The sequence below is a fragment of the Streptococcus oralis genome (assembly GCF_021497885.1).
Lineage (GTDB): Bacteria > Bacillota > Bacilli > Lactobacillales > Streptococcaceae > Streptococcus > Streptococcus oralis_BQ.
Genome location: NZ_CP046523.1, coordinates 913,318 through 969,662, shown reverse-complemented (window position 1 = coordinate 969,662; position 56,345 = coordinate 913,318). Strand labels below are relative to the sequence as shown.

Annotated in this window: 60 protein-coding genes, 1 tRNA gene, 1 pseudogene and 1 riboswitch (2 of these 63 only partly in view); of the genes and pseudogenes, 7 read left to right on the top strand and 55 right to left on the bottom strand. The window is 40.3% G+C overall.

Annotated elements, in window-relative coordinates:
* From GOM48_RS04920 to GOM48_RS04755, 34 genes are all read right to left on the bottom strand, one after another.
* Positions 1-124 carry the beginning of a DUF2185 domain-containing protein gene (locus GOM48_RS04920; protein ID WP_235096287.1) on the bottom strand. It extends 212 nt beyond the left edge of the window, so 124 of the gene's 336 nt are visible here — the first part of the coding sequence; it begins with the start codon at positions 122-124; its stop codon lies off the left edge, out of view.
* A gap of 99 nt (positions 125-223) precedes the next feature.
* Positions 224-490, bottom strand: a complete 267-nt coding sequence (locus tag GOM48_RS04915) for a disulfide bond formation protein (protein ID WP_138100279.1) — start codon at positions 488-490, stop codon at positions 224-226.
* A gap of 33 nt (positions 491-523) precedes the next feature.
* A complete protein-coding gene (locus GOM48_RS04910; protein WP_235098700.1) occupies positions 524-805 on the bottom strand; it encodes a hypothetical protein in 282 nt (93 codons plus the stop codon).
* Positions 772-1,089, bottom strand: coding sequence for a DUF4176 domain-containing protein (locus tag GOM48_RS04905; protein ID WP_235098698.1), 318 nt, complete (start codon positions 1,087-1,089; stop codon positions 772-774). The genes GOM48_RS04910 and GOM48_RS04905 overlap by 34 nt, the downstream gene beginning before the upstream one ends.
* A 144-nt stretch (positions 1,090-1,233) precedes the next feature.
* The gene (locus tag GOM48_RS04900) at positions 1,234-1,677 is read right to left on the bottom strand and encodes a hypothetical protein (protein ID WP_084946673.1); all 444 of its coding nucleotides are present in this window, start codon (positions 1,675-1,677) and stop codon (positions 1,234-1,236) included.
* A gap of 160 nt (positions 1,678-1,837) precedes the next feature.
* Positions 1,838-2,128: an Imm59 family immunity protein gene (locus GOM48_RS04895; protein WP_235098743.1), complete on the bottom strand. Its 291-nt coding sequence runs from the start codon at positions 2,126-2,128 to the stop codon at positions 1,838-1,840.
* 41 nt (positions 2,129-2,169) lie between these two features.
* Positions 2,170-3,399 carry a TNT domain-containing protein gene (locus GOM48_RS04890; RefSeq protein WP_235098695.1) on the bottom strand — a complete coding sequence of 410 codons (1,230 nt, stop codon included), beginning with the start codon at positions 3,397-3,399 and terminating at the stop codon, positions 2,170-2,172.
* Between the two features lie 130 nt (positions 3,400-3,529).
* On the bottom strand, positions 3,530-3,901 hold the full coding sequence (locus GOM48_RS04885; protein WP_084948141.1) for an immunity 22 family protein: 372 nt from the start codon (positions 3,899-3,901) through the stop codon (positions 3,530-3,532).
* Between the two features lie 2 nt (positions 3,902-3,903).
* Complete coding sequence (locus GOM48_RS04880) at positions 3,904-5,943, bottom strand: T7SS effector LXG polymorphic toxin (protein ID WP_235098694.1); 2,040 nt, start codon at positions 5,941-5,943, stop codon at positions 3,904-3,906.
* 140 nt (positions 5,944-6,083) lie between these two features.
* Positions 6,084-6,410 carry an Imm59 family immunity protein gene (locus tag GOM48_RS04875; RefSeq protein ID WP_235098692.1) on the bottom strand — a complete coding sequence of 109 codons (327 nt, stop codon included), beginning with the start codon at positions 6,408-6,410 and terminating at the stop codon, positions 6,084-6,086.
* Positions 6,407-6,643 (bottom strand): hypothetical protein, encoded by a 237-nt coding sequence (locus GOM48_RS04870; RefSeq protein WP_158085991.1) that lies wholly within the window; start codon positions 6,641-6,643, stop codon positions 6,407-6,409. Before GOM48_RS04870 ends, GOM48_RS04875 begins: the two co-directional genes overlap by 4 nt.
* A 116-nt stretch (positions 6,644-6,759) precedes the next feature.
* Complete coding sequence (locus GOM48_RS04865) at positions 6,760-7,146, bottom strand: hypothetical protein (protein ID WP_084946685.1); 387 nt, start codon at positions 7,144-7,146, stop codon at positions 6,760-6,762.
* Positions 7,147-7,191: 45 nt separating this feature from the next.
* Positions 7,192-7,620: a hypothetical protein gene (locus GOM48_RS04860; protein WP_004263618.1), complete on the bottom strand. Its 429-nt coding sequence runs from the start codon at positions 7,618-7,620 to the stop codon at positions 7,192-7,194.
* Entirely contained in the window at positions 7,602-8,978 is a 1,377-nt protein-coding gene (locus GOM48_RS04855) for a hypothetical protein (RefSeq protein WP_235098690.1), read from the bottom strand. Before GOM48_RS04855 ends, GOM48_RS04860 begins: the two co-directional genes overlap by 19 nt.
* 16 nt (positions 8,979-8,994) lie before the next feature.
* Positions 8,995-9,558 (bottom strand): suppressor of fused domain protein, encoded by a 564-nt coding sequence (locus GOM48_RS04850; protein ID WP_084946703.1) that lies wholly within the window; start codon positions 9,556-9,558, stop codon positions 8,995-8,997.
* A 21-nt stretch (positions 9,559-9,579) separates the two neighbouring features.
* Positions 9,580-10,044, bottom strand: a complete 465-nt coding sequence (locus GOM48_RS04845; RefSeq protein WP_321159615.1) for an HNH/ENDO VII family nuclease — start codon at positions 10,042-10,044, stop codon at positions 9,580-9,582.
* Positions 10,045-10,194: 150 nt separating this feature from the next.
* Positions 10,195-10,647 (bottom strand): YrhA family protein, encoded by a 453-nt coding sequence (locus tag GOM48_RS04840; protein WP_235098688.1) that lies wholly within the window; start codon positions 10,645-10,647, stop codon positions 10,195-10,197.
* A gap of 19 nt (positions 10,648-10,666) precedes the next feature.
* Positions 10,667-12,676 carry a T7SS effector LXG polymorphic toxin gene (locus GOM48_RS04835; protein ID WP_235098686.1) on the bottom strand — a complete coding sequence of 670 codons (2,010 nt, stop codon included), beginning with the start codon at positions 12,674-12,676 and terminating at the stop codon, positions 10,667-10,669.
* Entirely contained in the window at positions 12,676-13,380 is a 705-nt protein-coding gene (locus tag GOM48_RS04830; protein ID WP_235098684.1) for a DUF4176 domain-containing protein, read from the bottom strand. The genes GOM48_RS04835 and GOM48_RS04830 overlap by 1 nt, the downstream gene beginning before the upstream one ends.
* On the bottom strand, positions 13,380-13,673 hold the full coding sequence (locus GOM48_RS04825) for a type VII secretion protein (protein WP_235098682.1): 294 nt from the start codon (positions 13,671-13,673) through the stop codon (positions 13,380-13,382). The genes GOM48_RS04830 and GOM48_RS04825 overlap by 1 nt, the downstream gene beginning before the upstream one ends.
* Before the next feature lie 12 nt (positions 13,674-13,685).
* Positions 13,686-14,114, bottom strand: a complete 429-nt coding sequence (locus tag GOM48_RS04820) for a DUF5082 domain-containing protein (protein ID WP_070842359.1) — start codon at positions 14,112-14,114, stop codon at positions 13,686-13,688.
* A gap of 227 nt (positions 14,115-14,341) precedes the next feature.
* Positions 14,342-14,635, bottom strand: coding sequence for a DUF4176 domain-containing protein (locus tag GOM48_RS04815; RefSeq protein ID WP_235098680.1), 294 nt, complete (start codon positions 14,633-14,635; stop codon positions 14,342-14,344).
* Position 14,636: 1 nt separating this feature from the next.
* Positions 14,637-15,323 (bottom strand): hypothetical protein, encoded by a 687-nt coding sequence (locus GOM48_RS04810; RefSeq protein ID WP_235098678.1) that lies wholly within the window; start codon positions 15,321-15,323, stop codon positions 14,637-14,639.
* Positions 15,323-15,916 (bottom strand): hypothetical protein, encoded by a 594-nt coding sequence (locus GOM48_RS04805; protein WP_235098676.1) that lies wholly within the window; start codon positions 15,914-15,916, stop codon positions 15,323-15,325. Before GOM48_RS04805 ends, GOM48_RS04810 begins: the two co-directional genes overlap by 1 nt.
* 32 nt (positions 15,917-15,948) lie before the next feature.
* Entirely contained in the window at positions 15,949-16,245 is a 297-nt protein-coding gene (locus GOM48_RS04800) for a DUF4176 domain-containing protein (RefSeq protein ID WP_084948595.1), read from the bottom strand.
* Positions 16,238-16,792, bottom strand: coding sequence for a hypothetical protein (locus GOM48_RS04795; protein ID WP_235098656.1), 555 nt, complete (start codon positions 16,790-16,792; stop codon positions 16,238-16,240). The genes GOM48_RS04800 and GOM48_RS04795 overlap by 8 nt, the downstream gene beginning before the upstream one ends.
* Position 16,793: 1 nt before the next feature.
* On the bottom strand, positions 16,794-18,248 hold the full coding sequence (locus GOM48_RS04790) for a T7SS effector LXG polymorphic toxin (RefSeq protein WP_235098654.1): 1,455 nt from the start codon (positions 18,246-18,248) through the stop codon (positions 16,794-16,796).
* The gene (locus GOM48_RS04785; protein WP_132974218.1) at positions 18,232-18,888 is read right to left on the bottom strand and encodes a DUF4176 domain-containing protein; all 657 of its coding nucleotides are present in this window, start codon (positions 18,886-18,888) and stop codon (positions 18,232-18,234) included. Before GOM48_RS04785 ends, GOM48_RS04790 begins: the two co-directional genes overlap by 17 nt.
* Positions 18,885-19,178: a penicillin-binding protein gene (locus GOM48_RS04780; protein ID WP_084948600.1), complete on the bottom strand. Its 294-nt coding sequence runs from the start codon at positions 19,176-19,178 to the stop codon at positions 18,885-18,887. The genes GOM48_RS04785 and GOM48_RS04780 overlap by 4 nt, the downstream gene beginning before the upstream one ends.
* 1 nt (position 19,179) lies before the next feature.
* Complete coding sequence (locus tag GOM48_RS04775) at positions 19,180-19,581, bottom strand: YwqH-like family protein (protein ID WP_084948601.1); 402 nt, start codon at positions 19,579-19,581, stop codon at positions 19,180-19,182.
* Positions 19,582-19,687: 106 nt separating this feature from the next.
* Positions 19,688-24,136: a type VII secretion protein EssC gene (gene essC / locus GOM48_RS04770; RefSeq protein ID WP_235098652.1), complete on the bottom strand. Its 4,449-nt coding sequence runs from the start codon at positions 24,134-24,136 to the stop codon at positions 19,688-19,690.
* Positions 24,126-25,316 carry a type VII secretion protein EssB gene (gene essB, locus GOM48_RS04765; RefSeq protein ID WP_235098650.1) on the bottom strand — a complete coding sequence of 397 codons (1,191 nt, stop codon included), beginning with the start codon at positions 25,314-25,316 and terminating at the stop codon, positions 24,126-24,128. Before essB ends, essC begins: the two co-directional genes overlap by 11 nt.
* The gene (locus GOM48_RS04760; RefSeq protein ID WP_084948606.1) at positions 25,313-25,561 is read right to left on the bottom strand and encodes an EsaB/YukD family protein; all 249 of its coding nucleotides are present in this window, start codon (positions 25,559-25,561) and stop codon (positions 25,313-25,315) included. Before GOM48_RS04760 ends, essB begins: the two co-directional genes overlap by 4 nt.
* Positions 25,561-26,046, bottom strand: a complete 486-nt coding sequence (locus tag GOM48_RS04755) for a type VII secretion EssA family protein (protein WP_084948607.1) — start codon at positions 26,044-26,046, stop codon at positions 25,561-25,563. The genes GOM48_RS04760 and GOM48_RS04755 overlap by 1 nt, the downstream gene beginning before the upstream one ends.
* Before the next feature lie 229 nt (positions 26,047-26,275).
* Between GOM48_RS04755 and GOM48_RS04750 the strand changes: the two genes are divergently transcribed.
* Positions 26,276-27,534 (top strand): ISL3 family transposase gene (locus GOM48_RS04750; RefSeq protein WP_235098648.1). Its coding sequence is split into 2 segments (ribosomal slippage): positions 26,276-27,484 and positions 27,487-27,534, totalling 1,257 coding nucleotides; the frame shifts between segments, so codons are not numbered across the junction.
* A 34-nt stretch (positions 27,535-27,568) separates the two neighbouring features.
* On the opposite strand, the gene esaA is transcribed toward GOM48_RS04750, so the two are convergent.
* The 13 genes from esaA to GOM48_RS04685 all read right to left on the bottom strand — a co-directional run bounded on the left by esaA (position 27,569) and on the right by GOM48_RS04685 (position 41,267).
* Entirely contained in the window at positions 27,569-31,027 is a 3,459-nt protein-coding gene (gene esaA / locus GOM48_RS04745) for a type VII secretion protein EsaA (protein WP_235098646.1), read from the bottom strand.
* Between the two features lie 65 nt (positions 31,028-31,092).
* Positions 31,093-31,386, bottom strand: coding sequence for a WXG100 family type VII secretion target (locus tag GOM48_RS04740; protein WP_084948610.1), 294 nt, complete (start codon positions 31,384-31,386; stop codon positions 31,093-31,095).
* Positions 31,387-31,858: 472 nt separating this feature from the next.
* Positions 31,859-33,217: a 23S rRNA (uracil(1939)-C(5))-methyltransferase RlmD gene (gene rlmD / locus GOM48_RS04735; protein ID WP_235098644.1), complete on the bottom strand. Its 1,359-nt coding sequence runs from the start codon at positions 33,215-33,217 to the stop codon at positions 31,859-31,861.
* A 74-nt stretch (positions 33,218-33,291) separates the two neighbouring features.
* Entirely contained in the window at positions 33,292-34,266 is a 975-nt protein-coding gene (locus GOM48_RS04730; RefSeq protein ID WP_001227377.1) for a DUF1002 domain-containing protein, read from the bottom strand.
* Positions 34,267-34,353: 87 nt separating this feature from the next.
* On the bottom strand, positions 34,354-34,956 hold the full coding sequence (locus GOM48_RS04725) for a lysozyme family protein (RefSeq protein WP_002893258.1): 603 nt from the start codon (positions 34,954-34,956) through the stop codon (positions 34,354-34,356).
* Positions 34,956-35,930: a nucleoid-associated protein gene (locus tag GOM48_RS04720; RefSeq protein WP_235098642.1), complete on the bottom strand. Its 975-nt coding sequence runs from the start codon at positions 35,928-35,930 to the stop codon at positions 34,956-34,958. Before GOM48_RS04720 ends, GOM48_RS04725 begins: the two co-directional genes overlap by 1 nt.
* Positions 35,931-35,937: 7 nt before the next feature.
* Complete coding sequence (gene glyA / locus GOM48_RS04715; protein ID WP_235098640.1) at positions 35,938-37,194, bottom strand: serine hydroxymethyltransferase; 1,257 nt, start codon at positions 37,192-37,194, stop codon at positions 35,938-35,940.
* Between the two features lie 60 nt (positions 37,195-37,254).
* The gene (locus GOM48_RS04710; RefSeq protein ID WP_235098638.1) at positions 37,255-37,686 is read right to left on the bottom strand and encodes a GNAT family N-acetyltransferase; all 432 of its coding nucleotides are present in this window, start codon (positions 37,684-37,686) and stop codon (positions 37,255-37,257) included.
* A 1-nt stretch (position 37,687) separates the two neighbouring features.
* The gene (locus GOM48_RS04705; RefSeq protein WP_235098636.1) at positions 37,688-38,290 is read right to left on the bottom strand and encodes an L-threonylcarbamoyladenylate synthase; all 603 of its coding nucleotides are present in this window, start codon (positions 38,288-38,290) and stop codon (positions 37,688-37,690) included.
* Positions 38,274-39,110: a peptide chain release factor N(5)-glutamine methyltransferase gene (gene prmC, locus GOM48_RS04700; protein WP_235098635.1), complete on the bottom strand. Its 837-nt coding sequence runs from the start codon at positions 39,108-39,110 to the stop codon at positions 38,274-38,276. The genes GOM48_RS04705 and prmC overlap by 17 nt, the downstream gene beginning before the upstream one ends.
* Positions 39,110-40,189, bottom strand: a complete 1,080-nt coding sequence (prfA, locus tag GOM48_RS04695; RefSeq protein WP_235098633.1) for a peptide chain release factor 1 — start codon at positions 40,187-40,189, stop codon at positions 39,110-39,112. Before prfA ends, prmC begins: the two co-directional genes overlap by 1 nt.
* Positions 40,190-40,198: 9 nt before the next feature.
* Positions 40,199-40,678: a GNAT family N-acetyltransferase gene (locus GOM48_RS04690; protein ID WP_235098630.1), complete on the bottom strand. Its 480-nt coding sequence runs from the start codon at positions 40,676-40,678 to the stop codon at positions 40,199-40,201.
* Positions 40,668-41,267: a thymidine kinase gene (locus tag GOM48_RS04685; RefSeq protein WP_084867224.1), complete on the bottom strand. Its 600-nt coding sequence runs from the start codon at positions 41,265-41,267 to the stop codon at positions 40,668-40,670. Before GOM48_RS04685 ends, GOM48_RS04690 begins: the two co-directional genes overlap by 11 nt.
* Positions 41,268-41,389: 122 nt before the next feature.
* Between GOM48_RS04685 and GOM48_RS04680 the strand changes: the two genes are divergently transcribed.
* Both GOM48_RS04680 and mnmE read left to right on the top strand, forming a co-directional pair.
* A complete protein-coding gene (locus GOM48_RS04680) occupies positions 41,390-41,572 on the top strand; it encodes a 4-oxalocrotonate tautomerase (RefSeq protein WP_001117401.1) in 183 nt (60 codons plus the stop codon).
* A gap of 134 nt (positions 41,573-41,706) precedes the next feature.
* Positions 41,707-43,080, top strand: a complete 1,374-nt coding sequence (gene mnmE, locus GOM48_RS04675; protein ID WP_235098628.1) for a tRNA uridine-5-carboxymethylaminomethyl(34) synthesis GTPase MnmE — start codon at positions 41,707-41,709, stop codon at positions 43,078-43,080.
* Positions 43,081-43,126: 46 nt separating this feature from the next.
* On the opposite strand, the gene dapA is transcribed toward mnmE, so the two are convergent.
* The 4 genes from dapA to GOM48_RS04655 form a co-directional block, all read right to left on the bottom strand.
* Entirely contained in the window at positions 43,127-44,062 is a 936-nt protein-coding gene (dapA, locus tag GOM48_RS04670) for a 4-hydroxy-tetrahydrodipicolinate synthase (protein ID WP_235098626.1), read from the bottom strand.
* Between the two features lie 55 nt (positions 44,063-44,117).
* Positions 44,118-45,194 (bottom strand): aspartate-semialdehyde dehydrogenase, encoded by a 1,077-nt coding sequence (locus tag GOM48_RS04665; protein ID WP_000542494.1) that lies wholly within the window; start codon positions 45,192-45,194, stop codon positions 44,118-44,120.
* Between the two features lie 357 nt (positions 45,195-45,551).
* A tRNA-Thr gene (locus GOM48_RS04660) sits at positions 45,552-45,624 on the bottom strand.
* A gap of 105 nt (positions 45,625-45,729) precedes the next feature.
* Positions 45,730-46,242, bottom strand: coding sequence for a QueT transporter family protein (locus tag GOM48_RS04655; RefSeq protein ID WP_235098624.1), 513 nt, complete (start codon positions 46,240-46,242; stop codon positions 45,730-45,732).
* A riboswitch (PreQ1 riboswitch) is annotated at positions 46,240-46,336 on the bottom strand. It overlaps the preceding gene by 3 nt.
* 28 nt (positions 46,337-46,364) lie before the next feature.
* Between GOM48_RS04655 and GOM48_RS04650 the strand changes: the two genes are divergently transcribed.
* The 3 genes and pseudogenes from GOM48_RS04650 to tnpA all read left to right on the top strand — a co-directional run bounded on the left by GOM48_RS04650 (position 46,365) and on the right by tnpA (position 47,915).
* Entirely contained in the window at positions 46,365-46,796 is a 432-nt protein-coding gene (locus tag GOM48_RS04650) for a GtrA family protein (protein ID WP_235098622.1), read from the top strand.
* Positions 46,797-46,880: 84 nt separating this feature from the next.
* Entirely contained in the window at positions 46,881-47,261 is a 381-nt protein-coding gene (gene mscL / locus GOM48_RS04645) for a large conductance mechanosensitive channel protein MscL (RefSeq protein WP_000910209.1), read from the top strand.
* A gap of 190 nt (positions 47,262-47,451) precedes the next feature.
* Positions 47,452-47,915: pseudogene (gene tnpA, locus GOM48_RS04640) on the top strand (IS200/IS605 family transposase).
* Positions 47,916-48,057: 142 nt separating this feature from the next.
* Here the strand turns inward: tnpA and hemH are convergent.
* The gene (gene hemH, locus GOM48_RS04635; RefSeq protein ID WP_235098618.1) at positions 48,058-49,152 is read right to left on the bottom strand and encodes a ferrochelatase; all 1,095 of its coding nucleotides are present in this window, start codon (positions 49,150-49,152) and stop codon (positions 48,058-48,060) included.
* Positions 49,153-49,304: 152 nt separating this feature from the next.
* On the opposite strand from hemH, the gene pepT reads away from it, so the two are divergent.
* Positions 49,305-50,528, top strand: coding sequence for a peptidase T (gene pepT / locus GOM48_RS04630; protein ID WP_084948635.1), 1,224 nt, complete (start codon positions 49,305-49,307; stop codon positions 50,526-50,528).
* 36 nt (positions 50,529-50,564) lie between these two features.
* On the opposite strand, the gene GOM48_RS04625 is transcribed toward pepT, so the two are convergent.
* From GOM48_RS04625 to GOM48_RS04615, 3 genes are all read right to left on the bottom strand, one after another.
* A complete protein-coding gene (locus tag GOM48_RS04625) occupies positions 50,565-53,585 on the bottom strand; it encodes a pneumococcal-type histidine triad protein (protein WP_321159614.1) in 3,021 nt (1,006 codons plus the stop codon).
* A gap of 13 nt (positions 53,586-53,598) precedes the next feature.
* Entirely contained in the window at positions 53,599-54,516 is a 918-nt protein-coding gene (locus GOM48_RS04620) for a metal ABC transporter substrate-binding protein (RefSeq protein ID WP_235098616.1), read from the bottom strand.
* Positions 54,517-54,711: 195 nt separating this feature from the next.
* Positions 54,712-56,345: the 3' portion of a pneumococcal-type histidine triad protein gene (locus GOM48_RS04615; RefSeq protein ID WP_235098614.1), read on the bottom strand. It continues 892 nt past the right edge of the window; only the last 1,634 of its 2,526 coding nucleotides appear in the window; the start codon falls outside the window, past its right edge; it ends in the stop codon at positions 54,712-54,714.

Sequence of the window (56,345 nt, the reverse complement as noted above, 5' to 3'; positions counted from 1 at the left end):
AACAAATGGTCCATCCATTTAATTGTAACAGTCGAGATTTTTCTCTGTAAGTATACGCAATAGGTAATCCATTTTTTACATTCCTTGATAGAATAAATCCTCCATAATTATCACTTACTTTCATTTTCATACTTCTCCAAAATATTTAAAAAATCATTTTTCCAAGATAACTCTTTAGCGTAGTCTAACGCAGATTTACCCGCTCGATGAAAAATGTTGTAAACTATCTTTTATGTTCATTCTTTTTCAATTCCTTATCTAAATCTTGAAGTAAGTAAATGATCTCACTTTGATAATGCGTTGTCTCATCTGCAAACATTCTAACTAGACTTTTAAGATTTATGTTTTTTGCTACTTCTCCACTTTCTACAATTTCACTTGCTAATTGATAAATACTTTGAATTGAGCCTGTAACACTTTTTTGTTTGGGGTACTCTTCTTCAATAATAAAAACAATTTTTTCAGCAATTCGCTTTAAACTACTTGTCATATCTCATTTCTCCCTCAATATATTGATAATCCATCATTTAGGAACTATTCTGAAATCCGAAATCCATTCTAATGGCCAGTCTTGCGGTAATAATATTGGGTCAGCACCACCTTTCAGCACAGTCTCTGATGAAGAAATCTTCTGTGGCGCAACTTTTCCAATACTCAGTGTTTCTCCTTTAGGAATTTGAATCTCTACTTTATACATTCGAGTATTTTTCCATTCGGGAAGTAATTCAGTATCAATCTTCGCTTGAATTCTATTTTGCGCAGGGCTGGAAGTTACAAAACCTCCTCTGTGAACTGACTTCCCCATTCGTCACTGTACCCTTCAAAACGAAGTCGCTCAATCATCATGTTACTAACGAAAAAAGCATCCATTCCAGGCATCTCACCCAAGGGCCAGATGCGAGCCAAGTAGTCTACCACATAGTCATCAAATCCTTCTTGAAGAGGCATCTTGCGGCCTGAAATCGTAACGAGTGGTCCTGGCCCCTCCGCTAAGCTTTTCTGGAGTTCCTCTGGTAAGAGCTCCAAATCGAGCTCAACAACAGAACCTAAAGGATAAATAGGACTGTAGACACTGTCCACAATCCCCATGAAATCCTGTAAATCCGTGATGGAAAATAGTTGATCTAGTTGATTATAATGGATCTGAGCTTCCTGGTTCTCATAACCATATGATCAATGGAGTAGGAACTAAGTTCAAAGCGCTTGACTACTTGTAAATCCATTATCTTATCTTCAAATATTATTTTCTACTTTCACCGTATCATACCAGTTATTGAATAATTCTAATTCTGAAGTATCATCTGAAATAGGCGAATAACTATATTTAGATTTGAGACTATTGCTGCTCTTATTATAAATAATTTTGATTTCGGTAGGTACTTCTTTTTTATTATTCTCAAACAAAATCTCGATTTTTTCCAAATCATCAATTCCTAATTCTAGAAGTTGTATCTGTCTATCATGTGAATCGTCTATTTTTTCATTTTCACTCAAAAAATCATTAATCTGATTGAGTCTAATTATCTCCCCATTTTTCTTAAAAAATAAATTGAAAAAATAACTACCTTCTTCCATATAACCATACAAATAAATTTCATCAATTTGACTATTCGAATATTCTAATCCCAAAGACACCAAATCAGATTGAATTTCCATTAATAAATCTTCAAATATCATTTACTTCACTCCATATTACTTCTTGTCAAATCATGTATCACCTCATATTTATGATAATCTTGATATCCTCATTACGTATAAAGAAAGTCAATACTTGTTGATGGGAGAGTTCAATAAAATTCAAATCAAATTTCACTGCGTTGCTTTTCTAAATTTATCATTATGGTTTGTCCCACAAAGGAGAAGGATATTCTGGTTCCTCGTTAGTCATCACTTGCAACCTGTTATATTTTACAGTTAAATCCAATATCTCAAATAAGCATTGCTCTGCTTCTTCAAAATTTTCAAATGTTCTAATCTTTCCTATAATACTTGCCCTATCTCCTAAAGAATAAACTAAGTATACTTTTTCCCCCTCATCATATTCTATTCGCGTTTGCCAATCTTCTCTCCCTTTATTCCTGCCATTAAATACGGAGACTCTTAGCGTAGTATAATTTAACTCTTCAATTTTCTGTTGAATTATTTTTTTTCATGCATCAATTTATCCATTTATTTTATCTCCTTTAATAGTCCCATTTTTTCGTACCAGCTAACAGATGTTCCAAGTTTAATCTGCGTTCCACCACCAGCTCCAAAAGCTTTTGCAATTTCACCTTTTGCAGGAGTAGCTAAATCTGAAAATGATATCCCTCGTTTTTGCATTATGATAGAAAGTTTTTCTTGATCCACATCAGACATAGAAAGAAAACCTTCTTCAAGATTTTTAAGATTTATATCTTTAACTACTTCATATTGATGATAATCTTGATACCCCTCTGGATAAGGTAATCCGCGTTTATTAAAAGCTATAATTTTTCCATCTTCAACCGGACTAACATACGTCCCCCCTGAAGGACCAAATCTATCAATAATCTGACCCGTATGTATATTAGCAGGGGAGGTTATCGGAGAGTTTTTAGGTTTAGTTTGTAATAATTCTTTTGTTATATTCTCTGCAGTAAGTTCACCTTTAAAAGTGGCCGTAGCTTTCCCAGAACCACCTACACCTCTTGCTACATCCTCCGCATGTTTGCTTGAGAAGTGCATCACCTCACGTAGTGTCTTGCTCTCAACGCTGAAGGTAGGCATTGTTCCCATACCTCCCGCAAAGGCAAATGCTTCTTGACGGATACTGACTGGGATTCGGGTATCTAATAATTTCTCCCCAAATTGCCTAATGACATTATTGCTCTTAGACAGGATATTGTCAGCCTTTGAACCCCATTTTTCGACATTTGCGAGAATTCTTGCCTTGGTACTGTTCTTGGCTAAGCTAATCATCTCAGCTGCCTTGGCTCCTAGCTTGGTACCCTTAGCCATCTTACCCACAGCCGCTGGACCAACAAAAAGACTCGCAATCTCAAAGGTCAAGCCTCCTGCATCATAGGCATCCATATGGGTGACCTTATCCCAGAGGGCTTTTCCGGTCTGCTGAGCACGATAAGCTGCCTTATCCGCATAGCTGGCATTGGGATCCTGGCCACGCTGAGCCGCTCCTGAATCCGTCAGAGCAGTGTAAGTTCCTACTCCTAACTCCGCAAGGCTAGACAGGTTATCTGCCGTTCCTTGCAAGTCTCGCTTCATCCACTCTGGAGTTTGACCTCCTGTTAAGCGATTGACGCCATCAATACTGGCAATACCAATGATCTGAGTCAAATCTACAGCTCCGATGGCAGTCTCTGAAACCATACTTCCAGCTGCACCAATAAAACCTTCCGCAAACAGGAGGATATCTTTCATCCCTTGAGGAAGCGGTAGATTTCGTGTTCCCTCAACGACATCTCCCCACCAGGAATCAATCTCATTCGAGCGGTCCTTCAGCCAGGCTTGGATGGGGTGATGATGTGCCAGAATTCCTTATATGCTACGCTTAGTAATCGTATTCTGCGATACCAATAAACTCTAATGTCCCAGAACCATTGTTACTTACTTTTAATTCTTCTTTAGAATAATCAAAATCATAAATCAAAACAATTGTATTATAGGTTGATGATATTTTAGGAAACTGCATAATAATCTCTTCATCGTATGAGAAACCTTCAAGCAAAACATCAATATTATTTTCAGGAACATCAACCCAATCTTTTTCAACTAAATCTCTATCGTAGTACGACAAATGAAAGTCTGTCTCAAATTCTGAAGAAACGCTATCCCCATCCTCTTTATATGAAATTTTGAAGTATTCTTGAAATTCTTCTTGACTGGCAAAATTACCAAGCCATAACGATACTTTTTGTTTCATTTTTAATACCTTCTCAATCCTTCTGGTAAATCTAAAATTCCATTTTTCATTCTTCGACTTGCCCATTCATTTAATCTGTGTGCAAATTCCTCATAATCATATGACGAATCAATAATTTTTAATATCTCATTATGAGCTTTTGTAGAGCCCCGTCCTCCATGTACTCCACGAGGATTTATGAACTGCACATCTTCAATTAAACTTCTCATTTCTTTGATATCATCCATGGAAACTCCCCATTTTTTAAATTGAGGAGTCCGAGAAACAAGATGCCATTCATGGTAGCCACCTGGTCTTCTTATTCTATCTTCGATTTTTTTACGTAATTCTGGGATTTCCCATAATTTCTCTAGTTCTTCTGGAGCTAAATTATCAAACCACTCATTAAATTTACCATTTTTAACTGTTGGAATAATATCATCATAGAAGCGCTCCGCTTTCCCAGAACCACCTACTCCTCGTGCTACATCATCCGCATGTTTGCTTGAGAAGTGCATCACCTCACGTAGTGTCTTGCTCTCAACGCTGAAGGTAGGCATTGTTCCCATACCTCCCGCAAAGGCAAATGCTTCTTGACGGATACTGACTGGGATTCGGGTATCTAATAATTTCTCGCCAAATTGCCTAATGACATTATTGCTCTTCGCTAGGATATTGTCAACCTTTGAACCCCATTTTTCGACATTTGCGAGAATTCTTGCTTTGGTACTGTTCTTGGCTAAGCTAATCATCTCAGCTGCCTTAGCTCCTAACTTGGTCCCCTTAGCCATCTTCCCTACAGCTGCTGGACCGACAAAAAGACTGGCAATCTCAAAGGTCAAGCCTCCTGCGTCATAGGCATCCATGTGGGTGACCTTATCCCAAAGGGCTTTTCCGGTCTCTTGAGCACGATAAGCAGCCTTATCCGCATAGCTGGCATTGGGATCCTGGCCACGCTGAGCCGCTCCTGGATCCGTCAGAGCAGTGTAAGTTCCTACTCCTAACTCCGCAAGGCTAGACAGGTTATCTGCCGTCCCTTTCAAGTCCCGCTTCATCCACTCTGGAGTTTGACCTCCTGTTAGGCGATTGACGCCATCAATACCGGCAATACCAATGATCTGAGTCAAATCTACAGCTCCGATGGCAGTCTCTGAAACCATACTACCAGCTGCACCAATAAAACCTTCCGCAAACAAGAGGGAATCCTTCATCCCTTGAGGAAGCGGTAGATTTCGTGTGCCCTCAACGACATCGCCCCACCAGGAACCAATCTCATTCGAGCGATCCTTCAGCCAGGCTTGGATGGGGTGATGACGGCGATAAGAAGCTTCTCGCTCAGCGGCTTCTTGTTCTGCCTTGCGTTTAGCAGCCTCAATCGCTTCTGCCTTGGCTTTCGCATACTGCTGATCCAGCTCATAAATTGCTTTACCGAGATCTTCATGCGCCACAAAGTTAGTTAAAACAGGATCACTATAACTCAGACTCTTCACTCTTCCAGCAGCCGCCATCTGGCTACTTAAAGCACTAAAAAGCTGTTCAGTACTGCTGGTTGTCGTCATCTTATCAAAGGCATTGACCTTATTCTTCGTATCCTGAACATACTTCCGGGCTGTTTGGGTATTGGTATAGAAGGTGCTGCTTAAGGGAGCACTCAGGTGATAGAGACTCGAAATACCATCATAGATACTCTTGAAATTGGTATCCATCACCTTGTGTTTCTCATCGGCTTCATTTAGCTTCTTGACTGCATCATCCAAAGTTTCTTCTGCTAGAACTGCGGTTGCGGAGGTTTCGCCGACAAGATTCTGAAAATCCGTGATCGTTTTGGAAAACTCAGAACCTAGAAATTCTAAGCTATTCTTTAAGCCAACAATCACGGGGTTATGAACATTATTGATTTCATTCGTAATTGCTTTCCCAACTTCTCCATGCATGGAATTACTGGTGATGATGGCATTCATCCCATTTTTAGCGGTATCCAACTGACTCTGAGCAGTTGCGACCATCTTCATATAGGCCTCTTGGGCTTTCTGAAGCTCCGCAATATCTACATAAAATCCCATTAGCCTTCCTCCGTGTTTAAATACGGCTCATAATACCGAACAAAATCCTCACTGCGCATAAAGGCAGTCGATACTTGTTGCTGGGAGAGCTCGATAAAATTCAAATCAAATTTCACTGCGTTGCTTTTCTAAATTTATCATTATGGTTTATCCCAAAGAGGTGAGGAATACATATAGCTTCCTCTGTTAGATATGTCCCTTCGACCCTCACATACTATAAAGTCCAATACATTAAAGAATTTTTTTTCAGCCTCAGAAAAATTATCAAATTCAAATGTTCTTCCAATTACATAAGCTCTCTCATCTCTGCTATTCACCATGAATAAACCATCTTTGTAAAATATATGTACAGCAAATGGTGTTCTATTTGTTTCATCGAAAAGAACATACCGTAAAGATATATAATTTTTTTCTTTTATAATACATTCTATTTCTTGTTTGAATTTTTCAATTTGTTCCGAATTCATTTTATCACCTCTTTTAATAAAGCTAAATCTTCATAATACTTCAAAGAATTCCCTAGTTGTATCTGAGTTCCTCCACCTGCTCCAAAGACTTTTGCAATTTCTCCTTGTTGAATATTAGCCAGATCTGACAAAGAAAATCCCCGGTTTTCCATTGCATCAATTAAGCTTTCTTTAACTTCTGATGAAGCTGTTTTAAAAGCATTTATTATATTTTCTTCTGTCAAATCATGCATTACTCTATATTGATGATAATCTTGATCCCCCTCTGGATAAGGTAATCCGCGTTTATTAAAAACTATAATTTTTCCATCTTCAACGTTAATTTACTGTTTACCATATCAAATCCATATTAACTCTCACTACTTGCCAGAATTTTTGACCCTTCTGGTAATAATTCTTCTAGCTCTTGACGGGTAAAATGCCTTTGTGCTGCGGCATTATTTTTTAAAACCTCAATGTGTTTTCGCCAAAAAAGCTTATTTGCTTCCTCTTGTGACATATTAGGTGGCCAAGCATCATTTTTTAGCCTAAAATGTAACTCTGCTAAATTCTTTTCTCCACTCTCAATCAACTGAAACAACTCTAGTGGCAATTCATACACCACTCGTTGTTCTGCAATACCTCCTTCATCCACGACAAGATAATATTGTTCGCCGTGTTTCCAGATATGCTGACCATACCCTGCGACTTCCTCAAACTTGATAACGTCTTCCCATGTAATATTGGTAATCCCCATCTTAGTATCCTCCTAATGATCTAGAGGTTATCAAAAGCGAAATGGTTAATCTTTATCTAGCGGTGACACGTAGTTATCTGGGAGTTTACCCTTCCAATCAATCCATTTTTGTTCTGCTAGAGGGATTAATTTTTCGAGTTCTTCTTGAGTAAAGTATTCTCTACTTTTAGGATTAGCTATAAGAGGGGTAAGTCCCTCCTCAATCCATTTTTTTTCACTAGCCTTTCTTTCTTCTTCGGTTGAAGGCCATTCATCATTTTGTAGCTTATAATGAATATCAACCATAGTTTTTGTCCCACTATCAAGCAACTGAAACAGCTCTAGAGGCAACTCATACACCACTCGTTGTTCCGCAATACCTCCTTCATCTGCGACAAGATAATACTGGCCATTATGCCTCCAAATCTGTTGACCGTAGCCTTTTATTTCCTCAAACTTGATAACTTCTTCCCATGTTAATTTACTGCGTTCCATGTGACATCTCCTTCCTTTATACTGATACCGTCCATGACACCCTCCGGCATGTCTCCTGGATAGGTTCTTCCCCCTGGTCGCCACCAACCATTCGCACCGTCTTCCCTACCACTTGGGATTGAGATCCCTTTTTCAGAGACAACTTCCGGTGCTACATCCAAGCGATAAAGTGGATTGTCACCTAAGTACCCTTCGTCAAAGCCCAGTAAGGTTTCATAGAGGCGATTATCACCTTTGGCGACATCTTGAATAACATCCGCATGGTCTTTACTCAACCAAAAACTTGTGCCATCTTTACCTCCAATAATTCCTTCTTGATAATTAGGATCTGGCTTAAATTTTTGAAATCTAGTAGCACCATTCTCAAATTGTTGTCTATGAGCCTCAATATAGTCTGGACTATAAGTATTTTCCACACTAGGACGATCATTTTTTGGAGTTCCCAGTATTCTATCTGGTGAGTAATCTGGCTGATACTCAACCTTAGGTGCCTTTTCCGAGATTTCCAACACTCTCACGCGGTCTTCTGGACTAAGGCCGGCCTCCGCATACTTGTTCCACTGGCTATAACGTTGAGCGTCCCCTGCCGACATACCGTCAATGAAAGTTCTCGCCTTTGCTCCACTCTCCACCACATCATCCGCATGTTTGCTTGAGAAGCGCATCACATCACGTAGTGTCTTACTCTCAACGCTGAAGGCAGGCATGGTTCCCATACCACCCACAAAGGCAACTGCCTCTTTACGAATGCCGACTGGGATTCGAGTATCTAATAGTTTCTCGCCAAATTTCCCAATGACATTATTGCTCTTCGCTAGGATATTGTCAACCTTTGATCCCCATTTTTCGACATTTGCGAGAACTCTTGCTTTGGTACTGTTCTTGGCTAACTGAATCATCTCAGCTGCCTTAGCTCCGAGTTTCGTGCCCTTAGCCATCTTACCTACAGCTGCTGGGCCGACAAAAAGACTCGCAATCTCAAAGGTCAAGCCTCCTGCATCATAGGCATCCATATGGGTAACTTTATCCCAGAGGGCTTTTCCTGTCTCTTGAGCACGATAAGCGGCCTTATCCGCATAGCTGGCATTGGGATCCTGGCCACGCATAGCCGCACCTGGATCAGTCAGAGCAGTGTAAGTTCCTACTCCTAACTCCACAAGGCTAGACAGGTTATCTGCCGTTCCTTGCAAGTCCCGCTTCATCCACTCTGGAGTTTGACCTCCTGTTAAGCGATTGATGCCATCAATACTGGCAATACCAATGATCTGAGTCAAATCTACAGCTCCGATGGCAGTCTCTGAAACCATACTTCCAGCTGCACCAATAAAACCTTCCGCAAACAGGAGAGTATCTTTCATCAACGTAAAATATCATCTAAACCACAGGACTACGATTTAAATCATAAATATCTATTTGGTTTTTTTCAAATAACATTTCTAATTTTTGATACCCATTCTCAACAAAAAAATGGTACTCCGACTCAGAAATCGGAACAGCAAACAACCAAGTTACATATTCATGATCAAATTCCAAATCGTGCAACTCCCATAAAAATGGGATAGTCAATAACATGTGCTTCATATTAGAATCTAGATAATAATTATCTATTGCATTTAGAAATACAGTCCCTGGCATACAAGGAGATGATCCATCCATCACTTTAAAAGCACAGTCACTTATTATATTTGGAAACAAATCATTCCTACTATCTGTTGAACCAATAATTTCTGCTCTTAAAGATTTATCATCTATCTTTTTGTTCAAAGTGTAGTCTGATAACCCAACAGTGGAGTAAGAAGATACGTGTTCAATTGGAGAATCATCACCACAAAATATGTCAATTTCTTTTCCATATTCATCTTTAAATGCATATACTCTTGGAGTACCGCCAACATCATCTAAAAGCTTTCTAGCTATCTCTTTTTTATCATATTCCATAGTAAGTCCCTTTCTTCAAAATCATGGACCAAAATAAAAATCCGTCTTATCTTCACCAATATGACTTCTATTAGATTCTGGTAGCTCTGGTCTATAGCTATTGGGATTATTATATTCATCTAAAAATTGTTTACGAGTTATTTTTCTATCAGCCGCACTTTGTTGGTGTTTTCTAAATTCATGTCCCGGTTCATGCCCCATATCCCAAGGCTCCTCAATATCCATTACCTTTTTAGTAATAGGATCTTTGACAACACCTTGTTCATCCTTAGCTTTATCCCAGACAGTTTCCTTTACATTCTTCCTATAACCTGATGGACGCTTGTAAAGTTTTTTCTCTGAATCAGATAGCTTACGCGGAACGAGCTGTCTTACTTCTCCAGAACCACCTACACCTCTCACCACATAATCTGCGTGTTTGCTAGAGAAGTGCATCACCTCACGTAGAGTCTTACTCTCAACGCTGAAGGCAGGCATGATTCCCATACCTCCCGCAAAGGCAACTGCCTCTTTACGAATGCCGACTGGGATTCGGGTATCTAATAATTTCTCGCCAAATTTCCCAATGACATTATTGCTCTTCGCTAGGATATTGTCAACCTTTGATCCCCATTTTTCTAGAGTTAACTACTAATGCTAGTTCAATGCTGTTTTTAAAACAGATTCCAATAAGTCGTCTAGAGTACTATACTTGTTAACTAGATCTCCTGAAGGTAAATCTAACTCCTTATATACTCTATCAAAAGTATCATAGACATACCAACTCATACCACTCTCACCTAAAAAGAAATAGCTGTTGTTACTAGATTCCTCATGCCAAATAATATTCATTTCAAATATATCATAGACATCTTCATCTATAATATCTGGGTTTGTTTTTTGAGAAATACCATACAAAATGAAACCATTAAAATCAATTCCATTTACTTGAGAAAGAAATCTTTTATAATCTTCCATTACTTCATCATTCGGCCAAACGTTATGTTTCTTCATAAGAGCTGAAAAAACAGTATTTGGAACTCCACTATTAACAGAATCTCCGTACTTTTCTTCAATTTCTGAAATTTTTGAAATAAAATTCATCCACATTTTTTATATCTCCTCTATTCTAATTTGGATAAATATTATCTGTAAAGAATGGCCAATCAACTAATTTAGAGTCTCCAACTTCCATACCTTTAACAATATGCCGTTGATAATTAGTTACCACTTTATGATAAGGATCATTCTTTATTAAGACAAGATTCTCAAAACTATTTGTTCCACTATCATCTAATGGCAACTGATGATGAACTTGGTAACCTTTAGGAACTAAACCATCTGCTAATTTTTGTATATCGGACTCACTGAATCCCAACTCTCGTAATTTATCAGTATCTTTGGAAATATCCTTTAAAAATTCTTTTCGAACAGTTAAGTCAAATTCTCTTCTTAATTTTTGATATTCTTCTCTAGCTCTTTTAGCATACTCGATTTCTTTCAAGGAAATATTGGGTATCTCAACATTTTCTCCACGTAGAGTCCAAGAAAATCCTCCTCTGGAGCTCGAAAGTTTTGAATAAACATCCCGAGCTTTATCCTTAAAATACTGAATGACCTCACCGACTGTTGGCTGATGACCTACTCTACCTACACCAGCTAAAACTTCGCTTCCTACTGAGAAAGGAAGCTCTTTCTTCAGTAGATTTTTGGTGAAACGCTTAATGACATCATCGCCCTTCGCAAGAATCCTGTCAACCTTTGAACCCCATTTTTCGACATTTGCGAGAACTCTTGCTTTGGTGCTGTTCTTGGCTAAGTTAATCATCTCAGCTGCCTTAGCTCCTAACTTGGTCCCCTTAGCCATCTTCCCTACAGCTGCTGGACCGACAAAAAGACTGGCAATCTCAAAGGTCAAGCCTCCTGCGTCATAGGCATCCATATGGGTAACTTTATCCCAAAGGGCTTTTCCGGTCTCTTGAGCACGATAAGCAGCCTTATCCGCATAGCTGGCATTAGGGTCTTGACCACGCTGAGCCGCTCCTGGATCCGTCAGAGCAGTGTAAGTTCCTACTCCTAACTCCGCAAGGCTAGACAGGTTATCTGCCGTCCCTTTCAAGTCCCGCTTCATCCACTCTGGAGTTTGACCTCCTGTTAGGCGATTGACGCCATCAATACCGGCAATACCAATGATCTGAGTCAAATCTACAGCTCCGATGGCAGTCTCTGAAACCATACTTCCAGCTGCACCAATAAAACCTTCCGCAAACAAGAGTGTATCTTTCAAGTCCTGTGGAATAGGTAGATTCCGTGTGCCCTCAACGACATCGCCCCACCAGGAGCCAATCTCGTTCGAGCGATCCTTCAGCCAGGCTTGGATGGGGTGATGACGGCGATATGAAGCTTCTAGCTCAGCGGCTTCTTGTTCTGCCTTGCGTTTAGCAGCCTCAATCGCTTCTGCCTTGGCTTTCGCATACTGCTGATCCAGCTCATAAATCGCTTTACCGAGTTCTTCATGCGCCACAAAGTCGGTCAAAATAGGATCACTATAACTCAGACTCTTCACTCTTCCAGCAGCTGCCATCTGGCTACTTAAAGCACTAAAAAGTTGCTCCGTACTGCTGGTTGTCGTCATCTTATCAAAGGCATTGACCTTATTCTTCGTATCCTGAACATACTTCCGGGCTGTCTGGGTATTAGTATAGAAGGTGCTGCTTAAGGGAGCACTCAGGTGATAGAGACTCGAAATACCATCATAGATACTCTTGAAATTGGTATCCATGACCTTGTGTTTCTCATCGGCTTCATTTAGCTTCTTGACCGCATCATCCAAAGTTTCTTCTGCTAAAACTGCCGTTGCAGAGGTTTCGCCGACAAGATTCTGAAAATCCGTGATCGTCTTGGAAAACTCAGAACCTAGAAATTCTAAGCTATTCTTTAAGCCAACAATCACGGGGTTATGAACATTATTGATTTCATTCGTAATCGCTTTCCCAACTTCTCCATGCATGGAATTACTGGTGATGATGGCATTCATCCCATTTTTAGCGGTATCCAACTGACTCTGAGCAGTCGCGACCATCTTCATATAGGCCTCTTGGGCTTTCTGAAGCTCCGCAATATCGACATAAAATCCCATTAGCCTTCCTCCGTGTTTAAATACGGCTCATAATACCGAACAAAATCCTCACTGCGCATAAAGGCAGTCGAGACTTGTTGCTGGGAGAGTTGAGTCGCACGTAAAACATCCTCTGTGAACTGACTTTCCCAGTCGTCACTATAGCCTTCAAAACGAAGTCGCTCAATCATCATGTTACTTACGAAAAAAGCATCCATTCCAGGCATCTCACCCAAAGGCCAGATGCGAGCCAAGTAGTCTACCACGTAGTCATCAAATCCTTCTTGAAGAGGCATCTTGCGGCCTGAAATCGTAACGAGTGGTCCTGGCCCCTCCGCTAAGCTTTTCTGGAGTTCCTCTGGTAAGAGCTCCAAATCTAGCTCAACAACAGAACCTAAAGGATAAATAGGACTGTAGACACTGTCCACAATCCCCATGAAATCCTGTAAATCCGTGATGGAAAATAGTTGATCTAGTTGATTATAATGGATCTGAGCTTCCTGGTTCTCATAATCAAAATGACAAGTAAAAGTTGCACCGAAACTTGGCACATACTCATAGACATCCTCTAATTTTCTCAGAGCCTTATAGAGTCCCTTCAAAATCTGCGGACGCATTCCTAATTGTTGACCAAGTTGAATCAAAGTATCATCTACTTCGAATGACTCTCTCGTACGGCTAGTAATAATACTTGTAAAAATCTTATTCTTATCGTATTGAACCATTACTTAAACCTCACATTGGCTGTATTCTTATCAAACTGACCGGCCATAGCTTTATCATCAGCCACAATCTTTTCACCCACCGTAATCATTTGAGAAGTACGCTCCATTTCAAAATCCTTATAATCATTCAAAATTTTTTTCGCTTGTTCTTGAAGGGTCTCAAAAGATTTCATCCGATTCAAGGTAGTTTTTCCAATCTTTGTCACTTGAATGTCTGATACAGATGCGACCTTAGTCCGTGCTGAGGTAACAACACTTTGCCAAGAAGCTGAACTGATTCCTATTTTATCCATCTATCCTACTCCCTAAAAAATAGCTGCCAAGAAGCTTTCAACCGCATTCCAAGCACTTCCAATAGCACCACCTAAATCGCCTAGCTCCAATTTTCGCTTTGCGATCTCTGCATCCAACTTCGCCAAATTCATTTCATGCTCATTTTGATGCGTATTCATCGTCGTCGCAATTTTCGATAAAGTCTTATCAAATGTATCACGTCTTGTCCCTTTAAAGGTATCTGTAGAAATAGTTGTAGAGTATTGAGAAACTGTATTGCGGAACTCACTATAGGATTGAATTTGCTTAGAAAGTTCTTTCCTAGCAGATTCTAACTTCTCAATCTCTGCTTTTTTCTTATCGTATGCTTTCTGGTACTGATTCGCCAAACTTTCATAGCGACTCGCTTGCGCTCGATTATAAGCATTACTAGCAAGCCGCTTTTCTTCAAAATCACTCATCTTTATACCTCTTTTGACTAAATCTTACAGTTAATAGAATTATATCAAAAATTCTGATGTTTTACCATAAGGAGAATGAAAAATAAAAGCAAGTCAAATGACTCGCTTTTATTCACTGATAAGTTTGATGCGATAACCATCTCGGCTGGTGAAGTAGTTGTACTCATTCACTCCGACAACCGATTCTGTGAAGCTACTCTGGTAAAAATAATAGTATAAAAATGATACTATTTCGTTCTTCCTTTTACCACTTTCTCCTTGTTTTCCTCCAACCACTGTAGATAAAGCTTTGCATAGCGTTCTTCCTCATCGTTACGGTAACCTTCAAATATGACTTCGTCAAAATCTTCTTCGTTAAAATAATAAATCTCTTCTGGATTGAGACCATCTGGAAAAACAGAGCCTGTATAGTCAAAAACAACATCTGCCCCCTCCTGATTAACAATCATTCCACGACCAATAATCACAACTTTCTGGTTACCATCTGCTAGGTAAACAATACTTCCTAATGGTAATAACATTTTATGCCTCCTGTGTATTTTTAATAATATGAAATTTAAAACGATTTAAATTATATTGTATTGATATAGCATAGATAAATAAAATTGAATAACCTCCAATAAAGGTAAATAATAGCAGAGTGAGATAATTTGAATTGAAAATCCCAATGAAAAGACACCCTGAGAAAAGCAATATAAAAGTTATTAAATGTTGAATAACCTTAAAAAATGAGGAATTAGATCCTTTCTTATTTTCTTTTATTGTAGCTCGTAATAATAATGCATCCTGAAAATTAAATTTAAGAGTTTTATCCATTCCTAAATTTAAAACTAGAAAAATTAGCAAAGCTCCGATAAAAAATAAAATAAGAATAATTCGCCATGAAGAAAAAATCATGGGATTATTTGCGAATTTTGGAGGAAAGAATAAGAGCCAAAATACCAAAGCAACAGACACAATATCAAATACTTTCCTAAAATTTTCTAACCATATATTAAATGGCTTTACTTCATACTGTTCAACTTGTTCCGTCACATCATAAATTAAGTATTCCGTATTATTATACGCATTAAATCTCCACAAATAATTTCGGATGTCCTTTGGATTAAAATAATCTATTACATAAAGACGGTTATGGACTTCTATTAGATAATAACGGTTATCCAGCCGCCCCACTACACGGGCTACATAGTTAGCTTTTTTCTCCATTATCCAAAAACTCCTTTAATTGCTTTGAGTGGATTGCTAAATGATTTTCCGATATTAGATATTCCTTTTCCTATTCCGTTTAAAAGATCTCCTGCACCATCAACTACAGCTCTAAATGGTTTCACATTTTTATACAGAGCTTTTACACCTACAGAAACAGCTGCCCCCACTGCTACAGCTCCAACTAGACCAACAACAACTGGAGCTCCAGCTAAAGCTGAACCCACAGCAAGACCGGCTACCCAGCCAGCTGTTCCAGCCGTTAAGCCATAACTAACTGCTCTACCAACATTATGGTATTCTTTATAATGGTCACTTCCTTCTGAACACATTCCTAGACCAACAAGTCCTCTTCCACCCCATTTAGCAACATTTCCAAGAACTTTACTGGTAGAATTCGGTATTTTTTTCAGCGTGCTAGTTATCCAATTTCTCATTTTTGAACTATCTTTTATAAATCTTCCTGCGGCATCACGCGGTTGCAAAGTCGCCGCCAGTGAACGACCTATATTTTTAGATTCCTCAATAACTTTCCCTTTAACATGATCCAAAAAAGATCCTATAGTTTCTTTAGAAAATTCGCTTCCAACCATGGCCTCCGTAAGGCTACTCTTGATCGATACTACTAAAGCTCAAGTGTCAATCTTGGATATGAGATATTCTTTTTCTCTACTATAAATTTCTCCTGCAACTGTTCCTCTGCTTCATCAATATATCCCTCAAACCAAATCTTGTCAATATTTTCATGATTGAAGAAATAAACTTGATTATCCGTATTTCCAGAAGGATAAAGACAAGCTGAATAGTCAAAATATCCAATTGTTCCTCGACTATTGTAAAGTGGAAACCGATTTATAATCATCACTTTAGTATCACCGTTCTGTAGTTGAACAACACTTCCAATAGGTAAATAATTACTCATTCTTTAACTCCTTTATCAATTGATTTAAAATAATATATCGTTCTTTCGTTTTTGTATTTAAGAATAAACAAAAAGGAAAAAGTAAACCGACGGAAACAAATAAGAATAAAAAGATTGATGTCAGTAAATATAGAATAGCAGAAATTGTAACTATTAGAAATAAAGATATGATAGTTATCATCGCAATCTTAGCATTTCTTTTTTCTTGATGAAGAAATATACCATATGATTCTCTTGACAGGTATAAATCAGATAATTCTATCCCTCTATACAACTTTTTAACGTAGATTCGCGAAACAGAAAAAACTGCAATTGTCCCAAATATCAGTATTAAAATATTAAATAATAAAATATTTATAAATAGATATTGATTTAACCATCTAACTATTGGCAACATAAACAGTATAATCATCACTAAGAAAGATTGACTATAGCTGCTTTCTTTTTTATCTATCCTGATTAGTAATTTTTGACTGCTTTTATCATAAAAAACAGATTGCTTTTGATAGATTCCTACAGGAATAATTTCGTAATTATCTTTCATCATCTCACCCAAATACACTTCCCAAACCACTCATCATTCCTGTAAAAGCATCGCCGATATTTTTTCCAACATCATTGACCGTCTTTCCTATTGTATCAGCTGCATGCTGTATGTTACTAATGGTATCATCTATAAAAGGTTTTGCAACACTATCATACACCCAGTCAAAAATCATTGATCCTGCAACTCCTGCAACAAAACCTATTGCTGCTCCACCTACTGTACCAACCACCGGAAAAGCACTACCTATAGCTGCCCCAACTTTAGCAGCGCCAATACCAATCGCTACATGTCCTCCAGTCTTTACTGCTGCATGACCAATATTTTCTCCATCTGCAACTTGCATGCCAAAATCCACTGCAGCCCCTAGAGTCTGTACGCCATATTTAGCAACTCCTTTAACAAATCCACTATATATAGGATTAACATCAACTGGAATAGTATAAGTCCCACCGCCTGAAACAGCTCCCAGCAAACCATATTGCATATTTTGGGGACTATGTGTCAACCATTCCCAAGAAGATTGAATAAACGCATTTATAGCTTTATCTGTCATAAAACTTTTTAAAGCTTCTTGACTAAACGCTCCAAATAAAGACGATAAATAAGATGGCAAGTTTTGATTCGATGAACCATCCTCTCTATTTTCTAGACCAGGTGGGATTTCCTCTCCATACTCCGCCTTCTTAGTCACCTCCCTCGCAAGAGCCTGCAATTCCTCAATCCCTGCCTTGTCCTTGTCAAATGCAACGCCTGGATGATTCTTCTGGAAGTAAGCCCTTGCTAGGCTATCCACTTTCTGGTGATAGCGGTTTGCCGCCTTCTTGAAATGAGGATTACGATAGATATCAAGCGCTTCAGGATTACGATAAGGGCTGGCCATGGTAACCGTCCCACTCACCTTCGTTAAGCCCTTATTTTGATTGTTTAAAATCGCATCTAACTCACTTGTGACCTGCTTGCCATTGAAGGCAGCCAGGCGCTTCTCCGTCTCGGAAAGCGACTGTTTCGACGCCTCAATAGCCCGATCTAGCTTATCCTTGCTGGGAGCTTTCAGTAAGATCAAGTCAGAAATTTCCGTATAATATTTATTCGTCGCATCCATATCCCGGACAATGGAGGAATGGAGACCATCCACACTCTGCTTCAAGCTAGTTAAGGCCTCACTGTTGATGACAGCTGTTGCGCTTTTCTCACCGACTGTTGATTCAAAGTCAGAAATCAGATTGTCAAACTCAGTATAAAGCAGATTAGAATAATCCACATAGCCCTGAAGAAGGGGAAGGTTGTAATAATTCAACTCATGGTTAATCGCAGTCTTGACATCACCACGCAGCGCTTGGCTGGAGGCAAGACTCTGCGCAGTCGACTGTGCCTCAGCCAAATCAGCCTCGAAAGCTTGGGTCTGTTTATAGAGAAAATTCTTTAAACTTTCCAACTCATTACGCTTGATTTTCATCGTCTAACTCCTCCTGTAATCGTAGATAAAAGTGGGAAGGAATAGCTGTTTTCATCAATATTTCCCGTAATTGACCCACATAGGAACTTTCTTTTTCTGATTCCGCATAACCCTGAGCGATAATTCGTTTGATCATGGTCTTATGAATCGCCATCGGTGGAAGCTCTGCTTGAAGACCAAGTGGCCAGAACTGTGCTAAATAATCCACATAAGCTCCGTCGAAAACGACTTTTCGCCCCATAATCATGACATAAAGTGGCTCATCGCCTAAAAGTGACACTACTAACTCTTGAGATAGCTGCTCCTTGTCAATCTCAACCAATGTGCCCAAGGGAAGAATGTCACTATAAACCTTATCAACCCCATCTAAAAAATGGACAAATTCACTTTTAGCTAGCATAATATCTGTCTCGTTCCGACAAATATACACTTCTTTCGGTAAAAAAGTCACTTCAATATCAGCGCCAATCCGCGGATGATAAATATAGTTTGGCTTTTTATCCAAAAAAGCTTTTACGATTGCGCCCAATACCTCTGGACGATTTTTTAAAATAAAAGCTATCTGATGTAAAAAATCTGTAGTGGGAAATGCCGTATTACCGTCACAATACTCTTTCCAAATTTGTTCTGCTGTCTTCATTTTAATCTAATCCCATCTTGAAATCCATCGGCTCCTGAACGATCATCCAACAACTTATTCTCAGAAACCCTAAGCATATTAGAGGATTGAGAATTCACATAAGTTCGATATTTTATGACAGATGTATTTAAATTCTGAATAGCTTGATTAAAGTTCTTAAAAGGAGACAAATCTGTATAGGAAAAAGGAAGAGTAGATAGTGGACGAACAGAGGCAACACCCGAATGATAACGTCCGACCTGTCCAGCCCATTCTTCTGTTTGGACATATATTTCTGCTTGACCTGACATACTAGTCCTCCTCCCTATTCAAGCGATGATAGTATTCAATCTGGCTATTCAGACTATTAATTTTGGTCTGGCAATCTTCAATATTCCCATTATATTCTGATATTTTAAAGCGAATACTCTTACAATTCATTTCTGTATCTGTCAACCAAGTTGTAATCGCATCGGAAATTCCTGCTAACGTTTTATCAAAATCTTCCCGACGGGTTCCCTTGAAATCAGTTGTAGAGTGCTTATTCAAATCACTCGCAGAAGTCTTGTTTTTACTAACAACATCCATCTGACTCTGAATACGATCATTCGCAGATTCCAACCGTCTTATCTTATCCTCATAAGTACGTATATCCAAACGGATCCAACGAATTTGCGCATGACAATTCGCAATAGCACTATCGTATCGTCCCATACATAAACTCCTCCATTTTTTCTCTGATTATATCAAAAATTCTGATGTTTTACCATAAGGATTGGGAAAGTACCCTAAAAATAAAAGCAAGCCAAATGACTCGCTTTTACTCACTGATAAGTTTGATACGATAACCATCCCGGCTAGTGAAGTAGTTGTACTCATCCACTCCAACAACCGATTCTGTGAAGCTACTCTTAATGGATACAACATTCTGGTCTTGGAAACGAATACCAATACAGCCTGCAGGCACATTAACCTTCAGAATCTTATCCACTTCCATATAGCCATTAACGATCTGACGAAGCTCACCCATAAAGATGAAGTGGAGCCCAACGGTCCCTCCTTTGTGTAGGAGAGCCTTAAAGGCATCCTCTGTCATCTTAAGATTCATAAGCTTGCTGAGGGCTTGTGCTTCTGGAATCAAGATGTAGATAGGATAATCCAAATCAGCTGGCGTGCGCGCATCCACTTCAGACTGCATATCCATAAAGAAACCAGGGATTTCCTCGCCCACAAATACTTGGTCGAACAGCCCTTCCGACTGATGGTAGTTTCCTGTTGGATCCACCAAGAACTTTTTAATGTGACTAGGCACTTTTTCTAAGCCTGTCAGAAGCGCTGCTTCGCCATATTCTAGCTGCTGCATAGTATCATAGAGAAGCTCAAAGTAGCCGTCTCGTTTTGGCACAAAGCCAACCGGGTGTGTACTTTCTTTGTCAAAACCAATTGGCAACTCGCCTCTTTGCCACATATCCTGAACTTCCTCGTGATCTTCAAAGAAACTCGTAGAAATCTTACTTGGCAACATAGGTACTGCTTCTGGACGTAAGCCTTGCCAGTCCTGATTCATCGATTGGATTTCTGCTGTTAAGTGAGAAAGACGGTCGATATCGTCTTTTCCTTCTATCGGCAGATAGACTTGTAACTCTAGAACTTCTTCCTGTTTCACCTGAGCACGGCCGACAATTTCCTGGCCTGGCAGGGCATCACGTCCCATAACCGTCCGAAGCGCTCCTTCTTCTACTAAGTAAAAGCTCAAAGCATTGGGAATCGTCGAGCTCATCCGTAAACGCAAGCTACTAGTGCTGAGTACGGTTATCAGAGTATAAATACCCAGACTAGCTCCCTCACGTAGGAGCTGGTTGACAGCTGACTCGATGATTTCCTCTAATGGGCTTTCCCGTACTGAGTCATAGCCATCAAAGAAGTTGAGAAGAACAGGGAGAGCTTGACCTGTCTTTTGCTCATACTGTGACAGACTAGACACGCCAGCCTCTGTAAAGAGGGCTTTTCGCTCTTTCATAAGACTATCCAGACGTTTCAGATACTTGAGGAGCTTTTCTTCCTCATCTAGTCGAACCAGATCCGCCACATGTGGCAACTCTCTAATTGGTAAGAGACCATTCGTCCCAAAATCAAAAAGGTTAAACTGAACTTGCTCAGGCGTATTTCTACGAGCCAGATTCATGAGGATAGTTTGAAGAGCTGTTGATTTTCCAAGGCCTGGGGACCCATATAAGACGGTATTGCCCAACTCCTCAATATCAAAGTGGTAGACCTCCTGCTTTTGAGCACTTGGCAGATCCAGCATGCCTAGTGGAATGGAGAGTTGACGTGGTGTTGTCCACTCTGCCTGACGGTCAATTGCCGCTCCTACTAGCTCCTCTCCAAGAGGTGGTAACCATGGCTTTTCAGGGAGGATGACTTGCAGACGCTCCGTTTCCTTATTGATATAATCAATCACAGCTTCAAGCTCTGTCTCCCGCTCTTGTGTCTCTTCAACCGAGTAATCCCCGTCATTTCCGTCAATCAAGAGTTCGCTCTGCCCTAGTTGATTCACTAACCAAATCCGTTCATCTACTTGATTACCTTCATCACTATAAGGCTGATAATCCGCTCCACTCCATGCTGACTGGAAGAGTTCATAGATTTCATTGTTTCCGACCTGAAGATAAGCACGACCAGGCTGAGTGATACTAGCCGCATCTGGCGTTTTGATAATCTCATTTGAGTCTGAAGGATCGGCAACCTTGAGCGCCAGCTTAAAGCGAGAATTAGACCAGATCTGCTCATCCACCACTCCAGATGGCTTTTGAGTCGCAAGGATCAGGTGAACCCCTAGGGAACGTCCGATACGTGCCGTGGAGACGAGTTCTGCCATAAACTCTGGTTCATTTTGCTTCAACTCCGCAAACTCATCTGAGATTAGGAAAAGATGGGGTAAAGGCTCTGTCGGATAGGTCTTTTTCTCCTCTGGATCGCTAAGTGCCTTCCCTTTTTTATAGAGCTTGGTATAGCCATTGATATGGTTGACACCGAATTTCCCAAAGAGAAGCTGACGCTTTTGAAGTTCCGCACGAATACTCTTCAGCGCACGAGCCGTCCCAGCTCCATCCAAGTTGGTAATAGCACCCATCAAGTGAGGCAGCTTGGCAAAGAGATTGGCCATTCCTCCCCCTTTGAAGTCAATCGGAAGAAATCCAACATCTTCTGGCGCAAAGTTAACAGCTAGAGACAGAATATAGCTCTGCACAATCTCAGACTTACCAGAGCCGGTAGTCCCTGCAACTAGTCCGTGTGGACCATGGGCACGCTCATGAAGGTTGAGCAGCACAATATCATCCTTCCCTCGAACACCTAGAGGTACAGCGAGAGACTTAGATGCATCCGCCGCCTGCCAGCGTTTCTCCACATCCAATTCCTCGACCTGCTTAACACCGTAGAGTTCCATAAAGGAAATCGTATCTGGAATCGAGTTTTTCTCCACTTCGATATGATTGAGATTGGCCAAACGGTAAATTGCTTCTTCAAGTTTTCCATTTTGAGGCAGACGATTAGGCTTAAAATCTTGGTTGACATAGATATGATGATTATTGACGAGCTTGGCTGTTTCTCCATTTTGGTAATCAACCACTGCCGTCACCGTCTCAGGCAACATATTGAGGCTTTCCTTACCCCAGATAACCGTCACCCCATACTGGTTCATATCCTCTGCCAGAAATTCATTGAGCCCATGTCCTGACAGCCATGACTCATCCAAAATCGTCAAGACATAGTGCGGCGAGAAGATTTGCTCCTGCTTTTGTTCCCGAACGACCTGACGACGCTTGACTAACATCTGGTAAAAAGAGGTCAAGATCATGTCCCTGGTCTGGTCATCATGAATAAGTCCCCGTAGATTGAGACTCCGCATTTGCGCATGAGGCAACCAGCGCCATTCTCGCCAGTGATTCTCGTATTCCTCTTGGGAGACCAAGGTCACAAACTCTACATCATGATAGGAATGGAGCGCCGCAATCTGAAACAATAGCGTTTGAACTGCTACTCGTAAGACAGGAGCTACTCCCGCTAATCCCAAAGCCTGATCACGTAGAGAGAGGACAATAGGCGCATCCTCTAATTTTATATGAGGTTGTACCAGTTTTTTCTCGACAAAGCGGCTCCAGTCTTCCTTGCGATTGGTTGGTTGAAAACGTAAGGAATAACTAGAATCAATCGTTCCAGTTCCCAAATGAACCTTTAGAAAGTCATCATTTGTCACCATCTTCTCATAAATCCGTGGGTTGTAACTTTCTACTAAATCCACTAATTCATCAACCGATGGAAAATTATATGTCAAGGCTTTCTTTTGTTCCGCCTTTAGACGACTCAATTGGCTTCCTGTCTCTAAGAGATACTCTTGATAATCATCGTTTCTTTTCTGATTCTTCTCTTTGACTTCCTTTTTGTTGGTAAAATAGCTCGATACTGAAAATCCAGCTGTCAAGAGACTGGCACTGGCCATTCCCATCATAAGCAAGGCATTTCCCTGCATAAAGACACTAGATGCTCCGCTAATCACCACCATTCCAACAGGCGGTACGATCGCACGCCATAGCTCACCACGTCTAAGTTTTTCTTCTGGCGCTGGTGAATTGATTTCCACCTTATCCTCAGGCTCTTTTAGATAAATGCGTGGACTTCTACGATAATTAGGAAACTCATATGGAAACTCAGCTTGATAAGGCTCTTCAAACAAATGATCAGATTGGATAGTGTACTGTCTGCTCAAGGGCAGGAAATGGATCTGATGTTCTCGAAATGAGAAAAGAAAGCAGTCCACCACCAAAACATCCCCTACCTGAATAGAGGCATCAACTTCCTCTAGAATTTGTCCATTTAGATAAACCTTAGCTCCATTAGATGATCCAGAGAGATGATAGGTATTCTCCTTAACCTTCAGGTAAAGGAGAGCTTGACTTTCAAGGCAAACATCTGCTTTCTTCTCCTTAGAAAAGAGTAAGTCCTGCTTAGGATAGGTAAAGGAATGGATCTGAATCTGTTCATGTGGAATGGCTACCAGACTTTCCTCCTCCTGACCAGCCCAAGGGATTCCGTCCTTTTCAAGACCACTTTCAGTAATTGAGATATGACTTTCTCCAATATTGATTGAGTAGGCCCTTTCAGTCAACTCTTTGTACTCAAAGCATTCTTTAAACGAAAACACATGCCAAAGAACCTCTTCATCTGACAGCTTTTGACTCCAAGTCGCTTGTTTGCCCTTAGTTGCCATTTTTAGTCTCCTTTGATGTACTATTTGCCTTTGAACTTCCGTTTAATTGTTCCTGTAACTTATCAATTTCTTTTTGATACTTTTCAAGGAGTTCTCGCTTTTTCGCTCCGCTCATCGTACTGTCTGTATTGACCTGATCATAGAGCTTCGTATAAGCATGAAGAATATACTGAATGTCCCCAATATTTTGAGCAATATCAAGTGCTTTTTCAAGTTCTCCACGGCCGATATAGATCCAATAAGAAAGAGTATTCTCACTAGATTTCTGTGACAAGTTTCTAGATACAGCTTCCTTTTGTTCTTGAGTAAGATTGTCTAACTCTAACGAGCTAGCCGCAAGTGTATACTGGACTCCCTTCGGAAGACTATTTGGAGCTTCTGACTTAAGACCTTCTACCACTGCCGTATAATCCTTAGCAATGTAACTCGTCTCAGCCTGAATGATTTTATCCTGCTTAGGCACCACATAAAAAGCATAAATACCTGTTGCAATCCCCATCGCAACTGTTACAATTGCGAGTCCTAAAGAACCCCATTTAAACAATTGATAGTTCCTTTTCGAGACAAGCAGTTTTTCCTTTTGACGCTTCTCTTCTTGGATACGAGCCTGCTCACTAATAAGATGGTCTACTTCATCAAAAGTCTCCGCTTTAAAAAGAGTTTCCGCAAAAGCATTTTTTACCGTCGTAAGACTATCAATTAACTCTTCAAAGTTGAGCTTAGGTTGTAAAATGAACACAGCTAAAGCCTTATATTGCTTTAACAAGTCCTCTTTCATGAGCGAAAAAGGAACCACACTATCTGTCATCCCTCTATGTCCTAAAAGGACACTTTCCCCGCTCACAAACAGATTATCTGGGTGAATAAAGGGTTTCATAGGCTGATCGACAGTTTCTTTTAAGAATTGTAACTTTTGAAAAAGATGAAGGCGTTCTAAGATTTCTTTATTTTCAACAGCTTCTCGAATCGACTGATAACCTGCTGGAATTTGGTAAGAAAGACGAACGACCTCTTCTGCCTCTTCTTTCACTGCTCCTTGAGCTAAATGTGCCGTGCTTTCTAAAAAGAATCGATACTGCTTCATCCGATTCAGTTGAAATTGATTAGCGGATAACTTAATCTCTAGTTCACCAGCCTCTTTCGACCACTTGGATTGGATACTTGTCTCTTGTACTTTCATTTCTTTCTCCCTACAATTTCTAATTGATCTCCGTTTCCTAAAGGAAAGTCCGCTATCTGGTCATCATCATAAAAGGCAATTGATTTATTAGTCACTTGAAGATCAAAGTGACTTGGTAGCTCTTGGTTCATCATTGAAAATGACTCACATATCAGCTCTTTTACTCTCTTGAATGAAACCTGCGTTGGAAGTTTCAAATCATATATTTGGTCTCTCCATTTTATACCAACCGTAATTGTCTTCATCACACACTCTCCTTCTTAAAACGAAGCACTTTTGAGTACTTCCTACCTAGCCAAACACCTAGATAGGTCACTCCAAGTAGACCTATTCCAAATCCTAAAATAGATAGCCAAGTAGGTAGCGAAGTGTTAGAGGTGCTCTCTCCAGTCAAAATTGCTTCATCTGCTCTATAATCTGCTTGAAACAAGCCACGCGTCACCTTATCCTGACTCTGAAAACTATTAGTATCTTTAGTCCCGGTAAAAAGAGAGGACTGCGCTTGATGAACATTCTCTTGCTGTGCTTTTTGTAGCTGTTTTTCTTTCTTCACACTATCTTCTAAAAATAATTCAGGAATATTCTTAGACTTAGTAGTCTGAGGACTGTTCCCTTGATCATGGATGGTTTGATTATTAATTTCAAGACTTCCATCATCTGCTCGGACATCACCTGAGTTAAGAAAAAGACACAACAATAATAGACTAAAAATGACTTGAACCTTCTTCATAAATCTCCTTCCCCACTTGGTAAAGATAACTTTATTATACTACAAATCACACCATCTCACAAGAAAACAAAAAGGATCCTTACGGATCCTTACCTTGATTATTTCTGGCTCTATAATTTCTGTAGTGGGTAAAACTACCATAGGAATTATGGAGCCTATTTTGTTGTAGAAAAAAAGTCCCATAAGACCTATAATGAAAAGTGACCAAACCATCATTAGAAAGAATCTTATGGAACAATTAAATTTTATCACAAACTTACTCGGAATTAAAGACAAGAACATTATAATCTTGAATTATCTGGATTCTAAAACACATAAAGAAATCATCGCTAAGCTAGATTATCCTGCTCCTAAGTGTCTCGACTGTCAAGGACAAATGGCTAAATATGACTTCCAAAAAGAATCTAAAATTCCCTATCTAGAGTGTGCGGGCTACAAAACTCTCATTCGATTGAGAAAACGCCGTTTTCGTTGTAAAGTATGCGGAAAAATAGCTGTCGCAGAGACTTCCTTAGTCAAAAAGAACCACCAAATCTCAACGATCGTCAACCAGAAAATCACTCAAAAATTAATCGAGAAAGTCCCTATGACAGCTATCGCCGAAAGTTTATCTGTCTCCACTTCTACAGTCATTCGTCAGTTACATAAATTCAAATTTAAGACTGATCTTAACCACCTTCCAGAACACATGAGTTGGGATGAATATAGCTTCAAGAAAGGAAAGATGAGCTTTATTGCACAGGACTACGATACAAGAAAGATCCTAGCTATCTTAGATGGACGGACTCAAGCAACTATTCGCAATCATTTCCTTCGGTATTCTAGACAGGTAAGAAGTCGCGTGAAAGTCATTACCATGGACATGTTTAGTCCCTACTACGATATTGCTAGAAAATTTTTTCCAAATGCTAAAATCGTTCTCGATCGTTTTTATATTATCCAGCATCTCAGCCGAGCAATGAATCGCGTACGCATCCAAATTATGAATCAGTTTGATAGAAGATCGCACGAATATAAAGCACTGAAACGTTACTGGAAACTCATTCAACAGGATAACTATACGCTGAGCAGTAAACGATTTTATCGTCCAACATTTCAGTCGCATTTAACCAATAAAGAGATTCTCGAAAAACTTCTCTCTTACTCTCAAGATCTTAGAGATCACTATGAACTCTATCAGCTTTTACTCTTTCATTTTCAAGAGAAGCACGCTGATTATTTCTTTGAATTAATCAAGGAAACTATTTCTTCTGTCAATCCAATCTTCCAGACCATTTTTAGGACCTTTTTGAGAGATCAGGATAAGATCATTAATGCACTTGTACTTCCCTACTCAAAAGCAAAACTTGAGACCACAAATATCCTCATCAAAGTCATTAAGCGAAATGCTTTTGGCTTCCGGAACTTTGAAAATTTTAAAACGAGAATCCTCATCGCTCTTTGAATATCAAAAAGGAGAGAACCAATTTGGTCCTCTCCAGGCTGTAACTTTTTATCAACCCACTACAGTTGACAAAGAGCCTTATTTCTTTCTTGTAAAGAGATTGAGACTAACTCCGATGCCTACAAATAATAAGAGTAGAAGAATCGTTACAATGCTTAAGTTACCACCGACCAAGAGATAACTAAAGCCGTTTTCAATATTTTGTAACGGAGACAGTCGATATAAGAAATTAAGGAAACTTCCTGATTGAGTTGCCACTCCCAAAATAGGAGTTAGTAGGAGATAAAAACCTAAGAGGGATGCAGATACAATATAAGTCGGATACGGAGCTTTCTTCAAGCTGTAAGATAGCACTAAAATCAAGCTTGCCATTAACATAAAGCTATAAATGAACCATAAGAATCCATTAGCTGCTGTTGCTACTCCTATTGTAACTCCTGAAAACAAAATCGAACCAACAGTAGCTGTTATGATTGTCGGTAAGAAACTTTGAAGCTTCAAGTCCCACTTTTTCGTTGTCAAAAGATCAGTTTCTTCCCTTTCCTGTCTATCTTTAACAAAGCGTCCGATCGTCATAGCTATCACAAAAGAAATAACCGATAACAACAAGGTCATATAATAGGGGATGATGGAAATGTGACTAGCTGCCTGTGTCTTACCTTCTGTGACTTTTGTAGTAATTGGATCGGATAAGAAATTGAACACTTGCTTGTTATCAGCACCTCCACTTTTCGCATTGGCAAGCACCTTTCCAAACTGTTCTGCATAAGAGGTATTTTTCTCAACTGTACCACTTGTTTCCTTCACACTCTGATTCAAACTGGAAAGGACACCATCTGCGGACTTTTGAATCGATTCTGTTGTCTCGTTTAACTGTTGGATTTGTGGTGAGATATCTCGTACCTGAGCAGCTCCATCAGCTGTAGCTTGTGCAGTTTTTTTAGAACTATCTCGTAAGCTATCGTATTGAGACAAAAGTGACTTCACTTCTTCTTCCAGCTTAGAGGTATTCATCTTCTCTGGTTGTGGATTTTGATCATTGACAACTGATTCATAAGCAAGTTTCTCAGAATCTTTCCACTGATTATGAGCCTCATCTAAGACCTTCTGCATCTCCCCATACCAGGTATTTAAGGCAGAAGCTTGCTTAACAAGCAAATCTGAGTCTGGGAGAGACTGATACACTTGACGAAGGGTGCCTTCTTTAGGATTTTCTTTTTCACCTAGAATATCTGTCACATCCTTTAATTGCTGATCTACCTGTTTGTATAAATTATCTCCTGCAAGCCGATACTTAGTAACTAAAACATCCGATATTTCTGAAGCCCGTTCGTCGTCAGTTAGATTATTGTAGAGACTATATACAGAATCTGGACTAGCCTTTTGTACGAGAGTACCACTTGATAGCGTGCTTGCAAATTGATTGATATCTAAACTTGCCCCTGGTGATGCAAATAGAGTAACGATTTGTTGGGCAGTAAGGTCTAGGTTTTGGAAGTTTTTCAGAATCGCAGGTAAATCCTCAGCCAAAGTGTCATACTTACCATTAAAGACAGATAACTGAGCACTAGCTTGAACTGAACTTCCATCTGTCCAACTATAACCTACTTGGTTATAGGAATTCTTTTTCACATCATCAGATAAATTCCACTTTATCTGACCACTAATCGTGACACTCACCTTTTTAGGAAGTGTCGCATAGCTTGGTTGACTGACTTTTGGTGAAGTAGTTGGCGTTGCTGTCGTACTTTCACTTGTAGAAGTGGAATTTGTAGATGTTGCTGCATCACTTGCATCCGCATTTGAAGTACTTGATCCCCCTGAGTCCGAAGAGGCGACAGGAGTAGTTGACGCCGTTCTTTCATTAACAAATGTGACTTGAATTGTATTTCCTGATACTGCAGCTGTCACATGATAGCCTGTATCTTTTAACTGTTGACGGATAGAGGCTTCAATTGAATCTTTCGTCACACCTTCCAGTTCAAGATTCCCCATATTTGCATCATCGATGTTCAATTGGACTGTCTGACTACCAGTTGACGGATCAAATTCTAGAGTTTGGTGAATGGGATAGGTCACTGGACTAGTAACAGTAGCCGCTGAGGACAGATACTTAAAGGTTGTATTTTGTCCTAAAGAGCCACCCAACTCGCTACTGTAGTTAGACACAATTTTCAGTGCATTACGATAAGTTGTAGCCTCATCTGATGAGATCAATTTATCTTGCTCTAATTTAGCAATGAGAGCACTCAAATCTCCAGATGAAATCATCGGTAGGCGACTAGCAATTGCCTCAATATACTGCTTAGGAAGTTTGCTTCGGTTTTCTGGCTTCGTCATTAAGTTCAAAATAGCCGAGCGAATATCTTTATCAGTAGCTGTCTGATCACTTAAATCCTTAGAGCCATAATAAGTCTCTGCAATGGTCTCCCTGAGTGCTCTAAGCTCCGCTACTTCTTTTTCTAAAGAAGTGATTTGTGCCTCTAAGTTCCCCTTGACCTTACTTTGTGCAGTTTTATACTCCCCCGCCTTAGCTTTGAAATCTGCCATAAAGGAACCGGTTGCCGTATCGGAAAACTGCAATTCTTTTAATTTAGCATTCCCAACAGTGTAAAGGGCATTATACAAGTCAGAATAATGCTTCTGATCATCTGTCCATTGTTTTTCCAAGGCAGCCTTATCTTTTTCAGATTGCTCCTTATATTGGTTGGTTGACTTTTCAAGACGAGTATTAGCTTCTTTTGAAAACTCATTCACAGAGTTTGTTGTAGATTCAAGGGCTTTCCCAGAAGCATCTAAAGAGTTGTTATTCGCTTCCATGCTGCTTGCGACTGATTTAACAAAAGCTTCTTGTTGGGTCTTAAAGAGTTCATTATCCGTCTTCAGACTATTTGCAATGGATTGAGTACTTCTAAATGAATCTGGTAGGGTCGAAAATGGAGCTTGAATATTTGAAATGATGAACGTATTTTGAGATAACTCTGTAGTTGCCATCTGATTCACATTCGTCTGTGCATCTGAAAGATTTCGAATGATGCTCGAAAAATACATCCGAACCACCCGTTGATTAAATCCTTGTAAGACTGTATTAACTTGACTGTGGACAGCCTGATTAGCTTGTTCGTTTTGCCCTTCGCGAATCTGGTAAGAAACAGTGGCTTTTTCTGGAGAAACACTCTCTAAGCTCAACAATTTCTCAGAAAAGTCTGACGGAAGAGTAATAACTGCATCAAACTGACCTGACTTCAATCCTGCTTCAGCCACGCTACGATTGGTTGTCTCCCAGTTATTCTCTGTATCCTGATTAATTAAAGTGACAAAATCCGAGCCTAAATTATAATCAGTATTTTCAAACCTTGCACCTTTATCTTCATTCACAAGCGCATATTGAACCTTAGCAGTTTGCTTGATCTCACTTGAATAGTGAAGGCTCTGATCCTTTAATGCGAAATAAACAAGAGAACCTGATAACAGGGATACGCATGCTACTGCAGTTAAAATTTTTAAGTATCGTTTTTCTTTATGAGGACTATTCATTATTACCTTTTCCACTTATAACTAGCAAAAAACGACGCCCCTTTCGAAGCGCCGTTCACCGATGATTAATTCAAACCAAATGAAGTTGCATCCTGACGGTCACGCTCAGCAACAGTATCGGCGTATTGATTCAATTGTGCATGGATACTTTCAAGAAGTTGTTCCATTTGAGTTACGCTTACTGATAATTGTTGGAATTGTTCCAAGTAAGATTGGAAAGCCGCACCTTGCCATTGTCCTTGGAGACGACCATTTGCGCCTGAAACTTTGTTAATGGCATCTTTCAATTGTTCAGAAGCATTGGTATAAGTTTGTGCTTCAGACTTTAACTGTTCTGGGGTCAACGAAATTGCTGGCATATCATTATTCTCCTTTTTTGACTTGGTCATCTTCCCGATAACCTTATAGTCAATATTGTATCACAAACTCGTCAGATTGCAAGTGTTTTTTAGAATTTTGATTCAACTTTATAAATCGATTGAAAACTTCCCACTATTTGATGTGTTCAATCAAGCATGTCACATCTTTCAATATAAAAATACTAGGTTATAATGCATTTCATTGTAGACTATTGTATCAATTACTGAACTCCTACTTCCATCGACCATCTTGGTGATATCAGAAAATCAAAAAAAGGGGGTGCAAAACAATTCCCACAGACACCCTACCTGTTGGAACATTTTGCACCCCCTTTGCGTATGTGGGAATAAATTTCATACTTTACCACTATCAATCCTGCTACATCACTTCAGGCTGTTAGATTTATACTTCACTCAAAAATTCAAAAAAGACCGAATATCAAGCCTTTTGTAATCCCTGAAACGGTGGGCTTTATCCCTTTCTCTCCAGCAGTCCTACAACCTCGATATGATGCGTCTGCGGAAAAAGATCCACTGGTTGTACTTTCTGCAACTCGTATCCCAATTCTTGGTAGAGTTTGATATCACGCGCCATGGTTGCGACATTACAGGAGATATAGGCGATGCGGTCAGCCCCAATTTGGCTACTTGCTTTGATAAAGCTTTCGGTCAATCCCTTGCGTGGTGGGTCAACCAAGATAACGGTTGGTTGAATACCTTCCTTGAGCCAATTCTTCATAGCATTTTCAGCTGTATCACAAACATAATGGGCATTGATGATATTATTTAAGGCAGCATTTTTCTGGCTGTTCTCAACCGCTTCTGGAATCACTTCAACACCGTAGACTTCCTTGACATGTTTGGCAACGGACAATCCAATCGTTCCGATACCTGAATAAGCATCAATAACCACGTCATCTTCTTTTAACTCCGCAAAGTCAATGGCTGTTTGATAGAGTTTCTCTGCCATTTGAGTATTAACTTGGTAGAAGGCTGGTCCAGCGATTTGGAAGTCATTCCCCAACATTTGGTCGGTAATATAGTCTTGACCATAAAGAGTCTTCCACTCCTTACCAAAAATCGCATTGGTATTCTGGTCGTTGATATTTTGCATGACAGACACAATCTCTGGGAACTGCTTGATGACTTGTTCAATCAATTGGTCGACACGAAAAACTTTCGGACGAGTTGTTACTAAAATCACCATGATTTGTCCTAAATAATGACCTCGACGCACCACAAGGTTCCGAATCAAGCCAGACTGTTCCTGTTCGTCATATGGTTTTAAATCAAAACGACGAAGCAAATCGCGTAGAACTACCACAACTTGGTCAATGACAGGATCCTGAATAAAGAAATCTTCAAGAGGCATGAGGTCATGCGAATTCTTACGGAAAAAGCCAGTTTCCAAGATACCATTCACTCGACGAACGGGCACCTGTGCCTTATTTCGATACTTAACAGGATTCACCATACCAAGTGTTTCAGCAACTTCTACATCCGAAATTCCTGCAATCTTGTAAAGACTATCCTTGACTTGCTTGGTTTTAAACTTGAGCTGCTCTGGATAGGCAAGATGCCCTAAATCAGCGATACCTGAGCGTAGATAAGCTAGGTCAAGGTCTTGGTTACGATGTGGAGAGTAAGTAAGGTATTCTTCAACTTTTCCATAGCCAATCTTTTTATTGATTTTAAGGACACGCATAAGGATTTTCTCAGTTGGTAAAGCATTTTCTACAAAGAAAACCAAACCATCTACCTTAGCAACCCCTGCACCTTCATGAGTCAAATCAACAATTTCAACTTCTACAATATCATTTTTCTTTAGCATATTTTTCACTTTCTATCGGCCGACAAAAAAAGACGGCAACATTTCTGTTACCATCTATTATATCATGAAATGACCTAAGCACCAAAACTCTTGAAGAAGTTGACAATGGCTTGCCAAAGGGAGCTAAAGAAGTTGCCCCCGTCTTCTAGCGCTTTATTGGCATCAAAGTTGAGGTTGATATTTTTAAAGCTATCTCCAGCTTGAGAGACAATGCTTTCCTTGAGGTCATTTAGGGTTTTAGTGAAATCAGCATTGTTCAAAATGTCACTCTTTGAGAGATTGAGGGCAAAATTGATAATGATATTGACCTGGTTTCCTGTTATAACCTGATCGAGTTTGTAGTTTTTTAGTGTGTCTTCTACAATTTTGCGAACATCTTCTTCTGTCAGATTACCTTTGGCTTCTTTTGCTTTTGCGATTCCTGCCTTGATATCTGCCAAAGCGACATTGAGTTTATTGGCATCGTAGCCTGATTTGTCCTTGTTTTCAGCATTAATATCGGATAAGGCTTTTAGCTCCTCTTGGGCCAAGTCTTTATTGGCTTGCGGTACTTTGGCACCATTGGCCTCTAACGAATAGTAAATCCCTGCTAGGGCGCTCTCTCCTGTAACTGGAATAGGAGCTGCAACTGTGATTTTGGCATGCTCCACTCCCAGCGTCACTGCTGCGTTACGGTACATATCCTGCGTCACCTTGGTGATATTTTCAGGCGTTTCAATCTTGACTTCTAGAGGCGACTTATCACCTAGCTTTTGAATCTTAGCTGAAGAATAGAGCTGTAGACTAGCATCATTAGCCACATTCATAATTTTCGAATAGATATCAGGTGTCATAGTTTTGATATCTTTGGTGTCTTTTGATGCGTCATAGCCAAGTTTGCTAAGAGTTTGATTTTTCTGGTCTTCAGATAGAGAAGAACCTAGAACATATTCAGGTTGTACATAGGTTTCATCGATTACTTTTTGAACATCGGTTGCTGCGTGGACACTCGTCATAGCTGTTGCGGCCCACAATACTGCAGCACTTGTTAGAAAGAATTTCTTTCTCATGGGATATTCCCTCCTTTACCTTTCTAGGTTAATAAAACAATCTTAAAGAAAACTTATAGTGAAAAAACACCTGGTCAAACCAGATGTTTAGAAGAAATTAAAGAATTTCATGATATAGAGATTAAAGCGAACCTGTCTCGAGTAGTAATAATTTCCACCATTTTCATAGAGTTCTGCACCATGAAAGATAGAAATTGGGTTGATGTAGGTGTAGGTCTTCCCTGTAGTATTACCTAGGATTGGAGCGACCGTTTCTCGGGAGTAACGCTTGGCTAGGGCCAAAGTATTTTCCTTACCATTCTGAGCAATGAAGTCGATATAGGCAGGTCCAAAATTATAGGCTTGAACAGCGGTCCAGACATCTACTCCTTTGCTCTGTGCCAAATAGAGGTTATCTGTTAGTGTCTGTATCCCTTGGCGAATACTAGAGGCATCGTCTTTGATGGTATTGGTAGCGCCACTAGCAGACTCACTAGACTGCATGACATCCCGCTCTTTTCCCTTCGTTTCGGTATAAATCATAGCGAGCACCAACTCTTCATTGGCTGGAGTATCTCTTTCGCTCAAGATTTCTCGAACCATGGGTTGGTAGGTCATGACTTGTTTAACATCCTGATGGATATGATAAGCTTTGTATCCTGCGAAAAGGAAGACTGCTAGCACAAGCACTCTTCTTATAAATTTAAACATTATTTACTTTGAATATCCTCGATATTTTTGATTAAGATAGAATAGGTTCCATTGTCATTTTGGATAAACTCGACCGATTCTGCGTCTTGGTAAACATTATTTGGAACGATGAGTTCAATTCCATTTGACAAGGAAAGTTTTTGGTTTTCAAATTTCTTGAGCTGACGACTGGCATCAATTTCATCAAACTGAACTGGTTCTGGTACGGCTTCCTTGACTTGATCAATAAAGCTCAAACGAGCTGTCAGATTGTTGTCAAAAAGGTCGTTAGCTAATTTTTCAGGTGACAGTTCGTTGCTTTCTTCCAGATTGTTGAAAATCGCTGATTTGACCTTGGATTGAAATTGAAAATCATCTGTGTTAAAGGACTCTGCAATTCTCTGAGCCGTTTTTTCCAATTCCTTGATGGATTTCTTTGGTGAAATCTTGGGAGCAACAGCTAGGAGATTTTCTGAAAAGTAGTTCAAAAAAGTCCCATTGTACTTGATGCGTTTTTCGATGAGATGATACTTGCGACTTTGAAGATTGACCACCAAGGCCTCGTCAGCTCCCGTTCCAAATCCAGGTAGATTATTCTGAGTTAGCTTGATTGGATTATCAACTTCTCCACCGAGGTGGGTCAAGGTTTCCCGCAAGGCAATTCGCAAGAAAGCGAAATGTTCAACACCTTCTTTAGAAAACTGCACAAAAACCAAGTCATTGGTCTTGAGATTTTCAGAAATGCTAAACTCCTCTTTCCAGAGATTAGCCAGTGTTACTGATGTCTCCAACAAATCATCTGTGATGTGATTGAAGAAGGGATTTTCTACTTCGAAAATCCCAGTCTTAGCTTCATCTGAATACACACGTTCAATTTTTTTGCGTAGGTATTCCTCGATTTTTGGAGTGATATTGAGAAACTTATCCGCTAGGAACAACTCAGTATCGTCTGGGCTGAACTGATGGATAATAGCTTTCTTAATATAAATGTCCATAAAAGTATTAGTCCTCGTATAGTGGGAAGGCATCTGTCAACGCTTTGACTTCACTTCTCACTTCTTCTAAGACAGATTCATTTTCTGCATTCTTAAGGGTTTTAATGATGAGTTCAGCAACTTTACGGCTTTCTTCTTCACCAAATCCACGTGCAGTGATGGCTGCTGCTCCGATACGAATACCGCTTGTCTTGAATGGTGACAAGGTTTCGTATGGAATTGAGTTTTTATTTAGGGTAATATTGACTTCATCCAGCAAGTTTTGAGCAACTTTTCCGTTTTCTACAACCTTAGTGACATCCACTAGGAAGAGATGATTTTCAGTCCCTCCAGAAATGATACGGAAATCAGGGTCTTGCAAGAAGACTTCTACCATAGCCTTGCTGTTTTTGATGACATTAGCAGCATATTCCTTAAAGGCTGGATCCAAAACTTCTTTGAATGAAACCGCCTTAGCTGCCACAACATGCTCCAAAGGACCGCCCTGAATACCAGGGAAAATAGCTGAGTTGATTTTCTTAGCAAGTTCCTCATCATTAGTCAAAATCAAGCCACCACGTGGGCCACGAAGGGTTTTGTGGGTCGTTGTTGTAGTGATATGAGCATATGGCACTGGGCTTGGGTGAAGGCCAGCTGCCACCAAACCAGCGATATGGGCCATATCTACCATGAGCTTAGCCCCAACAGCATCAGCAATTTCACGGAATTTTGAGAAGTCGATAATTTGAGAATAGGCTGAAGCACCAGCTACGATCAATTTGGGTTTTACTTCTTGGGCTTGTTTCAAGATAACATCAAAGTCCAAGAATTCCGTTTCAGGATCTACACTGTAAGAAACAAAGTTGTAGGTTTGGCCAGAGAAGCTGACAGGAGCTCCGTGAGTCAAGTGTCCACCTGCTGCCAAATCCATTCCCATAACCGTATCTCCTGGCTCAATCAAGGCCATGTAAGCCGCGCAGTTGGCTTGGCTTCCTGAGTGTGGTTGGACATTGGCGAATTTAGCACCGAAAATTTCTTTTGCACGTTCAATAGCTAGAGTTTCTACCACGTCTACTACATCGGTTCCACCATAATAACGGCGTCCTGGGTAGCCTTCGGCATATTTGTTGGTCAAGATAGACCCTTGAGCAGCCATTACAGCCTTGGAAACAACGTTTTCCGAAGCAATCAACTCAATGTTGTTTTGTTGGCGTTCTTCTTCTTTGGCAATAGCATTCCAGAGATCAGCATCGTATGCTTTAAAATCGTCTTTGTCAAAAATCATAGGTCTTCTCCTTTATAGTGTGACTGGTCCTTTAGTTTGTTTTTCCAATAAAAAAATAAACTAAAAGATGCGAATAAACCGTTTCTGCACTTTATCACAAGTATAACCAACTTTTTCATAAAATGCATGAGCTCCCAGACGATGATCAGCAGAGTTTAAGCGGATAAACTCATAGCCCCGTCTTTTTGCTTCTTGATCCAACCCTTGCAGTAAGCTTTTACCGATACCTTGCCTTTGTGCTTGAGGTGAAACCGCTAAGCCTAAGATATTAAATCCTGCTTTGGAATAGAGGGATTCGTAAACCTCGGCATGGACATATCCAAGTAGGACATGACTAGCTGCATCCTCATAGCCAAGTAGGAAATGATGGGAATCCTGAGATAATTTAGCTAGTTGACTAGCTGTGTCCTCTGGACTAAAAGAATAGCCCAAAGTCTCTTGGTTAATCTCACATATAGCATCCACATCTGTTTCTTGTAAATCTCTTAGCATCTCATTCCTCCTCAAAAGAAATCTCTGGCAACCGAGCAAGAATGTCTTCTCGCTTAATCGCCCCCTGGCGTAAGATTTTCACCTTGTCTCCAGACAAATCCAAAATAGTCGAATCCTGTCCAGTTAGAAAAGCGTCATCCTCCAGACCCAGAACCTCTTGATCAAAATCCTCTAGAATTTGAGCAAAGGTCACTCCACTTGCCTGACCTGAAATATTGGCAGATGGCCCAATCAAGGGACCTGTCTCTCGGATCAAATCAAGTGTAATGGGGTGACTCGGCATCCGAAATCCCACCGTTGAAAGACCAGAGTTGACCCAATAGGGAACTCGGTCATTGGCTTCGAGGATAATGGTCAAGGGACCTGGTAAAAAGGTCTCTACAAGTTTTTGTAGATAAGTTGGCTGATTCTTTGAAAAGTGCAAGATGTCCTCTAGAGAAGCGACATTAAGATTGAGCGCTTTATCTCTAGGACGACGTTTGAGTTTGTAAACATGGTCAACAGCTTTTTCGTCTAAGGCCTTAGCAAAGAGACCATAAACTGTCTCGGTTGGTAGAACAACAGCTCCGCCCTTTTCCAACTCTTGTCTAATCCTGTCCATCATCAACTACAACCATCCTATCTTGACCAAATTGGTCCTTGAGTGTTCGTACTCGTTTTTCAGGAAGATATTTCCTAAAGAGCGCAGGAACACTTTGACCTTGCTTGTATCCAATTTCAAGGTAAATCTTACCACCATCTGTGAGATAGTCTTTTGCATCTTCCGCAATTCTGCGGTAAATAGCTAGACCATCCTCATCTGCAAAGAGAGCTAGATGAGGTTCTGAATGCAAAACATTCAAACCAACCTCTGACTCATCTTCACGAGAGATATAGGGTGGATTGGATACAATTATATCATATTTTTCAGAAATTTCTGTAAAACAATCAGATTTTTTTAAAAATATCTGTAGATTCTGAACTTTAGCGTTTTCAGATGCCAAATCTAGAGCATCTTGAGAAATGTCTGCTGCTGCAACTGACCAATCTGGTCTATTTTTTGCTAAAGCAATAGCAATGGCCCCGCTACCTGTACCGATATCAAGTACTGAAAGATTCGTCTCAGGATTTTCTGCCAAGATAAGTTCTACCAACTCCTCTGTCTCAGGACGAGGAATCAAAACTCGCTCATCCACTTTTAACTGCATTCCATAAAAATCTGCGTAACCAATGATATACTGAGCTGGTTTGTGAGCTGCTAATTGCTGGAAAATTTCTTCTACAAATTGTTTTTCGTCCTCTGTTACCTCTTGCTGAAGGGCAAAGACGAAGTCCGTAAAAGAGAGATTTTTCAAACTTCTATAGACAAAAGAGAGGCTTTCTGTTTCCTCTCCTTGTCTTATCAACTCTTCTTCAAAATCTGAAAACAATTGAGCTAATTTCATTATTTGTTTAATTCTTCTAATTTTTGCGTTTGGTCATAGAGTACCAAGGCATCTACAACTTCGTCCAATTTACCAGACAAGATGGTATCTAGTTTTTGAAGGGTCAAGCCGATACGGTGGTCTGTGACACGGTTTTGTGGGAAATTGTAAGTACGGATACGTTCTGAACGGTCACCTGTACCAATAGTTGACTTACGCTCAGCGTCTTGTTCATCTTGGGCAATCTGCGCAAAGTGGTCAGCAACACGCGCACGGATGATTTTCATCGCTTTCTCACGGTTTTTCTGCTGAGTACGTTCTTCCTGCATCTCAACCTTGATATTGGTTGGCAAGTGAACGATACGCACGGCAGTCGCAACCTTATTGACGTTCTGACCACCAGCACCAGATGCGTGGTAGATGTCAACACGAAGGTCTTTTGGATCAATATCGTATTCTACTTCTTCCACTTCAGGCATGACAAGGACTGTCGCTGTCGAAGTGTGTACACGGCCTTGGCTTTCTGTCACAGGGACACGTTGGACACGGTGGGCACCTGATTCATACTTGAGTTTAGAGTAAACAGACTGACCTGATACCATGGCAACCACTTCTTTGAATCCACCGACACCGTTCATAGAAGCTTCCATGACTTCAAAGCGCCAGCCTTGGGCTTCCGCATACTTTTGGTACATAGCTAGAAGGTCTCCGGCGAAAAGTGCCGCTTCGTCACCACCAGCCGCTCCACGGATTTCAAGGATGATGTTCTTATCATCGTTTGGATCCTTTGGAAGGAGCAAGATTTTTAATTTTTCTTCGTATTCTTCTTTTTCAGCCTTGGCATCTTTGAGCTCTTGCTTGGCCATTTCTTCCAAGTCCGCATCTCCGCCAGATTCCTTAATCATTTCTTCCGCATCAACGATATTTTGAAGGACTTGTTTGTACTCACGGTAGGCTGTTACCGTATCACGAGTAGAAGCCTCTTCTTTTGAAAGCTCCATGAAACGCTTCGTGTCTGATACTACATCAGGATCACTCAGCAATTCTCCTAGTTCTTCGTAACGGTCTTCTACAGCTTGTAGTTGATCATAGATGTTCATTTTTTCTCCTTATTTCTCAATTGTTAAATCATAGATTGCTACTACTTCGTTCTCAAATATTTCCCCAGTTTCTTTAAATCCATAACTGAGGTAACAAGATCTTGCATGTTCATTTTCTGGTTCATAAGACAACCAAAGTTTATTGCCTAAACCTGCTGGCGCTGTCCGAACATAGTCCAGCACTTTATCCATAATTGGTTTAAAATATCTTTGATTTTGAAAATTCTTATCAATCATAAAACGAAATAGTAAATAATTTCCACTACTAATTCCAATCTTTTTATCATAAGCTATCATCACAAAACCTATAATTGCATCATTATCATAAACTGCCAATGGAGCTACAAAATCTCCATTTTTAGTGTAGACATATGCTTCAGCTAAACTAATTGCGTTGGTTGCAATGAATTGTTTTTGATATTCCTTGACATCCAAATTCAAAACATCAAAATAATTTTCCATTGTAACATCTCTTAGTTCAATTGTCATAGTTGTGCTCCTTGTTAGATGTTATCATTGGCGCAAAATAATGTTTACGGCAAACCGAGATATAGGTTTCATTACCACCAATTTGAATTTGTTCGCCATCATAGACTGGCACACCATCATGCGTACGCAACACCATAGTCGCCTTTTTCTTACAGTACTGACAGATGGTCTTGATTTCTTCAATCTTGTCTGCTAAGAGCAATAGATATTTGGAACCTTCGAATAGTTCATTGCGAAAGTCATTCTTCAAACCAAAAGCCATGACAGGTATGTCTAGCTCGTCCACAACACGAGCTAGGTCGTAAACATGGTGACGCTTGAGAAATTGAGCCTCATCGACTAGCACACAGTATGGTTTCTCAGGTAAGTCTCGAATATAACCAAAGATATCTGTCGTTTCCTCAATCGCAATGGCTGGGCGTTTCATGCCGATTCGACTCGACACATAGCCAACACCGTCACGCGTATCTAGAGCAGAAGTCATAATCACAACTCCCTTTCCTTGCTCCTCGTAGTTATAGGCCACCTTGAGAATCTCAATCGTCTTACCAGAGTTCATGGTCCCATAACGATAATACAACTGTGCCATGCTTCTATTTCACGTCCATTTCTAAATTTTTGCTACATTCTAGTATATCATAATTTTCTGAAGCTTTAAACGGCAAAATGTGGTAAAATAGAAGAAATCAAAAACTAGTGGAGGAAGCTATTATGCCATTTGTACGCATCGATTTATTTGAAGGACGCACGCTCGAGCAAAAGAAAGCTCTTGCTAAGGAAGTAACGGAAGCTGTTGTCCGTAACACTGGAGCACCTCAATCAGCCGTTCATGTCATCATCAACGACATGCCAGAAGGAACCTACTTCCCTCAAGGGGAAATGCGCACCAAATAATCTAGCTTAAGCAGAATTGCTTAGGCTTTTTCAATCTCCAAGTAGCATCCATTGAAGAAATAGTCTAATTTTGTTACAATTTGAAGAGATGCTTGGATACATATCCTAAGAAAAGAAATACAAAAGGAATTAGTATGATTACACGTGAATTTGATACCATCGCTGCTATCTCTACTCCACTAGGTGAAGGAGCCATTGGTATTGTCCGCCTGAGTGGAACTGACAGTTTTGCGATTGCGCAAAAGATTTTCAAAGGCAAAGACTTGAGCAAGGTTGCAAGCCACACGCTGAACTATGGTCACATCGTTGACCCTCAAACTGGTAAAGTTATGGATGAGGTTATGGTTGGGGCTATGAAGTCTCCAAAGACCTTTACTCGTGAAGATATTATCGAGATTAACACCCACGGCGGGATTGCGGTAACCAATGAAATTCTCCAACTAGCTATCCGTGAAGGAGCTCGGTTGGCAGAACCTGGTGAATTTACCAAGCGCGCCTTTCTAAACGGTCGTGTGGATTTGACACAGGCTGAGGCGGTGATGGACATCATCCGTGCTAAGACAGACAAGGCCATGAATATCGCAGTCAAACAATTGGACGGTTCTCTTTCTGACCTCATTAATAATACTCGCCAAGAAATCCTCAATACACTTGCCCAAGTTGAGGTCAATATCGACTACCCTGAGTATGACGATGTTGAGGAAGCTACTACCGCTGTTGTCCGTGAGAAGACTATGGAGTTTGAGCAATTGCTAACCAATCTCCTTAGAACAGCTCGTCGTGGTAAAATCCTTCGTGAGGGAATTTCAACTGCCATTATCGGCCGTCCCAATGTTGGGAAATCCAGTCTTCTCAACAATCTCCTTCGTGAAGACAAGGCTATTGTAACAGATATCGCTGGTACGACACGAGATGTTATCGAAGAATACGTCAACATTAACGGGGTTCCTCTCAAATTGATTGATACAGCTGGTATTCGAGAAACAGATGATATCGTGGAACAAATCGGTGTTGAGCGTTCGAGAAAAGCCCTCAAAGAAGCTGACTTGGTACTACTTGTATTAAATGCTAGTGAACCACTAACAGCACAAGACAGACAACTCTTAGAAATCAGCCAGAATACTAATCGCATTATTCTACTCAATAAAACAGACCTACCTGAAGCGATTGAAACTTCAGAACTCCCTGAAGATGTCATCCGTATCTCAGTTCTTAAAAATCAAAACATTGATAAGATTGAAGAGCGTATCAACAACCTCTTCTTTGAAAATGCTGGCTTGGTCGAGCAAGATGCTACTTACCTATCTAATGCCCGTCATATTTCCTTGATTGAAAAAGCAGTTGAAAGCCTACAAGCTGTTAACCAAGGTCTGGAACTGGGGATGCCAGTTGATTTGCTGCAAGTTGACTTGACCCGTACTTGGGAAATTCTCGGTGAAATCACTGGAGATGCCGCACCTGATGAACTCATCACCCAACTCTTTAGCCAATTCTGTTTAGGAAAATAAGAAAAATCCATGATCGTTCTTGCGGTCATGGATTTTATTGTCTTTATTAGTAATCTGGTCTAAGGACGCCTGTTACGGTTTCCTTAGTTGCTTCGTAGTCACCATCTACAACAACCTTGATAATGCGTTTGGCATCTTCTTCTGGTGCTGGAACTAGAGGTAATCGAGTTGGTCCAGCTTCAAATCCCATGTAATTCAAAACGGCCTTGACAGGTGCAGGGCTTGGATAAGAGAAGAGGGCATTGACCTTAGGAATGAATTTACGTTGAATAGCTGCTGCTTTCTTCATATCGCTTTCTGCAATTGCAGTGAACATCTCGTGCATCTCATCCCCGTTTGTATGAGAAGCAACAGAAATAACCCCATCTGCACCAAGATTCATGGCATGGAAGGCATCCCCATCTTCACCTGTATAAATCAAGAACTCTTCTGGCTTGTGCTCAATCAAATAAGCCATATTGGCCAAGCTGGTACATTCTTTAACACCGATGATATTTGGATGCTCAGCCAAACGAAGCATGGTTTCTGGAGTTAATTCGACAACTACACGCCCTGGAATGTTATAGATAATAATTGGTAAGTCAGAAGCATCTGCAATTGCTTTAAAGTGCTGGTACATCCCTTCTTGAGAAGGTTTGTTGTAGTACGGTACGATAGCAAGACCAGCAGCAAAACCACCAAATTCTACTACTTCTTTGACAAACTCAATCGAGTCACGCGTATCATTGGTACCTACACCCGCAATCAAAGGAACACGTCCATTAACAATCTTTTGTACAGCCGCAAAGAGTTCCAACTCCTCATCGTGGGTTAAAGTTGGACTCTCAGCAGTCGTTCCAGCTAGAAGAATTCCATCTGTATGATGGGCCAATAAATGCTCAATCAAGGCTGGAATAGCATCAAAGTTGATGGAACCATCCTCATGGAAAGGGGTAATAAAGGCTGTGATGATTTTACACTCTTTTAAATCTTGATAAGACATGAAAACACCTCTCTATTTCAAAGAAGGAGTTCATCTGAACTCCTAAACGATATGACTATTTTAATTCAAATTTCAACTCAGCTGTTGGACGAACCAATCCACGTTCGTGAAGCGTTTCTGCGATCTGTACTGAGTTCCATGCAGCGCCTTTGAGAAGGTTATCTGAAACAACCCACATATGGATTCCTTTTTCAGCATCCAAGTCTTTACGGATACGACCAACAAAAGTATCACGTGAACCAACAGCGTTGATAGCTTGCGGATAGATTTGATGAGCTACATCATCTTCAAGAACTGCACCTGGGAAGGCTGCGATAGCTGCTTTCACTTCTTCGATTGGGGCCACTTCTTTTGTTTCGATATAAACTGACTCAGAGTGAGCTGACAAGACTGGAATACGAACACATGTTGCAGACACTGCAATGCTATCATCTTCCATGATTTTCTTCGTTTCCTTGGTCATCTTCATCTCTTCGTAAGTGTAATCATTGTCCGTGAAGACATCGATTTGCGGAAGAGCGTTAAAGGCAATAGGATAGTGTTTCTTATCACCACCTGAAGGCAAGATTTCCGCATGCAAATCACGTGGGTTCACACCGTCATTCAAGACTTCACGAAGTTCACGTTGTGTTTCAAGGATCGCTCCCATACCAGCACCAGAGACTGCTTGGTATGTTGAAACGATGATACGGTCCAAGCCCCATTTTTGACGAACAGGCTCAAGAGCCACCATCATTTGGATTGTTGAACAGTTAGGGCAAGCAATAATCCCGTTGTGGGCATCAAGTGCGTGAGCATTGACTTCTGGAACAACCAATGGTACATCTGGATTTTGACGGAAATAAGATGTGTTATCTACTACTACCGCTCCAGCTTGAACTGCGTATGGTGCATACTTAGCTGATGTCGAACCACCTGCTGAGAAGAGTGCAATATCAACACCCTCAAAAGCGGTCTCAGTCGTTTCTTCAATCGTAATATCTTGGTCTTTAAATTTCAAAGTCTTGCCTGCTGAACGTGCAGAAGCAAGGTAACGAATTTTATCGATTGGAAGTGTTGATTCTTCCAACATTTTTATCATCTGAGCTCCGACAGCACCTGTCGCGCCGACTACAGCAACTGTATATCCCATAAATAACCTCTTTCGGAATTTTCTAAAAATTTCTATAATAGAAGTATTATACTACTTTTTCTAAAAATTGAAAAGCATTTTTGGGTTATATTTTCTGAAAACTAAAAATCCCTAGTCATTGACCAGGGACTAAGAGGCATCTTCATGTGATGAGCAGGTTCACACAACTCATCAAGGTCCGCTCCTGCGTTATGACCTCCTTATGCTCAATAGTAGTCCGAAGACTACCTATCGACTCATCGCACCTACCATTCTACTAAAGAAAAGCACTTTTGTCAACAAACAAAACTCTTTGAGTTTATTCTCCTTGTGGCACAAGAAAAACCTTGGTCTCCCAAGGTTATTTCGTTTCTATCATGCTAATTGCCGGGATTGAACCGGCGACCTCATCCTTACCATGGATGCGCTCTGCCAACTGAGCTAAATCAGCCTACCTAAAAAGTATACTATAGTTCTATGCTCTTGTCAAGCGCTCTCTTTTAATTTTATGGAATGAAAAAAGCTAGATTTAGCAAGAATCTAGCTTATAAACTTCTTATTTTGTAAGGTCGATTCGCTGTCCCAGTTTATTGATCAGAATCGCACCTACGATAAGTGATGCAAACTCACCAATTCCAGTAGAGAACCATGTGAAGAAGAACGGAGCTTCCGCAACGATATGAAGTTCAGCTGCAATAGTAATCATTGAAATAGAGAAGAGGATTGAAAAGAAGAAATGGTCTTTTCGAATCAATCCGTTAAAGAGGTAATCTTTGCTGTATTTTGCAAAGAGCCATACACCTAGACTAAGGAAAACTAGGGTAGAACCTCCACCAACAAAGACATCTATTAGTCCAAAACTACTAAATAAATTAGCAATCATACATCCAATTGTCACACCGATGATGTATTTGGGGTTGTAAAATGCCAAGAAATTCAACATTTCTGAAATACGGAACTGATACGCCCCAAAACTAAGAACATTGATTGGTGGCGTAATAGTCAAAATCACATAAATAGCAGCAACAATAGCGATGTCTGCCATGTCGCGAACAGTTAATTTTTTCATGTTTTCTCCTTTAGCGGTTTCCCGCGTAAAATATGCTTGGTGAAAGAAGCTAAGCACCAAGGGTTGAGGTTATCAACCTTACTAGTATAGCACATTAGCCAGTTTTATGCTATACTAAAATCATGAAAAAACTAATAAAAGCTTTCTTTGATAACGAAATACTCTCCTACCTATTTTTTGGTGGTGCTACTACTCTGGTTTCTATTGTATCACGTTTGGTTATTTACCATATCAGCCACCAGGAAATCCTCGCAACTGCCCTCGCTAATATTATCGGGATTCTCTTTGCCTTTCTCACAAATGATACAATTGTCTTTAAACAAGAGAGAAGAAATTGGCCGACTCGCCTGGCTAAGTTTTTCTTAGCTCGTCTCTCTACTCTTGGTCTTGACGTTCTTTTAACTTATATCTTTGTTACATCTTATCCCGATATTATCGGGCAATTTGTCAACGATCAACTAGATCAGGTTAATGCCATCGAAACGCTAATTGCGCAGGTTTTGATTATCATTCTTAACTATATTTTTAGTAAAGTATACGTTTTTTATAAATGAAATGGATGTCATTAAGCATTAAGGTTGCAATATCTAGGTATTTCAGGTACAATTAAGATTAGTTTTTGAAAGGAAATTATGAAAATGTTAAAAGATCTTAAAGAATTTTTGCTTCGTGGCAATGTCGTTGACCTCGCTGTCGGTGTGATCATCGCCTCTGCTTTTGGTGCTATCGTTACTTCACTTGTAAATGACATCATCACTCCACTTATCTTGAACCCAGCTTTGAAAGCGGCGAACGTTGAACGCATCGCTGAACTTTCATGGAATGGCGTTGGATATGGCAGCTTCTTGAGTGCTGTTATCAACTTCTTAGTGATTGGTACTGTTCTTTTCTTCGTTATCAAAGCTGTTGAAAAAGCTCAAAACCTTACTAAGAAAGAAGAGCCAGCTGAGGATACACCTGCTGCTCCAACTGAACTTGAAGTCCTTCAAGAAATCAAAGCTCTTCTTGAGAAAAAATAAGACAAATAAAGGATCTAGCTTCATGCTAAATCCTTTTTTCTTATGTGACTTTCAGTCCGTCTCGCTCCGTTAGGTGCGAGACAAATAAACCACCCGCTATGCGGGTGCGCATCGAAGGTTATACCAAAAAAACTCCAAACGCAATACAATAAAGGTGTTCAAGCCAATTGTAAAGCGAGAGGAGAAAAATATGGCACAAAAGGCACATAGTTTATCACACATAAAGTGGATGTGTAAATATCACATTGTGTTCACCCCTAAGTATAGACGAAAAATCATCTATAATCAATATCGAAGTAGTTTGGGAGAAATATTTCATCGCTTATGTAGTTATAAAGGTGTTGAGATTATCGAAGGTCATTTAATGCCAGACCATGTACATATGTTAGTCAGTATTCCACCGAGGATAAGTGTTTCAAGTTTCATGGGGTATTTAAAAGGTAAAAGTGCACTCATGATGTTTGACAAACACGCCAACCTCAAGTACAAGTTTGAGAATCGGCATTTCTGGTCAGAAGGTTATTATGTGAGCACAGTAGGGCTCAATGAAGCCACAATTAAGAAATATATCCAAGAACAGGAAAAACATGATATAGCACTAGATAAATTAAGTGTAAAAGAGTATGAGGATCCTTTAGGGATAGTGGTAAGTAGTACCAAGGCCTCTTTAAGAGGCAAGTGACGAGTCAAGAGCAATGAGGCTTGAACAACGTGAAAGACAGCGTCTTTAGGCGCTGGCTGGTAATTTGGGCTTATAGCCCTGGTACAAACCACCCGTTAGACGGGTGGTTATGATTTACTCTTTTGGTAACTTCCCAGCTTTTTCGAGCATTTTCTTAATTAAGTAAGGCATCTTCACATTTTCACGACCTTTTTTCTCAATGAGCTTTTTGACAAATTCTGGCATCTGAAGGTCGTCTGTCTCCTCCATAATATCCTTGGTGGTTGCTGAAGGCGCTAATTCGTCAAAGGTTTCTTCTTCTGGGAGAAATTCCTTAAATTCTTTTTGTTCATTGGCTCTTACAGTATCAACTAAAGCATCAATTAAACGAGAATCTGTGTTTGGCATAGGTGGTCGATGATAGGTTATACCTAATTCTCGACATAATTCATAACATTCTACATCGTTATCAAAAAGAACTTCGATATGTTCACTGATAAAGCTAATTGGTACAAAAATATAATGCTCTGGATGTTGCTTTTGTTCTCTCAAATACTCAAGTACATCTGGCTTGATCCAAGGGATTCCAATATCACTCTCGCTCTGCCAAGTATTGGTATACTGGTCGGCTGTTAGACTGAGTTGCTCTGCTATCAACTTGATATTATCAAAAATCTGATCGATATAAGGATCTCCAAAGTCCAAGGCAAAAATGGGGACGCTATGGGCTGAGAAAATCACCTTAAAGGACTCTTCTCTCACATCGTTTCGTAAAATTTTGCTAATCTCATCTGTCCAGAAGTCCAGCAAAGACTGTTGCTGATACCAATCCTTAATGACTAAAAATTGTATTTGCTGGCTCTCCAGAAACTTTTCATACCCCATAACCGAGTAGAAGGAATAATGGGGTTCTAAAATCAAGCAAATACATTCTTCAACACCATCAGCCTCCATCTGCTTGATAACATCAGGGATAAAGGGCCGAGAAAATTTGTTGGCAAAGTAGATGCCATACTCTTCTCCTAAACGTTCCTTGACTAAATTGACCTCCTCACGTGTAATCCTCTGCAGGGGCGTACCACCTATACGAACATAATTGTCATAAAGAGTCTGAATCTCGTGATCCTTGGGCCTGATTCCACGACGAATATTGGTAAAAAAATCCGCCACACTCTCAAAGGTAATCTCTTCTGGCGACCCGAATGTCATCATTAAAATTGCTTTTTTCATTTATATGTCCTTGTGATATTTTTTTCAATTACCATTGTACCATGAAATATATAATAAATAAACGCTTTCATTCATTTTATTTTTATTTACTCCTCTTTGTTTTTCTCTCCATTCTATGATACAATGAAAAAAATGATATTAAAGGAGTTTTTATGACTTATCCCAACCTTTTAGAGCGTTTCTTGACCTACGTTAAGGTTAATACGCGTTCTGATGAACACTCGACTACTACTCCAAGTACGCAAAGCCAGGTAGATTTTGCGACCAATATTCTTATTCCTGAAATGAAACGTGTTGGTCTGCAAAATGTTTACTACCTCCCAAATGGTTTCGCCATTGGTACCTTACCAGCAAACGATCCTAGCCTGACACGCAAGATTGGCTTCATCTCCCACATGGATACAGCTGACTTTAATGCTGAGGGAGTTAATCCGCAAGTTATCGAAAACTATGATGGTGGAGTTATCGACTTAGGTGATTCTGGCTTTAAACTAGATCCAGCTGACTTCAAGAGTCTTGAGAAATATCCAGGCCAAACTCTCATCACAACAGATGGCACGACCTTGCTGGGTGCTGATGACAAGTCAGGGATTGCTGAAATTATGACTGCTATCGAATACCTGACTGCTCATCCCGAAATCAAGCATTGTGAGATTCGTGTTGGTTTTGGACCTGACGAAGAAATCGGTGTTGGTGCCAATAAGTTTGATGCAGAAGACTTTGATGTAGACTTTGCCTATACAGTCGATGGTGGACCACTAGGAGAACTGCAGTACGAGACTTTCTCAGCAGCTGGTGCTGAATTGCATTTTCAAGGTCGCAATGTTCACCCTGGTACTGCCAAAGGGCAGATGGTTAATGCCCTTCAGCTGGCGATTGATTTTCATAATCAACTTCCTGAGAATGACCGACCAGAACTGACAGATGGTTACCAAGGTTTCTATCATCTTATGGATGTGTCAGGTAGTGTCGAGGAGGCGCGTGCAAGCTATATCATTCGTGACTTTGAAAAGGATGCCTTTGAAGTGCGTAAAGCAGCTATGCAAGCCATTGCTGACAAGATGAATCAAGAGCTTGGGAATAATCGCGTGACCTTAACTCTGACAGACCAGTACTACAATATGAAGGAAGTCATTGAGAAAGACATGACGCCCGTTACCATTGCTAAAGCTGTTATGGAAGATTTAGGTATCACGCCAATTATCGAACCAATCCGCGGTGGAACAGATGGATCTAAGATTTCCTTTATGGGTATCCCAACTCCAAATATCTTTGCAGGTGGTGAAAACATGCATGGACGTTTTGAATACGTCAGCCTTCAGACTATGGAGTGTGCGGTGGATACCATCATTGGCATTGTATCTTATAAAGACTAAAAAAGACGAGGTAGCTCAGCTACTTCGCCTTTCTTTTTATTCATTTGGTTGAGTACTTGGCTCAGACTCACTTTGCGCTTGCTTTTCTGTTGGTTGAGAAGCAACTGTTTCACTGTCTTTCTCAGACTTAGATTGGCTATCAGTTTCACTTGCTTTTGAACGGAGTTCCTGGTTCAAGCTAATGATTTCTTTAGCTAGAGTGAGGAGACCTTCTTTATCACTGCTTTTGGCTGCAAGTTGATCAAATAGGCCATCAACACGTTCAAAGTCTGCATCGGATCCTTTGTTATCCTCTAAGTACTTGTGAAGAGAGAGCAAGACATTATAGAGTTTTTGGTAGATAATTACCGTTTGTGGATCTTGTTCTGCTTCTTTTTTCTCTCGTTGGATAGTCGCTGCAATACGATTTAAAAGATCCTCAAGTTGTGTTTTAGCTTCGTCAAGGTCTGCATTTTCCTTTTCAGTAGCCGCTTTGATATTAGCTGCTTCTTCAGCTAGAGATTGTTTGACACCATCTTCTTTGACACGCGCTAGGAGTTGGGCAGCTTTTGTTAGAAGAGCATTCACTTCTTCCTTTTTAACATGGCTAACCCGCTCTTCTGGCATAAAATCACCATAGAGTTCTTTTAGGAATTCATAGATGGCTGTCTTAGCGGTTTGACTATCCACTTTTTCTGTATCCAGAATGGTTTTACCAGCTTTTGTAGATACGGGTTCTTCTTTGAGAGCTTCTTCTACTTCTAGCTTAGTTTGGTAAATAGTTGGGAATAGCTTGTTCAAGTCGGTTGCTTTGAGGAAAGATTGTGACTGGTAAAGTTCCCAAGTCAACTTGGCAACACGGTTCCGAAGTTCTTCTCTCAAACGACCATCAGACACATGTTCGTAGAAGTACTTGATGTACTCTACTGTTGTAACCCCGGTCCGATCTTGGAAATCTTGCAAGGCCTGCAGTTTCGCTTCAATGGCAGCCAACTCTGTCTCATCCTGTGCTAGTTTTGCTTCCTGCAAATGTACCAAAAGATCTTTCTTAGGCAAGCCATAAGTGTCCGTGTCCAAAGTATTAATCTTATCTACTAGGGCTTGGTACTTCTTATCCAAAGGTGAAGTTTCAACTGGTGCCACACTTTGATCCACATGGATGTATTGCTTGTCAAAGAGATCCAAGGCTGCTAGATATCCACCAGTTGAGTTTGTTGCCAGTTTTTTCATATTTTCGGTGAATTGCCCCAAAGCAAGTTCAACACGTCTCTGCATGATTGGCTGGTCTTTGTAGAGACTTCTGCTATCTGCTAAAAGTTGATCCACCTTAGATAGAACTGTTTGTTCATCAAATGCTCCAGGTTGATAGGTCGATTGTAGGGCCGGAATCTTATTTTTCAAAGCTACTTCATAGCCCTTAGTTTGAACCTTGATGTAGTGATTGTGGTCTCCGTGAGGAATCACAAAACTACCACTTTCTACCTGTAAACTATAAGGAGATACCCCATCACGTAGGGCAGTCGTATACAGTTCATTTAGGAAATCCAGTTCTGGATTCCCAGTTTGGAGAGGAATACGAACATGTTCTTTTCGAACGGCATAGGGATGGATATGGGTTGGATCATAAGCTTGATCCGGATTTCCAAAGACAAAGAATCCATTTGAAATGCGAATTGCTTCGAGCGGTACTCCGTAGGTCTGTGAGATATACTTGATTTTTTCTTCATCGCTCGCATCTCTCGAGAAACTTTCCACAGTCTTTGCAAGTGGTTGAACGTGCTGAGACTGATGATTTTCTTTCAAGCGGGATTGGGCAGCTTTGATTTGGGCTGCAGTCAAGTCCTTCTTAAAGAAATAATGAGCGTGATCTCCATGTGAAACTACAAAACCTTGCTCATCTTCACTAATAACACGATCAGCTGCAAAACCATGATCATGTTCTTCACCATGGTGGTGTTCATGTTCCTCTCCATCATGGTCATGATCTTCATGGTTGGTGTCCTGACTTCCATAGTCACCGTCTTGGTCATGATGATCTTGTTGAGCTGGATGCTCTGCTGGTTTGCTTGGATTTTCCAAAGGTGTTGGCTGCCCACTGTCGCTAGATAAAGGAATCATACGTGCAATCTTTTCTTCCAATGCAGAAAGCTTTGTATATGGGATGAAATGATAGTGATTTCCGTGAGGAATCGCCACACCACTCGGCGTTCTACTTGAAATCTTAGCAGGGTCAAAAATCAAGCCATCTGATTCAGCATAACGTTGAGTACGTGGAAGAGCATAGAGTTGTTGCAATAGACTCTGAAGACTCTCTTCTTGACTCAGGTTGGTCGTTTGACTAGTTGCGTTTGGAGTCGGACGATAGTCAGTTACACTTGGCTGATTTCTAGTTCCAGAGAGGTAGGCTTGGGCAGCAGCCAATTCGCTAGCAGACAAGGAACTCTTAGGAATGTAGTGATAATGTCCAACATGAGGGACAATATAAGCATCTCCAGTATCCTCTATAATATCAGACGGATTAAAGATGTAGCCATCATCTGTAGTATAACGACCTTGAGATTGAGCAAGCGCCACTGCACTGTTAGAAGTTGGTGCATCATGAGTATGACCTTGTTTTTGGCGCTCAATTTCGTCCTTCGTACGAACATTATCAGCATGAGCCGCATCTTTAAGGTAGACATAATACTTGCCATCCACCTTGATAATGTAGCCACCTTTGATTTCGTTGACAATATCAGCATCTTTCAGTTGATAATTGGCATCTTTCATCAACAGTTCTTCGCTGAAAATCGCGTCAAAAGGAACTTTACCATTGTAATAATGGAAGTGATCACCGTGCGAAGTCACATAACCTTGATCGGTGATTTTCACGACAATTTGTTCAGCCTGAATGTCTTCTTTTTTGCTAACTTGGTCTGGTGTCTGGGTCTCTGTTTTTTGAGTGTCTTGCTTCCCATCGACATAAGACACACGGTTATTATCTTTGTTTCCTTTCACCTGGTGTTGGTTCAATGCATAGATGCAAAGACTTAGGGAAAGGACAAGAGCCGATCCTGCTGCAAGGTATTTCTTCTTCATTTTCATCATCTCCTCATTTTAATTCTTCTGCAAGAACATTCATATTTTCTTCTAGATTTTCTAAGTAGGTTTTGTCATTTTCGGGATCTGCTTCCAAAGGATTGAGTGTCTTTAGACTAACTCCCGTTGATTTGACCAAGGTCTCAGCGACTTTAGAAGAAGCATTGCTCTCAGTAAAGATGGTTTTAACCTTATAGGTCTTAACGAATTCCTGAATTTCTGTTAGTTGTCTCGGACTTGGTTCTTGTTCAGGGGAAATCCCTGCTATACCAAGTTGTTTCAATCCAAAGCGTTTAGCGAGATAAGAAAAGGCTGTGTGTTGTGTAACAAAAGTCTTTTGACTCGCTTTTTCAAAAATAGGCTGGTACTTCTTAGTCAATTCTTGGGCTTTAGCGATAAAGTTTTTGGCATTCTTTTGATACGCTTCCTTATTGGCACTGTCAATCTCCGAAAGTTTGTCAGCGATAATCTGTGCCTCTTCACCTGCTTTTTCTGGATCTAACCAAGTGTGAGGGTCGTAGAGTGTTTTTTCATCAATACCGTCACCAGCTTCAACATCTTCCAAACCTGGTACACGCTCCAACGTCATTCCTTCAGAAGCTTCTAAAACTTTAACTTTTGAATTTTTCAAGTTAGGATCTAGACTTCCAGCCCAAGATTCGAGCGTATGAGAATGGTAGACAAAGACATCCGCATCATAAATGGCAGCAATGTCATTTGCTGACGGTTCAAAGGAGTGAATCCCACTACTTGACTGAATCATCCGTACATCATTCAAGTCCCCCGATACCTCTTTGACCATGGCATAGATTGGATAAAAACTTGTTACAATCTTCATCCCTTTTGATTCTTGTTTTTCTTTTTGGCTACATGCTCCTAAAACAAGAACCAACAGACTTGCCATTAATAATAGGAATGTTCTTTTTTTCATCATTACTCCTTAACTAGTATTTAACCATTTAATTAACTAGTAAATAGTTTATCTTTATTTACACTATATGTCAAGATATTTTGCATATTTTCATGAAAAAAATGAGAACTAGAATTTACATTCTGTTCTCATTTTCGATTTTAACTTTTCTAGTTCTCCTATCCTGTTTTTAGGAGCTAGAAAATGCTACTACCTTTACTTACTCTCCTTTAATAAAGCCAACAACTTTTCAGCTTCAGCCATAATGGTATTGTTATCCTGAGCACCAAATAGCAGGTTATTTTTTAAGCCAGTGAGAGTTTCTTTGGCATTGGACTTGATAATGGGGTCTTGGATCTTTGCAAGTAGCTCTTCAGCCTCTCTCAACTTCGCTTCAACCTTTTCAGTCTCGACCTGAGGTTCTTCTGGTTCCTCTGGTGATTCTTCCTCCGGCTTCTCAGTTGGTTTTGGAGATTCTGGTTTCTCACTTTGAGGCTTCTCTTCGCGAGGTTTTTCTTCCTCAGGTTTGTCTGTCCGAGGTTTCTCCTCTGATGGTTTTTCCGTTTGATTGGTATCAGCTTGACCGTTTTGGTTTCTTTGAACATGGTCACTTGCATTTCCCCAACCACTATCTGAATGCGGACGTTCGTTTGGATGTTCGACATAGTACTTGACAGTCGCAAAGAGATCTTCTAGACTATAACCCTTAGGTGCCTCATAAAGTCCTTCGTCAAACCACTCAAATTTGATGTTATGGTAATGGTCATAATGAGGTATGATTAAACTACCGTTTTTGACTTCCACAGTATGTTGGAGATTATAAGGCATACGATCAAGGGGCACCTTCTTAGCTGCTTTCACGCGGTTGTAGATAGCTTCTGCTCCTTTAGCTTCAGTATTTCCTGGATTCTGATGGTCTGTTGAAGGAGGAGTCAAACCTTTCTCTTTAGCATAAACCTGGGCTGCCGCTCTTTCGGCTTCAGACAAACTATCTTTCTTAATCCAATGACTATGGGTCATATGCGGAGTTACATAGGCATCCCCCTCATCACTGGTGATATCACGAGGATCAAAGATATAGCCATCTTCTGTTGTATACTTGCCTGCCAACTTGGCTACCTGAATCTCATCATCAGTGTAGGCAATTTGCGCATTTGGTTTTCCTAAACGTTCTGGATGACGAATCGGTGCTAGGAAGGCCAGGATATCATCCACCAACTTGATTTTATCACTTGAGGCATTATTGAGACGTTCCAACAGTTTATCCAAAGTGTCAAAATCAGCTTGGCGCCCTTTATTATCAAGTAAGTCTTGATGAACTCTTGCTAGTAAATCATAAGCCTTATTGTAAAATCCTTGATCACCAGATGGGAGGTTGGTTTTCTTAGCTCCGAGTTTATGAGACAAACTTTCTTGCTTGTCTAGTTTACTATCAATGGCTGCAGCAGTTTCTGCTGAAAGTTCCTTGGCAGGAATATAACGAGAGATTCCATTCTCCTCAAATACATAGCCATTGGCTACTTTTCGAATCGCCTGTTTAATCAATTTTTCATCAATTGGATTGCTTGGAGTTGGTGCAGGTTGCGGGCTTGGACTAGGTTCCGGAGTCGGTTGTGGACTTGGTTGTTCTGGCCTTGAATCCGGCACCCTATGGTTCGAACTGTACTGTAGAGGAATAATACGAGCGATTCGTTCTTCCGATTCAGACATTTGAGAGTAAGGGATGAAGTGGTAATGATCGCCATGAGGTACAGCTACACCTCTAGCTGTTCGACTTGTAATTTGTGCTGGATCAAAAACAAGGCCATCAGATTCGACATGTCGTTGGCTGAGTGGCAAGGCATAAAGTT

What these genes read in the sequence shown, in the direction of transcription:
- GOM48_RS04820 (WP_070842359.1), bottom strand. Translation starts at nt 14,114, where the DNA reads ATGAGTGATTTTGAAGAAAAGCGGCTTGCTAGTAATGCTTATAATCGA.
- GOM48_RS04865 (WP_084946685.1), bottom strand. Translation starts at nt 7,146, where the DNA reads ATGGGGATTACCAATATTACATGGGAAGACGTTATCAAGTTTGAGGAA.
- glyA (WP_235098640.1), bottom strand. Translation starts at nt 37,194, where the DNA reads ATGATTTTTGACAAAGACGATTTTAAAGCATACGATGCTGATCTCTGG.
- GOM48_RS04685 (WP_084867224.1), bottom strand. Translation starts at nt 41,267, where the DNA reads ATGGCACAGTTGTATTATCGTTATGGGACCATGAACTCTGGTAAGACG.
- GOM48_RS04840 (WP_235098688.1), bottom strand. Translation starts at nt 10,647, where the DNA reads ATGTGGATGAATTTTATTTCAAAAATTTCAGAAATTGAAGAAAAGTAC.
- GOM48_RS04760 (WP_084948606.1), bottom strand. Translation starts at nt 25,561, where the DNA reads ATGAAGACAATTACGGTTGGTATAAAATGGAGAGACCAAATATATGAT.
- GOM48_RS04740 (WP_084948610.1), bottom strand. Translation starts at nt 31,386, where the DNA reads ATGCCAGCAATTTCGTTGACCCCAGAACAGTTAAAGTCTGAAGCACAA.
- GOM48_RS04690 (WP_235098630.1), bottom strand. Translation starts at nt 40,678, where the DNA reads ATGACAATTGAACTAAGAGATGTTACAATGGAAAATTATTTTGATGTT.
- mscL (WP_000910209.1), top strand. Translation starts at nt 46,881, where the DNA reads ATGTTAAAAGATCTTAAAGAATTTTTGCTTCGTGGCAATGTCGTTGAC.
- GOM48_RS04720 (WP_235098642.1), bottom strand. Translation starts at nt 35,930, where the DNA reads ATGGACATTTATATTAAGAAAGCTATTATCCATCAGTTCAGCCCAGAC.
- hemH (WP_235098618.1), bottom strand. Translation starts at nt 49,152, where the DNA reads ATGAAAAAAGCAATTTTAATGATGACATTCGGGTCGCCAGAAGAGATT.
- GOM48_RS04890 (WP_235098695.1), bottom strand. Translation starts at nt 3,399, where the DNA reads ATGAAAGATATCCTCCTGTTTGCGGAAGGTTTTATTGGTGCAGCTGGA.
- GOM48_RS04835 (WP_235098686.1), bottom strand. Translation starts at nt 12,676, where the DNA reads ATGGGATTTTATGTCGATATTGCGGAGCTTCAGAAAGCCCAAGAGGCC.
- essC (WP_235098652.1), bottom strand. Translation starts at nt 24,136, where the DNA reads ATGGCAACTAAGGGCAAACAAGCGACTTGGAGTCAAAAGCTGTCAGAT.
- GOM48_RS04710 (WP_235098638.1), bottom strand. Translation starts at nt 37,686, where the DNA reads ATGCTAAGAGATTTACAAGAAACAGATGTGGATGCTATATGTGAGATT.
- GOM48_RS04620 (WP_235098616.1), bottom strand. Translation starts at nt 54,516, where the DNA reads ATGAAAAAAAGAACATTCCTATTATTAATGGCAAGTCTGTTGGTTCTT.
- GOM48_RS04860 (WP_004263618.1), bottom strand. Translation starts at nt 7,620, where the DNA reads ATGGAACGCAGTAAATTAACATGGGAAGAAGTTATCAAGTTTGAGGAA.
- GOM48_RS04625 (WP_321159614.1), bottom strand. Translation starts at nt 53,585, where the DNA reads ATGAAGAAGAAATACCTTGCAGCAGGATCGGCTCTTGTCCTTTCCCTA.
- GOM48_RS04790 (WP_235098654.1), bottom strand. Translation starts at nt 18,248, where the DNA reads ATGAAAATCAAGCGTAATGAGTTGGAAAGTTTAAAGAATTTTCTCTAT.
- GOM48_RS04870 (WP_158085991.1), bottom strand. Translation starts at nt 6,643, where the DNA reads ATGCATGATTTGACAGAAGAAAATATAATAAATGCTTTTAAAACAGCT.
- GOM48_RS04810 (WP_235098678.1), bottom strand. Translation starts at nt 15,323, where the DNA reads ATGGAGAAAAAAGCTAACTATGTAGCCCGTGTAGTGGGGCGGCTGGAT.
- GOM48_RS04900 (WP_084946673.1), bottom strand. Translation starts at nt 1,677, where the DNA reads ATGATATTTGAAGATTTATTAATGGAAATTCAATCTGATTTGGTGTCT.
- GOM48_RS04795 (WP_235098656.1), bottom strand. Translation starts at nt 16,792, where the DNA reads ATGATGAAAGATAATTACGAAATTATTCCTGTAGGAATCTATCAAAAG.
- prfA (WP_235098633.1), bottom strand. Translation starts at nt 40,189, where the DNA reads ATGAACATCTATGATCAACTACAAGCTGTAGAAGACCGTTACGAAGAA.
- GOM48_RS04730 (WP_001227377.1), bottom strand. Translation starts at nt 34,266, where the DNA reads ATGAGAAAGAAATTCTTTCTAACAAGTGCTGCAGTATTGTGGGCCGCA.
- GOM48_RS04780 (WP_084948600.1), bottom strand. Translation starts at nt 19,178, where the DNA reads ATGTCAGGTCAAGCAGAAATATATGTCCAAACAGAAGAATGGGCTGGA.
- GOM48_RS04680 (WP_001117401.1), top strand. Translation starts at nt 41,390, where the DNA reads ATGCCATTTGTACGCATCGATTTATTTGAAGGACGCACGCTCGAGCAA.
- GOM48_RS04705 (WP_235098636.1), bottom strand. Translation starts at nt 38,290, where the DNA reads ATGATGGACAGGATTAGACAAGAGTTGGAAAAGGGCGGAGCTGTTGTT.
- dapA (WP_235098626.1), bottom strand. Translation starts at nt 44,062, where the DNA reads ATGTCTTATCAAGATTTAAAAGAGTGTAAAATCATCACAGCCTTTATT.
- GOM48_RS04650 (WP_235098622.1), top strand. Translation starts at nt 46,365, where the DNA reads ATGAAAAAACTAATAAAAGCTTTCTTTGATAACGAAATACTCTCCTAC.
- GOM48_RS04805 (WP_235098676.1), bottom strand. Translation starts at nt 15,916, where the DNA reads ATGGTTGGAAGCGAATTTTCTAAAGAAACTATAGGATCTTTTTTGGAT.
- GOM48_RS04850 (WP_084946703.1), bottom strand. Translation starts at nt 9,558, where the DNA reads ATGGAATATGATAAAAAAGAGATAGCTAGAAAGCTTTTAGATGATGTT.
- pepT (WP_084948635.1), top strand. Translation starts at nt 49,305, where the DNA reads ATGACTTATCCCAACCTTTTAGAGCGTTTCTTGACCTACGTTAAGGTT.
- essB (WP_235098650.1), bottom strand. Translation starts at nt 25,316, where the DNA reads ATGAAAGTACAAGAGACAAGTATCCAATCCAAGTGGTCGAAAGAGGCT.
- GOM48_RS04885 (WP_084948141.1), bottom strand. Translation starts at nt 3,901, where the DNA reads ATGAAACAAAAAGTATCGTTATGGCTTGGTAATTTTGCCAGTCAAGAA.
- GOM48_RS04775 (WP_084948601.1), bottom strand. Translation starts at nt 19,581, where the DNA reads ATGGGACGATACGATAGTGCTATTGCGAATTGTCATGCGCAAATTCGT.
- GOM48_RS04655 (WP_235098624.1), bottom strand. Translation starts at nt 46,242, where the DNA reads ATGAAAAAATTAACTGTTCGCGACATGGCAGACATCGCTATTGTTGCT.
- GOM48_RS04910 (WP_235098700.1), bottom strand. Translation starts at nt 805, where the DNA reads ATGGGGAAGTCAGTTCACAGAGGAGGTTTTGTAACTTCCAGCCCTGCG.
- GOM48_RS04905 (WP_235098698.1), bottom strand. Translation starts at nt 1,089, where the DNA reads ATGGGGATTGTGGACAGTGTCTACAGTCCTATTTATCCTTTAGGTTCT.
- GOM48_RS04800 (WP_084948595.1), bottom strand. Translation starts at nt 16,245, where the DNA reads ATGAGTAATTATTTACCTATTGGAAGTGTTGTTCAACTACAGAACGGT.
- GOM48_RS04755 (WP_084948607.1), bottom strand. Translation starts at nt 26,046, where the DNA reads ATGAAGAAGGTTCAAGTCATTTTTAGTCTATTATTGTTGTGTCTTTTT.
- esaA (WP_235098646.1), bottom strand. Translation starts at nt 31,027, where the DNA reads ATGAATAGTCCTCATAAAGAAAAACGATACTTAAAAATTTTAACTGCA.
- prmC (WP_235098635.1), bottom strand. Translation starts at nt 39,110, where the DNA reads ATGAAATTAGCTCAATTGTTTTCAGATTTTGAAGAAGAGTTGATAAGA.
- GOM48_RS04915 (WP_138100279.1), bottom strand. Translation starts at nt 490, where the DNA reads ATGACAAGTAGTTTAAAGCGAATTGCTGAAAAAATTGTTTTTATTATT.
- GOM48_RS04785 (WP_132974218.1), bottom strand. Translation starts at nt 18,888, where the DNA reads ATGAAGACAGCAGAACAAATTTGGAAAGAGTATTGTGACGGTAATACG.
- GOM48_RS04830 (WP_235098684.1), bottom strand. Translation starts at nt 13,380, where the DNA reads ATGGTTCAATACGATAAGAATAAGATTTTTACAAGTATTATTACTAGC.
- GOM48_RS04880 (WP_235098694.1), bottom strand. Translation starts at nt 5,943, where the DNA reads ATGGGATTTTATGTAGATATTGCGGAGCTTCAGAAAGCCCAAGAGGCC.
- GOM48_RS04815 (WP_235098680.1), bottom strand. Translation starts at nt 14,635, where the DNA reads ATGTTATTACCATTAGGAAGTATTGTTTACCTAGCAGATGGTAACCAG.
- GOM48_RS04825 (WP_235098682.1), bottom strand. Translation starts at nt 13,673, where the DNA reads ATGGATAAAATAGGAATCAGTTCAGCTTCTTGGCAAAGTGTTGTTACC.
- GOM48_RS04855 (WP_235098690.1), bottom strand. Translation starts at nt 8,978, where the DNA reads ATGAAAGATACTCTCCTGTTTGCGGAAGGTTTTATTGGTGCAGCTGGA.
- GOM48_RS04875 (WP_235098692.1), bottom strand. Translation starts at nt 6,410, where the DNA reads ATGAATTCGGAACAAATTGAAAAATTCAAACAAGAAATAGAATGTATT.
- rlmD (WP_235098644.1), bottom strand. Translation starts at nt 33,217, where the DNA reads ATGCTAAAGAAAAATGATATTGTAGAAGTTGAAATTGTTGATTTGACT.
- GOM48_RS04665 (WP_000542494.1), bottom strand. Translation starts at nt 45,194, where the DNA reads ATGGGATATACAGTTGCTGTAGTCGGCGCGACAGGTGCTGTCGGAGCT.
- GOM48_RS04725 (WP_002893258.1), bottom strand. Translation starts at nt 34,956, where the DNA reads ATGTTTAAATTTATAAGAAGAGTGCTTGTGCTAGCAGTCTTCCTTTTC.
- mnmE (WP_235098628.1), top strand. Translation starts at nt 41,707, where the DNA reads ATGATTACACGTGAATTTGATACCATCGCTGCTATCTCTACTCCACTA.
- GOM48_RS04845 (WP_321159615.1), bottom strand. Translation starts at nt 10,044, where the DNA reads ATGGGAATCATGCCTGCCTTCAGCGTTGAGAGTAAGACTCTACGTGAG.